Raw genomic sequence first — 55,916 nt, 5'->3', positions numbered from 1 at the left:
GATCTGCTTGGTCGGATCGAAACGGGCGCTCAGCTTGCCGGTGACGGTGCTGCCGAAGTCCGAGTATTTTTCATAGCGCACGGCGCCGGCCAGCGTCAGGTTATCGACCGGCTTGGTTTCGGCGTCGAGGAACAGGGCGATGTTGTGGCGGCCCGAATCGACGGCGGTGGCCGGCGTGTAGCCTGGGAAGCCCTGGATGCCGGCAGCGGCGGTGGCGCCGCTCGGCGTCGTGATGACCGGCAGCGGGGTGTTGTTGCGGCCGTACTGATACGAGACCGGGTCGCCGGCGACGATCTGGTAGTTGTCGGCGCGGTACTCGAAGCCGGTGGCCAGGAATACGCTGCTGTCGCCGAACTTGACCGGGCCCTTGACGTCGGCGTTGAAGGTCAGCTGGTTGAACTTCAGCGTGCCGGTGTTGGCGTCGCGCGGCGATTCGCCGTAGATGGTGCCGTCGGCCTTCTTCTCGTACCAGTAGCTGACGTTGACGCTGTCCGCTTCATGGAAGCCCAGCTCGCTGGCGCCGTAGTTGATGCTGACATCGGCCTTCCAGTCGTTCGGCAGGTCGCGGCGGTAGCCGAAGGCGAACGAGGCGTCCTTGATGTCGGTGTGGATGGACGGCAGGTAGCCGTTCGGCGCCAGCGATGGAATGGTGCGGTCGTCGCCGGCCGAGCGGAAGAAGCCGTACGAGTCGCTCTTGCGCTTGGAGATGCCGCCGAAGGCGTAGAACTCGCTGACCTTGTCGATCGGCAGCGCGGCGTTCCACCACAGGTAGGCGTCCTTGGTGTTGCTGTCGCCGATGTGCTGGGTCACGCGCGGCGGACCCGGCAGCGTGCGGATCGAGTCCGGACCGGCGCGGTTGGTTTCGCCGCGCTTGCGGGCTTCGGCGGTCAGGTTGATGAAGCCGCCGTCCTGGCCCAGCGCGAAGCCGGTGTTGGCGGTGCCCGAGTACAGGTCGCCGTCGCCTTCGGAGGTGGTGCCGTAGCTGCCGCTGAGCTGAGTCTCGTTGACCTGCGACTTCAGCACGATGTTGATGACGCCGGCGATCGCGTCCGAGCCGTACTGGGCGGCGGCGCCGTCGCGCAGCACTTCGATGTGGTGGATGGCGCCCAGCGGGATGGCGTTGATGTCGGTGCCGGCCGAGCCGCGACCGATGGTTTGCTGCACGTTCACCAGCGCCTGCTGGTGGCGGCGCTTGCCGTTGACCAGCACCAGGACCTGGTCAGGCCCCAGCGAACGCAGCGTGGCCGGACGGATCGAATCGGTGCCGTCGCTGATGAAGGTGCTGGAGAAGTTGAACGATGGGTCCAGCGTCTGCAGCAGCTTGCCCAGTTCCAGCGGGCCGGCGGTCTGCATGTCTTTCAGGCCGATCAGGCCGACCGGGGACGAGGTGTCCAGCGCAGTCTTGGCCACCGAGCGCGAGCCCAGCACGACCACGGTCTGTTCGGGAGCCGGCGCGTCTGCGGCGGCGGTCTGGGCGCTGGCCTGGCCGGCGGCCAGCAACAGGATGGCGCTGGCGACCAGCGTGCGTTTGAAGTGAGGTGCTCTTGTCATGTATCTCTCTCGTTTTAGTGGACGCGCGCGCGGATAGCGGCGTCGAGAAAAATACTAGCTTGGCGGCAGAGCGTGCTGCAACGCGGCATGCACCACATTGTTGCAAAATATGCACATTTGACAATATTGCGTGCGTTATACGACGACTTGGCGTAATCTGGTCGACGGCCTGCTGCAAAATGGTGCAAAACTGTGGTGCGCGCGCATCAGACCGGCGCTTATTCAGCGCTTATTGCTGGTCCAGCATCCACCCCTTCAAGCCGTTGACCCAGGACTTGGCCGGCAGGTTCAAACTCTTCTTGATGGCGCCGGCGCGCTCGTACAGCACGCTGAAATCCAGCACCGGCGATTGCTTGAAGGCGATCACCACGATGTTGGCGTCGTGTACCTCCGGCAGCCAGACCACGGCGTCGAACACCAGTTCCATCGCCTGCAGGTTCTTGTCGTAGTTGGCGAAGTCGCCGAACACATTGGTGGTCATGATGCCGCCGTCGCTCAGGCAGTCGAAGCAGGCCTGGTAGAACTCGGGCGAGTCCAGCACCGGGCCGCGCGCTTCTTCGTCGTACAAGTCCACCTGCAGGATGTCGACGCTGCCGTGGTTGGCCGGATCCAGCACGAAATCCATGGCGTTCATTTCCATCACGTTCAGGCGCCCGTCGTTGGGCGGCAGGCCGAACTGGGCATTGCAGATGGCGATCACATTGGGGTTGAGTTCGACCGCCGTCACGCGCGCGTCCGGCAGGCGGCGGTAGCAGAACTTGGTCAGCGCGGCGCTGCCCAGGCCCAGCTGGACGATGTGGCGCGGCCGGTCGTTGAACAGCAGCCACATCATCATCATTTGCACGTATTCCAGCTCGATGTTGTCCGGCTTGGCGAGCCGCATCGCGCCCTGCACCCAGGAGGTGCCGAGGTGCAGGCTGCGTACGCCCTGGAATTCGGTGGTGGTGGCGGGCGGATGACCGGGGGCGTCGAAGCGGGAGGGGGAGGCGTTGGTGAGTGACATGGCGCTAGTTTACCAGCCCGCCCGGCCGCGCGTGCGGCGTAAAAAAAAGACGCCGGAGCGTCTTTTTAAGGGCGTGGCGTTCAGGACTTGCGGCGTCGCGCAACCAGCCCCACCAGTGCCAGGCCGCCCAGCAGCATGCCATAGGTGGCGGGTTCCGGCACAGCCGAGGTGATGTCCAGCGTGCCTGCGTAACTGGCGTGGCCGACATCGGTACCCTTGATGGTCAACGTGATCAGGCCGTTCACCGGGATGCCGAAGAACACGCTGCCCGAGGCGAAACCGTTGAAGATCGGCAGCGGCACGCCATTGATGTCGGCCCAGCTGAAGTTGATCATGGTCGGTGAAGGTGGCGAGAAATTGGCGAAGTTGGCGAAGAAGCCCTGCGCCGATCCCGGCAGACCGGAATACGAGAAGGTGTAGGTATCGGTGAAAGCCAGCCCATCGGTGTGCGACGTGCCGAACGGAACTGTCCAGTTGGTTGGGCCGCCGGCCATGGCCACGACCGCCGGCGTATAGTCGTTCGCCAGCGCTCCCCCTGCCGCTGCGGCCATCAAACCGGCTGCCAATATTAATTTTAATTTCATATTATCCCCGCGAAAGTAAGACTTAATACATGAAACCCCCGTACTACCGGATCAAAGTACGCCTGGGGATTTTCGATGTCAATCAGCTATTTTTTTATCGCGCGGGCAAGAATCATAGGCTCTGGCTAACTCCCGGGCTCAACAATAAGAAATTTCCTATGCTCAATTTCCGTTATGCAAATCATCAACAAAATTTCAATTTAGTAATGACGCATTAGTTGCTGATTGCCGACAGCGGCAAGACCAGCGTGACGGTCAGGCCGCCGCCGTCGCGGTTGGCCAGCGTGATGCGGCCGCCGTGGGCTTCGGCGATTTCGCGCGCCAGCGCCAGGCCCAGGCCGGTGCCGCTGCGCTTGGTGGAGTAGAACGGCACCAGCGCATTGGTCAGCACGGTGTCGCTCATGCCGGGGCCGCGGTCCTGGACATCGATGCGGACGGCGTCGTGCAGGCGCCGCACCTCCAGGCTGACCTGGCCGGCCGGCGAGCCCGATTCGTGGGCGTTCTTGAGCAGGTTCAGCAGCGCCTGCTCCAGCTGCGAGGGATCGAAGGCGCAGGCTTCGGCGGGCGGTTCGCCGATTATCGTGAAGTCGACCTGGGCCGCCAGCTGGGCCAGGAAGACCGGCCACGATTGCAGCTCCAGCCGTGGCGCCGGCAGCTTGGCGAAGCGCGCGTAGCCGAGGATGAAGCTTTCCAGGTGGCGGGTGCGCTCCTCGATGGTGGCGAGGATTTGTGGCAAGCGCTCGGTCTGGCCGCGCCGCACCAGCTCGGCGCCTGAATGCGCCAGCGAGGTCAGCGGCGCCAGCGAATTGTTCAGCTCATGGCTGATGACGCGGATAACTTTTTTCCAGGTCTGCACTTCCTGCCGGCGCAGCTCCATGGTCAGCTGGCGCAGCAGCAGCAGCTCGTGCTTGCGGCCGTTCAGGTTGAAGCTGCGGCGGGCCAGGTGGTAGACCTCTTCCTGGTCCAGCGCTTCCTGGCCCTCGCCGGCGCCGGCCTCGCGGGTGGTGAACAGGCCGTCGCCGCCGCGCGCCATCGCTTCGCGCAGCGCCGGCGAGGCTTGCGCCAGGATGTCGTCGAGCCGGTGGCCTTCGAGCCGGCGGCCCTGGTGCAGCAGCTGGCGCGCGGCGATGTTGGCGTAGACCACCGGGCCGGCCTCGCGCACCAGCAGCATCGCCACCGGCGTGTTCTGCACCATGGTGTCGAGCAGCAGCTCGCGCTGCACCAGGTCCAGGCGCTGCTGGCGCAGCACGTCGCCCAGCGTGTTGTGGGCCGCGACCAGGTCGCTGAGCTCGTCGTTCTGCGGCCAGTGCAGGCTGAACGAAAAGTCGCCGTCCTGGTAGCTGGTGACGGTGCCGGTCAGCGCGCGGAACAGCGACAGCATGTATTCGAGCTGGGCGCGGATGGTGATGATGGAAATCGGCAGCACGCACAGCAGGCAGACGGCCAGCACCATGCCGGGATGGGCGGGGAAGAAATGGGTCAGCGTCAGCGCGATCAGGATGCCGACCGTCAGCAGCGTGCCGACCAGCGCGGTCCAGCGCGTTAGCAGGGATAGGCGCATGCCTTGCGGGCGCGCGCCTGTCGGGCGTACCGGCGGCGGCGTGGCGCCCATCAGGGACGGGCGATGCCCAGCCGCTCCATGCGGCGGTACAGCGCCTGGCGCGACAGGCCCAGCTCGGCGGCGGCCTGCGCCACCACGCCGCCGGCGCGGCTCAGCGCCAGGCCGATGGCGTCGCGGTCGGGCTCGCGTCCGCCGTCTTCCAGCGCGGCGCCGGCGGCGGCCGGCAGGCCGAGGTCGCCCACTTTGATGAGGTCGCCCGCGGCCAGCAGGCCGGCGCGCGCCATGACGTTCTTCAGCTCGCGCACATTGCCGGGCCACGCATGGGCCAGCAGCGCGGCCTGCGCCGACGGATGCAGCTGCTTGGCATCGCCGAGGAAGTGCTGGGCCAGCGGCAGGATGTCGGCCGGGCGTCCGGCCAGCGGCGGCAAGCGCAGCTCGATGACGTTGAGGCGGTAGAACAAATCTTCACGGAAGCTGCCGGCCCGTATCATCGCCTGCAGGTCGGCGTTGGTGGCGCTGACCACGCGCACCTTGACCTGGCGCTCGCGGTTGGAGCCGAGCCGTTCGAAGCGGCCGGTCTCCAGCACGCGCAGCAGCTTCATCTGGCCGGCCAGCGGCAGGTTGCCGATTTCGTCGAGGAACAGGGTGCCGCCGTCGGCCGCTTCGAACTTGCCTTCGCGCGCCTTGGAGGCGCCGGTGTAGGCGCCGGCGTCGGCGCCGAACAGTTCGGCTTCGATCAGCTCGGCCGGCAGCGCGCCGCAGTTGAGCACGACGAAGGGGCCGTCGCGCACGGCGGAATTGGCCTGGATGATCTCGGCGATGCGTTCCTTGCCGGTGCCGTTGGGGCCGGAGATCAGCACCGGCACGTCGGCGCGCGCGACCTGGCAGGCCAGGTGCACGACGCGCTCGGTGGCCGGGTCTTGCCACACCATGCCGCGCAGGTCGTAGCCGCGTTCGAGTTCGCGCCGCTGGCGCAGCTCGGTCTGCAGACGCTGCTGCAGCGCGCGCTTGGTCTGGCCCAGCTCGATCAGATTGTGGACCGTGGCGATCAGGCGGTTGTCGTCCCACGGCTTGGCCAGATAGTCGGCGGCGCCGGCCTTGACCAGGTCGACCGCCGCGTCCAGGTGGGTCCACGCGGTCAGCAGGATCACCGGCAGCTCGGGATGGCGCGCGCGGATGGCGCGGAACAGCGCCGTGCCTTCCTCGCCGGACGTGGTGTCGGCGGTGAAGTTCATATCCTGCAGCACCAGGTCGACGCTGTGGCGCTCCAGCATTTCCAGTCCGGCTTCGGGGGAGGCGGCGCGCAGCGCGTCGATGTCGTGCAGCGAAAACAGCACTTCAAGCGCGATGGCGACGGCGGCGTTGTCATCTATGATTAATACGGTAGGCATGCCGTAAGCATAACATTGTCGCGGCATGCCCGGTGTGGCAAACATCGTTGGAACGCTAGGCGCTGCGGGTGGCGGTGGCCGGCGAAATCGACGCCGCGCGCCAGGCCGGGCCGTACACGGCGGCGATGCCCAGCGCCCAGAACACGCCGGCGCCGGCGATCAGGTAGCCGGCCGGCAGCCGCGCCATTTCCAGCTGGCTCACCAGCAGCTGGTTCAGTCCCAGCGCCAGCAGCACGCCGGCGCCGACGCCGACGCTGGTGATCATGATGTTCTCGGTGATGAAGTAGCGCAGGATGTCGAGCCGGCGCGCACCCAGCGCGCGCCGCACGCCGATCTGTTTGCGGCGCTGCGTGACCCACAGGCTGGCCATGCCGACGATGCCGCTGGAGGTAATCAACAGCAGCAGCACGCTGACCGTCACCAGCATCCACGCCAGCGCGTTGTCGGCGCGGTAGCGGTCGCGGCGGAATTCCACCATGGTCTTGACCTTGACGATCACCGGCGTCGGCGACGAGGCGCGCAGCGCCGCTTCGGCCTCCTTGATGACGCGGTCCAGCTGGCCCGGTTCGGCGCGCAGCGTGTAGGCGCTGGCGTCGTCGCCGGTCAGGCGGGTCGGCACGATGGTGGAGAAATCGCCGCGTTCGCCGATCTGGGCGTTCGGCGATTGCAGCCGCTCGACCACGCCGATCACGCGCGCGTCCCTGGCGTCGTCGCCGACCCCGAAGTAAAAGGTCTTGCCGACGAAGCTGGCCGCGCCCGGCCACAGCTTCTCGCCCTGCTGGCGGGTGATGATGGCGACCTTGGGAAACTCGTTGCTGGTGTTCTCGTCGACTTCCAGCACCTCGGCGGGCAGGAAGTCGCGGCCGTCGACCAGTTGCAGGCCCCAGGTCTTCACCAGCGAATCGGCGGTGACGAAGGTGCTGGTGGTGAGGGTGGACTTGAATTGCTTGCGGTCGGTCGCCAAGCCGGTGTAGTTGCCCGAGCGCGACAGCGGCATCTGCGAGGTGGACGCCACCGAGAGCACTCCCGGCACGGCGCGCAGGGTGTCGGTTTCGCGGTGCTGCGCCGCCAGCTGTTCCTGGTGATTGCCTTTTTGCAGGCGGCGCACTTGCACGGTGAAGACATCGGCTTCGTTGGCGATGCCGCTGGCGCGCGCCGACACGGCCTGGCGCACCTGCACGATGTGCAGCGCGTTGGCCAGGATGCCGAGGCTCAGCGCGACCTGGACGGCCACCAGGATGGGGCCGGTCTTGTTGCGCAGCAGCGCAGACAGGATGGGACGGATTTCCATGATGATTCCTTATTGGGATTTGAGTTGCATGGCGGGCGTGACCTGGCAGGCGCGCCAGGTCGGCAGCAGGCCGGCCAGCACGGCCGACAGCACCGCCATCGCGAAGGTGGTCAGCAGCATGATCCAGTCCATATGGGCCACCACCGTCAGCGCCGTCGACTGCATCGCGATCAGCGCCAGCGCGCCGAAGGCCAGCGCCAGGCCGAGCACGCCGCCGACCAGGCCGACCACCGTGGTCTCGATCAGGAATTGCTGGAAGATCTCGCGGCGCGAGGCGCCCAGCGCGCGGCGGATGCCGACCTCGGCGGCGCGCACCGAGAACTTGGCCAGCAGCAGGCCTATCGTGTTCACCAGGCACAGCACCAGGAAGCCGAACGCCAGCCAGGCCGACAGCTTGTTGTCGTTGCCGACCACCTTCATGAAGTCCAGCCATTCGCGCACGTCGTACAGCCGGTTGGCGGCGTTGCGTTTCAGGCGGCCCAGCTTGCGCTGCTCGGCGGCGTAGCTGTCGAGGTAGTTTTGCAGGCTGGCGCGGTCGCCGGCGCTGCGGGTCTCGAACCAGAACTGGATCCAGGTGCATTCGGAATCGATGAAGGCCTGGTAGCCGGGGCCGACGTCGTCGGTGCAACTGGTGCTGCCGTTGCGCTGTATTTCATTGCGGATCGCCGTGGTGAACGGCACGAACATGTCGTCCTCGTCGCTGAAGGCGCCGTCGGCGCTGCCGATGATGCGGTGGAAGCGCGGCACCACCGTCCATTTGTCGAGCACGCCGACGATCTGGTACTGCTTGCTGCTCAGGGTGATGCGCTTGCCGACCGGGTCGGTGTCGCCGTACAGCTTGTCGGCCAGCTTGCGGCCCAGCACCACGACATTGGCGGCGGCCTTGTCGTCGGCCGGGCTCCAGGCCTGGCCGTGCCGGAAGGGGGCGTCGAACATATTGAAGTAGTCGCTGGCCACGGCCAGGCCGCGCGTGGTGAACACGCCGATGTCCTTGCGCTCCGGCTCGACCGCCACGCTGGCGCCGTAGATCGCCGTGGCGCGCTCGGCCGCTTTGCTGTTGAGGAAGTTCTTGGCGTCGGTGTAGCTCAGCTGGTTGTCGTTGGGTTCGTCGCCGGGCTTGTAGCTTTGCGGCGGGCCGTTGTCGACCAGCGGCACGAACAGGCGGTCGCTCTTGTGCGGGATCGGGTCGCCCGACATCACGTGCAGGATGGTCAGCGTGGCCACGCTGGCGGCCACGCCGACGGCCAGGGTCAGCACCATCAGCGCGGTCAGGGCCGGGTTGCGGCGCAGGCTGCGCAGACCCAGGACGAAATAGTATTGGAACATGTGGCGCTCCTTATGCGACATGGGTTTTGCCGTCGGCGTGGGCGTTGGCATGGGCGTTGGCATCAAACAGCGAAGGCGCCTTGCGCACCAGGTCCGACACCTGGCCGTCGATGATGTGGACGTTGCGCTGCGAGCGCACCGCCAGCTCGGGATCGTGGGTCACCATCAGGATGGTCGTGCCCTGGGCGTTGATTTCTTCCAGCAGCTCCATCACGCCGCGCGCCATCTGGGTGTCCAGGTTGCCGGTCGGTTCATCGGCCAGCAGCAGCTTCGGCGAGCCGGCCAGCGCGCGCGCGATCGCCACGCGCTGCTGCTGGCCGCCCGACAGCTCGGCCGGGTAGTGCTTCATGCGCGAGGCCAGGCCGACTTTCGCCAGCGCGTCCTCGATGCGCTCCTTGCGCTCGGCGGCGTTGAAGCCGCGGTAGCGCAGCGGCACGTCGACATTGTCGAACAGCGACAGGTCGGGGATCAGGTTGAAGCCCTGGAAGATGAAGCCCAGCTTCTCGTTGCGCAGGCGCGAGCGGGCGTTGTCGTCCATGCCTTTGACGTTGATGCCGTCGAGGATGTACTCGCCGTCGGTGAATTCTTCCAGCAGACCGGCGATGTTGAGGAAGCTGGTCTTGCCGGAGCCGGAAGGGCCGGTCACGGTGACGAACTCGCCTTGCTTGACGTTGATCTCGAAACCGCGCAGCGCGTGGGTTTCGATCATGTGGGTACGATAGACTTTGCTCAGGTTTTGCATGCGCAGCATGGAGGGCCTCTGGGAAAAAAGTTATTGGTTGATCGAGACGCGTTCGGCGTTCTCGAAGGTTTCGGTACCGGAGATGACGACCTTGTCGCCCTGTTTCAAACCGCCGAGGATCTCCACTGCGGAGACGCTGGTGGCGCCCATCTTGATCGGGGTGCGGATGGCGATGCCGTCCCGGACTACATAAGCGAAGCGGCCGCCTTCGGATTCCACAAACGGGCCGCGCTGTATCATCAGCGTGTTGGGTTTTTCATCGATCAGCAGGCGCGCGGTGACGCGCTGGTTCTGGCGCAGGCCGGCCGGCTGGGCGTTGGTGAAGCGCACCCGCGCCAGCACCTGGTTCTTCACCACTTCCGGCGACAGCGCCGACAGCTTGGCGACGGCGGTGCCGGTGCCGTAGTTGACTTCGGCGTTCATGCCCAGGCCGATGTCGGACACATAGGTCTCCGGCACTTCCAGCTCGACTTCCAGGCGCGACAGGTCGACCAGCGTCATCAGCGGCGCATTGGCCGGCACCACGCTGCGGTTGGCCACCGACAAGGTGCCGATGAAGCCGTCCACCGGCGCGCGCACGGTCAGCTCGTCGACGCGGCGCTGGGCATTGGCCAGCGACAGGCGCTGGCGGTCCAGTTCATTGATCTTGGTCTTCAGTTCCAGCGCGACGTTGTCGCCTTCCAGCTCGGCCGCCTGGCCGGCGTGCTTGGCGCGGATCTCGGCCGAGTTCAGCGCATCCTTGGCTTTCTGGAATTCGATCTTGGCGATGATGCCTTCGTTGGAGACGGCGTTGTAGCGCTCCAGCGTGCGCAGCGCGGACAGGCGGTCGATCTCGGCGGTGTCGGCGTCGCGGCGGGCCAGCAGCTTTTGTTTGCGTGCCAGGATCTGCTGGCGCGCCACTTCGGCTTCCAGTTGCAGATAGCTGGACTGCTCGCGCTTGAGCGCATCGGTCAGGTCGGGCGATTCCAGCACGGCCAGCACGTCGCCTTTCTTGACCGTGTCGCCGGCGGCGGCCTTCAGCGTCACCGTCGCCGGCGAGGCGGAGTACAGCGTCGGGCTGATGGCGGCGACGATGCGGCCGTTGACGGCGGCGTCGCGTATCAGCGTGCCACGGCCCACTTCGGCGATGCGCAGGCGCGAGATGTTGACCGAGTGGTCGCTGCCGCGCCACGAGTGGACCACGGCGTAGGCCACCGCCACCAGGGCGATGGCTCCGACGGCGAAAACGAGGCGGCGCTTGGCAGCATGCCCTTTCGGGGCGGCGATGACTGCATCTTGATTGGAGGTGTCGCGTATCATGGTCGTATCGATGTGTAGAGATATGCAACGTTATGCAGAAACTGTGCCAGCTTGTAAGGCATTGATTTGATTGAGTATTGGAGTTGCCGTCCGTTGTCCGTACGCCTGTCCGGGCGTCCGGCCTGTCCGCTCCGGGCTTGATAAAGTGTTAAGCGTGACCATCTGTGGCGCTGTCGCCCATCACCCGAGTACCGAATGAGCCTGCTTTCCAGTCTGACCCGCCTGCTGTTGCCGGCCGAAGCGCCGGTCGTCGATTATCCCTTCGTGCCCAGCGATGTCGCGCTGTACCGGCGCACCGCCCACCCGGACGCCGACGCGCTCGACGCGCAAACCTGGGACGACATGCTGCTGCCGCAGTACAGCGCGCAACTGGCGAGGGAGACCAGCATCTTCGGCCAGCAGGAGCTGCACCGGCGCCTGCATGCGGACGGCGGCGGCGTGGCCGCGTCGGCCGTCCGCGTGCGGACACTGGCGCAGGACGCCGGACGGCGGCAGCAGTTGCACGCCGCCTGCACCGGCCTGCGCCGCGCCGACCGCGAGATCAGCGTGACGCTGTTCGGCGCCGAGCTGCCGCCGGCGCCGCGCTGGGTTGGACTGCTGCCCTTGCTGCCGCTGGCGCTGCTGCTGACGGTGGTGCTGGCGCTGGCCACCGGCGTGGTCATGCTGTGGGGCGTGGTGGTGGCGTTATGGCTGCTGCTGATGGCGGTGCAGGCGCGCTATCACGAGGCGGTGGAGGAATGGACGCGCATCCTGGCCACGCTGCGGCAGATGCTGCGCGCCCACAGCCTGCTGGCGGCGCTGGACGATCCGCTGGCGGCCGGCCTGCGCGAGGACGCGGCCAGGGCGGACAAGCTCAATGAGCGCCTCGCGCGCTCGGTTGTCGACAACCTGCCGGGCGTGCGCGATTACAGCGACTGGCTGTGGCTGATGAATGTGCGCCACTACTTCGCCAGCCGCGACGCGGTGCGCGCCGAGCTGGCGCTGCTGCGCTCCAGCTTTGAGCGGGTGGCGGGGCTGGAGGCCGATCTGGCGCTGGCGCGGCATCTGGCGCAGACGCCGCGCTATTGCTGGGCCGAGCAGGGCGGTGCGGTCGCGCTGGAGCAGGTGGTGCATCCGCTGCTGGCGCAGGCCGAGCCGCTGACGTTTTCACTTGCGGGGCAGGGCGCCTTTATCTCCGGGCAGAACGGCATCGGCAAGAGCACGCTGCTGCGCACGGTGGGGCTGAACCTGATCCTCGCCCGCGCCTTTGGCTTCTGCTATGCGGAGCGGGCCGTCACGCCGCTGCTGCCGGTGTATTCGAGCATGCAGAGCGAGGATGCGCTGGATGGCGGCGAGAGCCTGTACATCGCCGAGCTGCGCCGCGCGCGCGAGCTGCTGGCGCTGGCCGAACGCGCGCCGGCCGTGTTCATCATCGACGAGATCTTCCGCGGCACCAATCACCTGGAATCGATTTCGGCGGCGGCGGCCGTGCTGCACACGCTGTCGCAGCAGGGCACGGTGATCGTGTCTTCGCACAACCTGGTGCTGGCGCCGTTGCTGGAGGATCGCCTGGCGCCGTGGTGCGTCAGCCGCGAGGGCAGCGGCCTGCGCGTGGCGCCGGGCGTGCTGCGCGAGACTAACGGCATCGCCTTGCTGGCCACACGCGGCTTCGACGCCGCCATCTCGGCCAAGGCCAACCGCGTGTTCGACTGGCTCAGCGACTACATGGCGCATCCGGCCGATTGCCAGGACATACGGAGTAGTTTGTGAGCCAGCCCGACGCAATCAATCCCATACAGTTCCGGCCGGACAAGCTAACGCCGACGCTGGCGCTGTTGCCGCTGCTGATGGGCGCGATCGGCCTGGCCTTCGCCACCGGCGCCGCCGAGGAGGTGCCAGTGCTGCAGAACCCGATTGCTGTGCTGTGCCTGCTCGTGATGGCCGCCGCACTGGTCTTGATGCCGGTTCCCCGGCTCTTCAAGTGGAACTGGGATACGCGCTTTTTCGGCGTCAGCGGGTTTTGCATGGCCAGCATGGCTTTGGCTGGCGGCGTTCCGTGGCTGTGCATCCTGCTCTACAGCTCGGCGCCGCTGTGGTTGCGCGTTCCGCTGTCGATGGCGTACTTCGCGCTGCTGACCTGCTGGCATTACCGTTTTTTTGCGGTCTATCAGAGAATTTTTTCCGATCCCGAATTGCGCGCGCAGATCTACCAGGAGCAGCCGGACTGTTTTCATTATCTGCAGCAGGGCGACAGGGTAGTGCTGGAAAAGCGGCTCAAGTTCCGCCTTGGCCCGCCCATGCCCTTCGTACTCGCGTGCTGCGTGGCGGTCGTTGTGTCGATGTGCTTCGGCCCGCCCCTGGCCAGGTATTTCGGCTTGCCGTTCCCTCATCTCATGATTGCCTGCATGGCGCTGCCGATGGATATGTTTGCGCTCGGCCTGGCGGTGCGTGGCTGGATGGTGTTTTATGTCTATCCTGCGCGGCTATACCGCGAGACGGGCAAGCGGGTCTACGTCGACATGGCCACCAAGCCGCCCAAGCTGCGCCGGCGTTGACTTTTGCCCAGGCTAGTTCTATGATTTCTGTAACGACAGAAACTTAGGAATTGCCATGACACTCGCACCGACCATCCAGAAGTACATCCTGCACTGGGGGGAGATGGGCACGCGCTGGGGCGTCAACCGCACGGTGGCGCAGATTCATGCGCTGCTGTTCCTGTCCAACCGCCCGCTGCCGGCCGAGGAAATCGCCGACACGCTGACCGTGGCGCGCTCCAACGTCAGCAACAGCCTGAAGGAACTGCAAGGCTGGGGGCTGGTGCGTATCACCCACATCGCGGGCGACCGACGCGACCATTTCGTCGCCTTGCAGGATGTGTGGGAAATCTTCCGCGTCATCGTCGAAGAGCGCAAGAAGCGCGAAATCGACCCCACGCTGGCCGTGCTGCGCGAATGCGCGCTGGAGGCCGGCAACGATCCCGAGCTGGAGCAGGCCACCAAGGTCAAGATGGACCAGGTGCTGGACTTCCTCGAAATGCTGACCAGCACCTACGGCGACTACAAACACCTGCCGCCCGCCACCATGAAGCGCTTCCTGAAAATGGGCGGCAAGGTGGCGAAGCTGCTGGGAGGGGACTGACATGAACGCGCTGACGCTGTACTACGACGGCCACTGCGGCTTTTGCCGCGCCGAGATAGCGCGCCTGCGCGGCTGGGACCGCGCGCATCGCCTGGCGTATGCCGACATCGCCGCGCCGGACTTTGTGCCGCCGCCGGGCGCCAGCATGCAGGCGCTGAACCGCGAGATGCATGCGCTGGCCGCCGATGGCCGTCTGCTGGTGGGCATCGACAGCCTGCTGGCCGCCTACACGCTGGTGGGGCGCGGCTGGATGATGGCGCCGCTGCGGGTATGGATGCTGCGGCCGCTGTTTGCCGCTTTGTACCGCGGCTTCGCCCGCAACCGTTACCGCATCTCCGGCTGGCTGGGCCATCCTGCTTGTGCCGATGGCGCGTGCGCTTACAAGCATCCTTTGCGCTAATTTTTTCACTTGATATTTCTGTTTTTACAGAAATCACGGATAACATCATGACGACGAGAACCTGGCTGGTGCGGTGGATCTACATGACGGTGGCGGCGCACCTGGTGGTTGGCGTGCTGCTGCCGCTGTGCGCGGGGGCGGCCGTTACGGAGGGCTACCGTCGCGGCATCGAGGACTTCTTCTTCGGTGGGGATGCGCCGGCAGCCGGCAAGGCGCTGCATGTGTGGTGGGTATCGCTGTTCGGTCCGACGGTGCAGGCGGCGGCGATCTGGATGGCCGGCCTGGCGGTCATCGGCGACAAGCAACGCAACGCCTTCGCCTGGGCCATGCTGATACTCGGCCTGCTGGTGTGGGCGCCGCAGGACATGTTGATCTCGGCGCGCGCGCATTGCTGGATCAACCTGTGGATCGATACGCTGGCGCTGGCGGTCATGCTGCCGCCACTGCTGTGGCTGTGCAAGCTCGACCTGGCATTCAAACATAGAAAGGCAATCGCATGATGACCCCCTCCGAAGGTGAGCTGTTCAAGAAAATCCTGGGGCCGGAATGGCACCGGCTGCATCCCGATATCCAGGCACGCTTCGACAAGAATCCATTGCCGGGCAAGCCGCTGAACTACACTGGCCGCCTGAGTGAACTGACCTGCTCCGGCATCGGCCGGGTGCTGGGCTACCTGACCATGCCGCTGATTCAGGGCGCGCTGATGCCTTACAACGACGCCGATTTCCCGGTCGATATCCAGGTCTATTCGAAGCCGGATTGCGCATCGATTTTCAAGCAGCGCATCTACCGGCTCAACGGCCGCAAGCCGGTCATGTTCACCTCCTTCATGGCCGAGAGCCGCAAGGGCGAGGTGCTGGAATATGTCGGCCTGGGCCTGGGCATGAAGCTGGTGTTGGATGTCCGCGACGGCAATCTGCATTTCGAAAGCGACGGCTACTTCTGGCAGGTGCTGGGCGTACGCATTCCGCTGCCGGGCGTGCTCACACCGGGCAAGACTTATCTTTGCCACCGCAATAACAGCGCCAACCAATTCGACATCCGCATCGAGATCCGCCATGCGCTGTTCGGTACGACTTTCACGCAGGCGGGCGTGTTCCGGGAGGTGACCGCATGAATACCCATTTGCTGGCGTTGCAACTGATGGCCTTCCAGGGCTGCCTGGGCGCCTTCGACACGCTGTACCACCATGAGCTGACCGAGGCGCTGCCGGGCCGCGCCACCGCGCGCCGCGAGCTGGCGATCCACGCGCTGCGGGCGACGATCTACAGCGCCTTGTTCATCGGCCTGGCCGGTTGGGCGTTCCACGGTGTGTGGGCGCTGGTGCTGCTGGCTGTGTTCACGGTGGAGATCGTGCTGACCTTGTGGGACTTCGTGGTCGAGGACCGCACGCGCCTGCTGCCGGCGACCGAGCGCGTGACCCACACCGTGCTGGCGATGAACGGCGGCGCCTTCATCGCGCTGCTGGCGTTGAATACGCCCGACTGGATGGCGCTGCCGACGGCGTTGACGTGGCAGCCGCATGGCGGCTTGAGCGTGTTCCTGGCGCTGTGCGGCGCGGGTGTAGGCGTGTCCGGCGTGCGGGATGCGTTTGCTGCGCGGGCTATTGGCAGGTTGGCGTTGCGCGAGCAGGCGGCGTTCAGCTTCGGCGGGACGGAGCGCAGCTTCCTGGTCACCGGCGCCACCGGCTTTATCGGCCAGCGCCTGGTGCGTGCGCTGCTGCGGGACGGCCACCGCGTGACCGTGCTGACGCGGCAGGCGCGCCAGGCTGCGTGGCTGTTCGATGGCCGCGTCGATTGCGTGGACAGCATGGCGCAGTTGCCATCGTCGCGCCGTTTTGATGTGGTGATTAATCTGGCGGGCGCGCGCATCCTGGGCTGGCGCTGGACGGCGGCGCGGCGGGCGGCGCTGCGCGCCAGCCGCGTCGGACTGACGAACAAACTGGTGGCCTGGATCGCCGCCGCTGAACACAAGCCGGACTTGATGGTGTCGGCATCGGCGATCGGCTACTACGGCATCCAGCGGCCGGGTGACGATGCCGTGCTGACTGAGGATGCTGCGCGGCAGCCGATGTTCATGTCCGACCTGTGCCGCGAATGGGAGCAGGCGGCGCAAGGCGCGACGGCTCACGGCGTGCGCGTGGCGTGCACGCGCTTCGGGCTGGTGCTCGGCACGCAGGGCGCGCTGCCGATGCTGCTGCTGCCCATCAAGCTGGGGCTGGGCGGACCGCTGGGCGGCGGCGCGCAATGGCTGTCGTGGATACATGTGGATGATGTAATCGGCGGCATCGCGCATCTGTGCCGCTCGGGTGGAGCAGGCGTCTACAACTTCACCGCGCCGGAAAGCCTGACGCAGGCGCAGTTCAACCGCGTGGCGGCTGGCGTGCTGCATCGCCCGTACGGATTCCCCACGCCAGGCTGGCCGATGCGGCTGATGCTGGGCGAACAAGCCGACTTGCTGCTGGAAGGCCAGCGTGTCGCACCCGCGCGGCTGCTGGGGGAGGGCTACGCATTCCGCCATCCGCATCTGGACGGCGCGCTGCGCAGCCTCCTATAAACCGCAGCGGGGTACCCCCGATTCAATTGAATCACTCTTGCTTGAAATGAACTTCTAAGGTGTAATGCGAGGCCGAAGGATAGCAAATCAACAACCCCGCCCCCCATGTTAGATCTTTTCACCAGTCTCACTCAAGAAACGCGCCTGCTGCGCCTGGCGACACCGCTGGGGGCCGACGCATTGGTCGTCGAATGCCTGCGCGGCGAAGAAGGCGTCAGCCAGTGCTATGCGCTGCAGGTGACGGCGCTGTCGGGCGATGCCGATATTCCGCTGAAGTCGCTGCTGGGCCAGCCGGCGTTGCTGGAGCTCGATACCGCGCTGGCCGGCGGGCCGCGCTATTTTCATGGGCACATCACCGACGTCGCCATGCTGGGCGCCGATGGCGGCCTGGCGCGCTATGCGCTGACCATAGGCCCGTGGTACAGCTTCCTGCGCCATGGCCGCGACAGCCGGGTGTTTCAGGACAAGAATGTGCTCGACATCCTGTCGGCCCTGTTTCAAAGCTGGGAGAGCGTGGGCAAGCTTGTGCCGGACTGGCGCTTCGACGTGCAAGACCCGGGCGCCTATCCGGTGCGCTCGCTGACTTGCCAGTACCAGGAATCCAACCTCGACTTCGCCGAACGGCTGATGCGCGAAGAGGGACTGTTCTACTACTTCGAACACAGCGGGGCGCCCGATAGCGAGAGCTTCGGCAGCCACGTCATGGTGATCGCCGACCACAACGACAGCTTCCAGCCGAACGCGCAGCCGGTGGTGCGCTTTAGCCAGCCCGGCGCCGTCATGCGCGAAGACAGCATGGACCGCTGGCGCATCGAGGCCCGCTGGACGCTGGACACGCTGGAAGTGAGCAGCTGGGATTATCGCACCAACAGCATGCGGCCGGTGGGGGCCGCCGGCGAGGTCAGTGGCGATCTGCCGCTCGCCAGCCGCGACACCCCGGGCACCTATGCCTACCAGTCGCGCGAGCATGGCCAGCGCATCGCCGACCAGCAGTTGCAGGCGCTGGAGGCGACGCGCGAGACGCATGTGGGTGCGGGCACGGTGCGCACGCTGGCGCCCGGCACGACCTTCACGCTGACCGGCCAGGCCCAGCTCGACCAGGCGGCCGACGACAGCGAGCGCACGTTTGTTGTGCTGCGTGTGCTGCACCTGGCGCACAACAATCTGAGTACGGACATCAAGCACCAGGTCAGCGGCTTGCTGGGGCTGAGCGCGCTGGCGCAAACCATCGCCCAAGAAGAGGCCGGCAGCCTGCACGCGGTCGGGGAGAACATGGGCGAACGTCCGCTGTATCGCAACCGCATCGACGCCATCCGCAGCAGCGTGCCTTACCGCAGCAGCGATGTCGACGGCCACGGCCGCGTGCTGCATCCCAAGCCGACCGTGCTGGGGCAGCAGACCGCCGTCGTGGTGGGGCCGGCCGGGGCCGTCGTCCACACCGACCGCGACCACCGCATCAAGGTGCAATTCCACTGGCAGCGCGGCGGCCAGAGCCACAGCCGCCTGAACCATCCGGCGCCGGACGGCCACAGCGGCGCGCCCGGCGACGACCAGGCCGGCACGTGGGTGCGGATCGCCACCTCGCTGGCTTCGGTGGCCGGCGCCAACTGGGGCGCGGTGGCGGTGCCGCGCATCGGCAGCGAAGTGCTGATCGACTTCATCGACGGCAATATCGACCGGCCGGTGGTGATCGGCAGCGTCTACAACGGCAAGGGCCAGGGCGACGCCCAGCACAACCAGGTTGGACAGGGCGCCGGCGCGGCGACCGGCAATGCGCCGGCCTGGTTCCCCGGCGACGGCGGCGCGCACGCGCATCCGGCGGTACTGTCGGGCCTTAAGTCGCAGGCGATGGGCAGCAGCCAGGGCGGCAGCGGCGCCTACAGCCAGATGGTGTTCGACGATACGCCGGGCGAGCCGCGCCTAGCCTTGCAGCGGCACGCGGCGGCCTATCTGGGCACCGATGAATTGAATCTCGGCCACCTGCGTCATCAGACCGATAACCAGCGCTTGCAGACGGCGGGCTTCGGCGCCGAACTGAAGACCGGGCACAGCGCCGCGCTGCGCGCCGGCCAGGGCATGTTGTTGTCGACCGATGCGCGCAACGGCGGCAACGGCCAGCAGCTCGACAGCCGCGAGGCGCTCGCGCAGATCGACGCCGGCCGGCAGTTGCAGCAGAGCCTGGCCGAAACGGCGCAGAAGCATAACGCCCGGCTGAAGGATGGCAAGGGCGCCGACGAGCCGGCGGCAGAGAAGCTGCCGGCGATCGCGGGCATGGCCGATGCGGCCAAGGTCGTGGCCGGCGTGCAGGCCGGCGGCGGTGGCGATGCGGGCGGCGCCGGTCAGGTGACGGCGTACAGCGAGCCGCATCTGCAATTGTCCAGCCCGGCCGGCATCGCGGCCACCACGCCGGCCAGCGCGATGGTGCTCGCCGGCGCGTCGTCGAGCATCAGCGCTGGGCAGGACGTGAACTTCGCGGCGCAGGGCAACAGCATGCATCTGGTGAAGGACGGCATCAGCCTGTTCACCTACGGCAAAGCCAGCAGCGCGGACAAGCCGAATCAGGAAACCGGCATTAAATTGCACGCGGCCAGCGGCAAGGTCAGCGTGCAGAGCCAGTCGGACGCGAGCAAGCTCACGGCCGACAAGCGGATCACCGTGGCCAGCGTCGGCAAGAGCGTGACCGTGGCGGCCAAGGAGCATGTGATGCTGACGGCACAGGGCGCGTTCCTGAAGCTGGAGGGCGGCAACATCATGATCCACGGGCCGGGGACGATGACGTTCAAGGCCAGCATGAAGGAATTGACTGGACCGGACAAGTCGTATCCTGCATTGCCGCGTATGCCTTTATCGGCGGAATGGCCGGGTGTGCATAGCCAGCAAGTTAATGTGATGAATTTTATTGGCGCAAACCATGAGACGGGTGATGCGCTGGTGCACGTTCCCTATACGGTTCGAGACAAGTCGGGCGCCATCATAGCGAGCGGAATCACCAATGAAGTGGGAGAGACAAAACGTATCTTTACGAAAGAAAAGGAAAAAGTGGATTTATTTCTCGGGGACGGTGAGTGGAGAATTTTTATTGATGTTGAACATGCGATCAACGGCGCTCAGGCACTAGACAGCGATGGCGGGGAGTCGGCATGAGTAGCGAAGCCTCTAGCCTGGCGCCTTCCCCCGCGTTGCCTGAATTGAATCCCAGTGCCTTGCCAACGGTCAATGCGACGAAGGCCACATGCGGTCCTTCTACGGCGGCGTCGGTCACGGACGGGATTCCCGTCGCTACGCAGGCCCCTGTCACGTTGCCAGCCGGAGCCAACGACGGCGCAGCAGACACGCTGCCGGACGTCACGACAGTCCCAACCGATAAACCGGTCGCTCCCACTACGGAGGAAACCGGCACGGTCACGCAAGCTCGGACCTCAACTGATGCGACACCAGACGCCCCCGCTGTCACTGCCGTCGACAACGACACTCCCGCGTCACCGCAGACCACGGTAGCGCCGGCGGCAACAGAGGACCAGACGACGGAGCCGGTAGTTCCGCCGGCTCCGTCAGCGGACGATACGGTGAGTCTGAATTTAACAATTTGTGACTTCGCAGGCAAAGCAATTAGTGGGCTGAAATATCGCATCGTCGTCGCCAAGACTATATACGCGGGCTCAACGAATTCGGCAGGGCAGATCGACGAAATATCCGGCCTTCAGCCGAATCAGCCTTTGGAGTTTTTTGTGCTCAAGAGTGACGGCCAGTACGCCTCGAAATTTAGCGGGCTGGTTGCCTGCGCAGATATGAATGTCTGCGCGGTGAGTCCACACATCAAGATTTCATTGGAGACTGAAGCCCACAAAGGGACGGAAGGCCCAGCCGTGCCGAAACCACCCAAGCCAGAGGCGAACCAGTCCCCGGCCGCGCCGCTGGCGGGCAAAATCGCCGGCGGCGGCAAACAACCCGACGCCACAACAGAAGCCTGCCGCAATGAAGCGGGACACCCGGTCGCGACGCTTAAGGAAAAAGCCTTTGATTGGGCCCGCCGCAACCACATTCCAACTTTTGGGCTGTGGAGTTGGGGCGACTTCAAGGCCGAACCCAAGACTTGCACGGTCCCTGCTATTCAGGCCGACAAAGCGAAAACTACACCGGCTAACACTGCCGTGACGCCTTCCGCAAAAAAGCCCGGCGCCGCCACAGCGCCAGCGGCGGCGCCTGTTCCGACGCTGGCGCCTTCATCGACTCCGGCATCGAGCGCCATTGGTGGCGTCAAAGTGGGGAGTGCCGACCAAGCCGCACCACCTCAGGTGACGCATCTGGTTGAAATCATGGAAGAGCAGACAGCGTGGGAATGGAAGGCGATGTTTTCAAAACCCACCTCATTGTCATCGGCCTTGATCAAGGTTGGCATACTCGCCAATACCTTTGTGCCGCTGGTCGGGAAGAGCCGTACAAAATCGGACGGGCGCTGTTATCCGTCTGTCAAAGTGGGCCTTTGGCGTGCGGGATTGGTGCGCGGCTATGATGTCGACGTTCCCGCAAAAGGCGCAGGGAAATGGCTACTTGAACAGGGATTTCAGGAGATTTCAAAATCGATTCCCGACGCGCGCTGGGCCATGCCGGGCGACATCGTCGTGTATAGATATTCGGATGAGTACGAAAAGGCAAACACTGACAAGCATGCGGCCGCGCTGAAAGCCTATGCGGTTGCGAAAGCCAAGTACGATGCCGAAGTGGCCGCCTTACCGGCTAAAGTGAGTCTTTGGGACGACGAAAACAAGAAAATACAAGAGGAAATGGCCGCGGCCAAGAAAAATAAGCACGCGCTCAGGAAACCCGGAAAACACGTCAAGCCTTCCGCAGGCACACCGCCACCGGTGCCGGATGATGAAAATTACGGGCATATCGAAGTACGCACCTATGACGGTTACATTAGTGACTATAAAAGTGAAAAACTGGGGGACTTGCTCAACAGTAAACCGATGGTCGTGCTAGGCGTGTATAGAAAGGTTTTCGACCCTTTGCCCGATCTGCGGGTGCGAGCATTTTTGAAGGTGTTGCGAGAGTGGGAGTGCCACGGCATCAAAGACGAAGATCGATATTTCAGGCTGCAACAGTCGATAAACGGAAAAATCACTTTCAGCGATACCAGCACACACCCTCGTGCAGCGAGTGGCGGCGAGCATACATTTGCAGGAGCCTATCAAATTGCGCTGGGCACCTGGAAGGGGCAAGTTAAGAAAGGATTGCCTGCCGATTTCTCTCCGGCTACGCAAGATAGAATGGCGGTCTCCATCATCGAAGGCCGATCGGGCAACCCATTGGGGAAAATTCGACAAGGGAAGATCGAAGACGCAGTCAAGCTATTGCCGAAAGAGTGGTCTAGCTTGCCCGGTGGTGTTGATGCAAGACATGAGACGCGTGCCAAGCAAAACTATGTCTATACGATGGCAGACCTATTAGACCGCTACAATGTTTTTTTGAATGAGTTGATTGGAAAATAGATGAACCTGAAACCTCATGGAATTTCTGCGCTGGTGTTTTTGATTGCAGCGTGGGGTAATGCGTATGCAGATGCGAAGAGTACTGCATGTCCGATCAAAAACAGGGTAAGCGAACCGGCCATTTATTTGATCGACAAAGATAGCAAACTGGTGAAAGGGCCGGTGGACTTTGGAACTTTTGTAACCAAGGAAGATTTCGCTTCGGATTACATGGTCAAGGATACGCAATATCGGGCGATTTTATTTCCCGCCCGTCTGGAGATAGTCGGAGAGGAATGCAATATTTGCATAAGCGTAAAGAAAATCGCGCCGATCTGCCCCAATTCGTCTACCTTCAGCGTCGGGGTGGGCATGGTCTTCAAGGGCTTACCCGGTGCGGTTTCTCCATTTAAAGTCGACGATCCATTTGAATTCCGGTTTGTGGATAAAAAAACGGGAGTGGACCCGCAGGTAAAGTTGGAATTCGACGCGCGTATCGTTGGTGTATTGGTTAAAAGTAAGTAGTCTGCCGTGAAAAACTCCATGCTGGTGGCTGGCCTGGGTCTGGCGCAGGCCGCGCTGGCCGACGTGACCGCCCTCGACTACCAGCTGGGCGCGAACAGGGTCAGCGAGGACCAGCATCAAATGGTGATCCATGCGCAGCCTGCCGTCACCGTGACGATACTACCGGGAGGCAAGGCCTGGCCGCCGCTGTCGCTCGATGAGGCCGGGCGCATCTACGCCGGCGGCACGGTGATCGATGGCGCGACCGGCCGCGTGCTGGCGCGCACGGATGCGGCGCTGGCGTTGCCACACGGCGTCGAGGTCGCGGTGCTGGATGAGCGCTATCGCTTCCGGCGCGGCGGCAAGGAATGCCGCCTGTCGCCGCAGCAGCTTCATCTCGATGGGAAGAAGAGTGCGCTCGATGCGTTGAAGGATGCGAATCTCGCCTTGGCCAGCGCGAGCGATGCGCTGCTGGCGCTGGCGACGCGCTTCGGCCCGGACGGCGCGGTAGCCGACTATCTGGTTGAGCGTATCGATATCGGCCGCTGCCAGGTGGTGGCACAGCAGCGTCTGGGCAACCCGGATTTGCTGGTCGAACTGGCGCATTCCGATCGGGGCGGGTGGTGGATCACCGGCTCGGTCGAGCAGACGCTGCTGCGTTCAAGCGATGGCCGCCGCTGGAGCAAGGTGAGCCTGCCGGCTGGCCTGTCGTCGCTGGTCAGCAGCTACGTGGTCAACGACCGCGAGATCTGGCTGGCGGCCCTGCTGCCGGACGGCGATGGACCCAGTCCGTATCTGCTGGTGTATTCGGGCGATGGCGGCAAGCGTTGGCGCAATCTGCTGGCCGGCGACCCCTTGCTTGCCCATATGCCGGTCGCCTGGCTGGAGGGGCAGAAACGGCGCACACCCTGATATGAGCGCACAGCGGAATCAAATGCCGATTACTTCTCCTGCTTCAGCGGCTTGCCCTTGTCGATCACTTCGCGGCAGTCGCCCTTGAAGCTGGCGTTGTCGTAGTTGCTCCAGCCGTAGCTGTCGACGTAGCGCTTGTGCTGCTTGAATTGCTTGTTGATGAAGCTCCATTCCAGGCGCTCGTCTTCGTACTGGATGTCGCCCAGATCCAGCAGCGTGTGGAAGATGTTCTCCGTCGCCAGCCGCGCCTTGCGGTGGCGCACCAGCTGCTTCACCTTTTCCGGATAGCGCGTCTTGTATTCGTCCGAGTACCACACCAGCGCCGGCACGTGGAATTCGAACTGCGTATTGTGGCCGTGGAAGGCGAGGTTGCAGCTGTTGTCGTACAGCGTCTGGCCGTGGTCGGCCACGTAGACCATCGAGGTCAGCTGCTGCGTCTCCTTCAATTGATGGATCACCTGCGACAGGAACCAGTCGGTGTACAGGATGGAGTTGTCGTAGCTGTTGTTGAGCTGCGGCTTGATCTTGGTGTCGGTGTAGACCGGCTTGTCGACGCCCAGCAGCGACGGCTGCCATTTGTCGAACTCCTTCGGATAGCGCTGGCTGTAGTTCCAGTGGTTGCCCAGCGTGTGCAGCACGATCAGCTTCTTCGGCGCCGGGTCGGCGATCGCATGCTGCAGCGGCTCCAGCAGGATCTGGTCGAAGTTGGAGTTGTTGGTGAAGCCGCCCAGGTTCATGAACTGAATCACGTTGGCTTCCTTGGCGAACACCGACACCGGCGTGTCGAACTGGCCGAACGAGATCTGGTTCGACAGCCACCAGGTCTTGAAGCCCGCCTCTTTATAAGCGGTGAGGAAGGATTTCTCCGAGAAGCCGTCCTTCAGGCTCTGCATGGCCGGCTTGCGCGAGATGATCACCGGCACCGACAAGCGCGTCGCCGATACCGCCGTGATGACGTCCGGCAGCGTCACCAGGTTGGTCTCCTGCTTGAGCAGCGGGGTGGTGTCGCGTTCGTAGCCGTTGATGCCCCAGCGGTCGTAGCGCGACGATTCGCCGATCACCATGATGACGATTTCCGGCGTGTCGTTCTGCTCTGGCTGGTGCGCCTTGAAGCTGAAGGTGCTGCTGCGCTCGCCCAGGTCGGCCAGGTATTGGCGCTCTTTATAGAAGTCGACGCCGCGCGCGGTCAGGCCGAACGGCCACGACGAGGCGAAGTTGTCGAAGCCCAGCGGCGAGCGCATCCACCACGGCAGTTGCGACCACTGCCAGCCGGTGCGGCCGGCGCCGGCGATGGCGGCGTGTTCGGGCGAGCTGTCCTCCTCGGCATCCTCTTCTTCCTCGGCTTCGTCGGACGCGCTGTCGGCCGAGCCGGCCGAGGCGGTGATGCCCACATGGCTGAGCGCCGAACTGAGCGCCGACCCGATGGCCGAGCCCAGCGCCGAGCCGGCCGGCCTGGCGCCGCTGGCGGCCGCCACCGTCTTTTGCGCCGGTTTGGCGCGCACGCCGAATTCCCAGCCGTAGCTCCACAGCGCAACCGCTGCCGCCAGCAACAGCAGCGCGGCCCAGCGCGACTTGCCGCGCCAGGCCAGCGCCGGGCTGCGGCGGGCGGCGACCTGCACCGCGATCCACCAGAAAATCACCAGCAGCATCACCGCAGCCATCAGCCAGACCTTGCGGCCGAGGAATTCCAGCGCCTCCTTGGGGCTGGTCTCGGCGATGATGCCCAGGTGGTGGGTGGAAATGCCCTGGCCGTAGTAGAGGAACAGGTAGAGCTCGGTCGGCAGCGCCAGGAAGGCCGGGATCAGCAGCCAGTGGAACCAGGCCGGCCGCTGCAGCACGCTCCAGGCCGCGACCCAGGCCAGCAGCTCGACCAGCAGGATGTGGCTGAGCTCCGGCACTTGCCGTCCCAGCAGCAGGGGCACGCAGGGGACCAGCGACAGCAACAGATAGCTTGCAAGGACGAACAGGGGAGCGGGGCGCAGCAAAGGTCGCATAAAGAAGAGGCGTTGGATATAGTCTGCTATTATCAAGCGTTTCTTGACCTTTCAGCTAGTGTTTGCTTGCCCCGCGGGGCCGCATTCCGCCGCGAAATAGATTGACTGGTGCTCAGACCACGTCTATACTCGCGAGTTCTCAATTTATTCTGCACATCGTATACGCTGTTTCAGGCCGCTCCTCGCGAGTGGCTATTCGCGCCTCCGTTGTGCCTGTAAGTCGGGACTAGGTTTTAGTCGCCGGACTCCGGTCCGGGTTATTAATGTTGTAATTTTGTTGGGTTTATAACGATGCCAACCATCAATCAACTGATTCGCAATCCACGCGTCGCTCTGACCGTGAAAAGCAAATCGCCGGCGCTGGAAAACAGCCCGCAAAAGCGCGGTGTTTGCACCCGTGTGTACACCACCACTCCTAAGAAGCCTAACTCGGCTCTGCGTAAAGTGGCCAAAGTGCGTCTGACCAACGGTTTCGAAGTTATTTCGTACATCGGCGGTGAAGGCCACAACCTGCAAGAGCACAGCGTTGTTCTGCTGCGCGGCGGTCGTGTAAAAGACTTGCCAGGTGTGCGTTACCACATGGTTCGCGGTGCACTGGATACCCAGGGCGTTAAAGACCGTAAGCAAGCTCGCTCGAAATACGGTACCAAGCGTGCCAAGCAAGCCAAGAAGTAATCTGCATTAAAAGTTTTCGCTCAGTGGCAACATACTAAGTGAATGTAATCGACCGCAATTGGTCGAGTAAGTGGATGGCTATGATGGCCCTCCGCGAGAGTGCGAATCCCATATCTGCGCACCTCAACTGAAGATTGAAAGGAATTGATATGCCACGTCGTCGTGAAGTACCCAAGCGCGAGATTCTGCCGGATCCAAAATTCGGCAACACGGATGTCGCGAAGTTCGTGAACGTTCTGATGCTGTCCGGTAAAAAATCGGTCGCAGAAAACATCATCTACGGTGCCTTCGAGCACATCGCCGCCAAGTCGGGCAAAGACCCGCTGGAAGTGTTCGCAACCGCGATCAACAACGCCAAGCCACTGGTTGAAGTAAAATCCCGTCGCGTCGGTGGTGCAAACTACCAGGTGCCGGTTGAAGTGCGCCCAGTGCGTCGTATGGCTCTGTCCATGCGTTGGCTGCGTGAAGCTGCAAACAAGCGCAGCGAAAAATCCATGCCACAACGCCTCGGCGGTGAGCTGATGGAAGCGGCTGAAGGCCGCGGCGGTGCGATGAAGAAGCGTGATGAAGTGCACCGTATGGCAGAAGCGAACAAGGCGTTCTCGCACTTCCGCTTCTAATCAAATCGGCCGGGCCCTTCGTGGTCTGGCTGTTATCTGTTGTTCGAGGCCGGGCTCATTTTTGTCAGCAAAAATGGCGCTCGGTTTTGTCCATTAAAAGATTTAGGAATAATTATGGCCCGCAAGACCCCCATCGAGCGCTACCGCAATATCGGTATCTCCGCTCACATCGATGCAGGTAAGACCACCACCACCGAACGCGTTCTGTTCTACACGGGCGTGAACCACAAGATCGGTGAAGTTCACGATGGCGCCGCCACCATGGACTGGATGGAGCAGGAACAAGAGCGCGGCATTACCATTACCTCGGCAGCGACGACCTGCTTCTGGAAAGGTATGGCTAACAACTTCCCTGAGCACCACATCAACATCATTGACACCCCGGGCCACGTTGACTTCACCATTGAAGTTGAACGCTCGATGCGCGTGCTGGATGGTGCTTGCATGGTTTACTGCGCAGTGGGCGGTGTACAGCCACAGTCGGAAACCGTATGGCGTCAGGCCAACAAGTACAAAGTGCCACGTCTGGCCTTCGTCAACAAGATGGACCGTACCGGCGCCAACTTCTTCAAGGTCTACGAGCAGATGCGCGCTCGCCTGAAGGCGAACCCGGTCCTGATCCAGATCCCTATCGGCGCTGAAGAAAACTTCAAAGGCGTGATCGATCTGGTCAAGATGAAAGCCATCCTGTGGGACGAAGCATCCCAGGGCATGAAGTTCGACTACGTCGAGATCCCAGCTGAGCTGGCCGAGTCGGCAGCCGAGTGGCGCGAGAAGATGGTTGAAGTCGCTGCTGAAGCGTCCGAAGACCTGATGAACAAGTACCTGGAAGAAGGCGACCTGTCGGAAGCCGAGATCAAGAAAGCGCTGCGCGAACGCACCATCGCTTCCGAAATCGTTCCTATGATGTGCGGTACCGCCTTCAAGAACAAGGGCGTACAGGCCATGCTGGACGCGGTCATCGAATACCTGCCGTCGCCACTGGACATCGACGACGTCGGCGGTACCGACGAGGACGAACAGCCAACCACCCGTAAAGCATCGGACGACGAGAAGTTCTCGGCGCTGGCTTTCAAGATCATGACCGACCCGTTCGTCGGCCAGCTGGCCTTCTTCCGTGTGTACTCGGGCGCCATCAATTCGGGCGACACCGTGTACAACTCGGTCAAAGGCCGTAAAGAGCGTCTGGGTCGTATTCTGCAGATGCATGCTAACCAGCGCGAAGAGATCAAAGAAGTGCGCGCCGGCGACATCGCCGCTGCAGTTGGTCTGAAAGACGTGACCACCGGCGAAACCCTGTGCGATCCGACCTCGATCATCGTGCTGGAGCGCATGGTCTTCCCAGAGCCGGTGATTCAACAGGCGGTGGAACCAAAGACCAAGGCTGACCAGGAAAAAATGGGTCTGGCACTGAACCGTCTGGCTCAGGAAGATCCTTCGTTCCGCGTGAAAACCGACGAAGAGTCGGGCCAGACCATCATCGGTGGTATGGGCGAGCTGCACCTGGAAATTATCGTTGACCGTATGAAGCGCGAATTCGGCGTGGAAGCGACCGTCGGTAAGCCACAGGTTGCCTACCGCGAAACGATCCGCAAATCGTGCGAAGAATCCGAAGGCAAGTTCGTCAAGCAGTCGGGTGGTCGTGGTCAATACGGTCACGTGGTTCTGAAGATCGAACCGCAAGAACCAGGCAAGGGCTTCGAATTCGTTGACGCGATCAAGGGCGGTACCGTTCCTCGCGAATACATCCCTGCGGTGGAAAAAGGCGTGCGCGGCACCCTGAACACCGGTGTTCTGGCTGGCTACCCAGTGGTCGACGTCAAGGTCACGCTGTTCTTCGGTTCGTACCACGATGTGGACTCGAACGAAAACGCGTTCCAGATGGCCGCTTCGATGGCATTCAAAGAAGGCTGCCGCAAAGCGTCGCCAGTTATTCTGGAGCCGATGATGGCTGTGGAAGTGGAAACGCCGGAAGACTACGCCGGTACCGTGATGGGCGATCTGTCGTCCCGCCGCGGTATGGTGCAGGGCATGGACGAGATCCCAGGCGGCGGTGGCAAGATCATCAAAGCTGAAGTGCCTCTGTCGGAAATGTTCGGTTACTCGACCACCCTGCGTTCCGCAACGCAAGGTCGCGCTACCTACACGATGGAATTCAAGCACTACTCGGAAGCGCCTAAGCACGTTATCGACGCGATCGTTACCGCTAAAGCTAAGTAATTTGTATCTATTGCTGCCGGGGAGATCCTCCGGCAGCAAATTTAAAACATTGTTCTAAGGAAGAATAAAATGGCAAAAGAGAAATTCGAACGGACCAAGCCGCACGTCAACGTCGGCACCATCGGCCACGTCGACCACGGTAAAACCACCCTGACCGCTGCGATCGCTACCGTTCTGTCGAAGAAATTCGGCGGCGAAGCCAAAGCATACGACCAGATCGATGCTGCTCCAGAAGAAAAAGCACGCGGTATTACCATCAACACCGCACACGTCGAATACGAAACCTCCGGCCGTCACTACGCTCACGTTGACTGCCCAGGCCACGCCGACTACATCAAAAACATGATTACCGGTGCAGCGCAGATGGACGGCGCGATCCTGGTTTGCTCCGCAGCTGACGGCCCAATGCCACAGACCCGCGAGCACATCCTGCTGGCCCGCCAAGTTGGCGTTCCATACATCATCGTGTTCCTGAACAAGTGCGACCTGGTCGACGACGCAGAACTGCTGGAACTGGTTGAAATGGAAGTGCGCGAGTTGCTGTCGAAGTACGACTTCCCAGGCGACGACCTGCCTATCGTCAAAGGTTCGGCACGTATGGCGCTGGACGGCGACACCGGCCCAATGGGCGAGCAAGCCATCATGGCCCTGGCCGAAGCACTGGACACCTACATCCCTACGCCAGAGCGCGCAGTGGACGGCGCCTTCCTGATGCCAGTTGAAGACGTGTTCTCGATCTCGGGTCGCGGTACCGTTGTGACCGGTCGTATCGAGCGCGGCATCATCAAGGTCGGCGAAGAGATCGAAATCGTTGGTATCACTGACACCGTCAAAACCACTTGCACCGGCGTGGAAATGTTCCGCAAGCTGCTGGACCAGGGTCAAGCCGGCGACAACGTTGGTCTGCTGCTGCGCGGCACCAAGCGTGAAGACGTACAGCGTGGTCAGGTTCTGGCGAAGCCAGGCTCGATCAAGCCGCACAACCACTTCACCGGTGAGATCTATGTTCTGTCGAAAGACGAAGGCGGCCGTCACACTCCGTTCTTCAACAACTATCGTCCACAGTTCTACTTCCGTACGACTGACGTGACCGGTTCGATCGAACTGCCAGCGGACAAAGAAATGGTTATGCCAGGCGATAACGTGTCGATCACCGTCAAGCTGATCAACCCGATCGCGATGGAAGAAGGTCTGCGCTTCGCTATCCGCGAAGGCGGCCGTACCGTTGGTGCAGGCGTTGTTGCTAAAATCATCGCTTAATTTTTAAGCGCTGAGATGAAACAGGGTCGGCATGGTGTGATACCATGTCGACCCTGTTGCAGTAATACTCGTTCTTTTAAACATTGCTGACGCTACATAGTTGTCAGTTCGCTCTTTTGAGGAAATATCATGTCCGCACCAAACCAGAAAATCCGTATTCGCCTGAAAGCTTTCGACTACAAGCTGATCGACCAGTCCGCACTGGAAATCGTTGACACCGCTAAGCGCACCGGCGCCGTTGTCAAGGGCCCAGTCCCACTGCCAACCCGCATCCAGCGTTTCGACGTTCTGCGTTCGCCACACGTCAACAAGACCTCGCGCGACCAGTTCGAGATCCGTACCCACCAGCGCCTGATGGACATCGTCGACCCAACCGACAAGACCGTTGACGCACTGATGAAGCTGGACCTGCCAGCTGGTGTTGACGTCGAAATCAAACTGCAGTAATAAGTTTGCAGTCGGCGGCGTATTCCGCTGGCTGATGATGGGGCCGGGCCTGTCCGCATACGCGGACGCGCCCGGCCCCATTGTCGTTTACCATCCTGATAAACAACATTGCCCATCATGCACGAGTGTCCGAGCAACAATTGTTCCGAAAAACAACAACTTCGCGAATAAAGTAACCAAACGGTAATAAATATCGCATTTTGCCTTTTCAAGGCCCCATCAATATGCGAAATTTACGGCAGACGTGAAAAGCTAGGTTCATCCTACCCCCGATGGGCGATAGCGAACGCGCAGATTACACAACCACATCTGGGAGCAGTTTTGAATAAACCACTTTTTAAAAAAAGTGCGATCGCTATCGCATTGACCGTCGCTTTCTCGCAGCACGCCATCGCTCAGCAAGCCGCTGAAGAACCAAAGCTGCAGCGCGTTGAAATCACCGGCTCCAGCATCAAACGCACCGACAGCGAAACTTCCGCCTCGGTTCAAGTTATGACCCGTGACGACATCGAGCGTACCGGTGAACATACGGTACTGGGCCTGCTGAACGCTGCCAGCTCGATCAGCACCAGCATCAGCTCCGCCGGCGCCAGCTCGGGCAGCTTCGCCACCGGTTCGTCCGGCGTCAGCATGCGAGGCCTGGGCAAGGTTTCGACTCTGGTTCTGGTCAACGGCCGCCGCATCTCCCCTTACGGCCTGTCTGATGGCGCGCAAGAAAACTTCACCAACCTGGACGCGATCGCCACCGAAGCGATCGAGCGCATCGAGATCCTGAAAGACGGCGCATCCGCTATTTACGGTTCCGATGCGGTTGCAGGCGTGATCAACATTATCCTGCGTAAGGACTTTGAAGGCGGTAAGGTGCAGGTCAACTATGAAGCCACCGACGGCTTCCAGGACCGCCGCAACCGCAGCGCCTCGGCCATTTACGGCTACGGCGACATCGACAAGCAAGGCTTCAACACCTATATCACCTTCGAAGGCTACAAGCGCGACGGCTACACGACCGGCGAACTGCGTAATCGTTACCCGGACTGGTATCGCCAGACCCCAGGCCACTCGACCTGGGATGCCAAGAGCACCTTCTCGCCAACCGGTAACTACTTCCTGAGCAGCACGAACATTGTCGCCGCTCCAGGCTGCCCGCCAGATCAGGTCGATCCGGCCGACAAATTGTGCAAATTCGATACCTTGCCGTACACCGGCCAGACCACGAACAACAAGCGCTATGCTGCGGTCAGCAACACCCACTTCAAAATCGGCGAAAAGATCGACGCCAACTTTGAAATCACCACCGCCGGCGCCACCAATGATTACATCGTCGCTCCGCTGAGCGCGAGCAACGGCGGCACCACCACCGCGACCAATATCTGGTACAACGCGATCGCCGGTAAGATGGTTGGTCCTTTCACCTATCCGAAACTGCCAGTTGGCAACAATGGCAATCCATACTCGTTCCCGGTTGAATACCGTGCCCGTCTGATGGACACCGGTAATGGATTTAACTTCAACCGCACGGAATCGGATCAGACCCGCGTCATGCTGGCACTGACCGGCACCCTCGGTAACTACGATTGGAAATCGGCGGCTGGCTACATGACCTCGTCGGCAACCAAGTCTACCCGCGCCGTCAGCGCCAAGGGTTACACCGACGCGATCGTCAGCAACAGCTACAAGTTTGGTCAGCAAAACGACCCAGCGCTGCTGAACACCATGTTCCCGATTCGTACCACCGCCGGCAAGTCCAATATCTCCTTCATTGACGCCACTGTCAGCGGTGAAGTGATGCAACTGCCAGCTGGTCCGCTGAGCATCGCCGTGGGCACCGATCTGCGTCGCGAATCGTATGAAATGAAGAGCTCGGACAATGTGCTGAATGGCGAGCTGGTCGGCGTGTTCGGCCTGCAGGTGAAAGATACCGTCAGCCACTACGCTGTGTTCAGCGAGGCGACCATTCCGGTGATCAAGCGCGTTGAAATGAGCGCCGCGCTGCGTGCCGACAAAACCAGCGGTGCTGAAGCCCACATTTCGCCTAAGGTCGGTCTGAAAATCAATGCTACCGATTCCTTGGTGTTGCGCGGTACGGCCTCGGGTGGTTTCCGTGCGCCGAACATTGTTGAGTCCGGTAATGGCTTGGGTCGTAGCTCGGTCGCGAACAGCGTCATCGACCCACGTCGTTGCCCGATCGCTTCCGAGCTGAACAACCTGGTGCAGAACTCGAAGACTGCCACCGCGACCGATAAGCTGCTGTCCAACACTTACCGCAACAACGACTGCCTGGCTTCGCTGCCTAGCTTTGTCAATTCGAACAAGGACCTGAAGCCAGAAACCTCGCGTTCGTACACCTTGGGCATGGTCTTTGAACCGATCAAGAACTGGACCCTGGCGATCGATTACTACAACATCGAACGCAAAGACGAAATCGGTACCCGTACCGTTGGCGACGTGCTGAAAAACGAAGCCGCGCTGCCGGCTGGTCAGTTGCTGCGTGTTGACAATACCGCCACCGATAACGAGTTTATTTCTCTGGTGAAAAAGTACGCGCCGGCCACCACCACCAACTTCCAGGGCATCGGTAAGCTGGGACTGGTGTATAACCCGTATGTCAATTCCGGCAAGACCCGTGCTTCCGGCTTCGATTTCGACATGTCCGGTCGCATCAAGATCACGAATGTCGGCGACTTGAAAATCAAGCTGGATGGTACCTACTTGCTGAACTACCAGTCCTTCCTGGTGGCTGACAACGCCTACGGCATGAACAACGCCGGCAACTATACCGGCGGCGGCCGTTTGGCGACCAAACTGCGTACTTCGCTGAAAACCGGCAAGTTCGATCAGGGCGTCACCTTGAACTACAACGGTGGTTACAGCCTGAATAGCGACGACACCCCAGACTTCTGCGTAACCAACAAGGTTGCTCCGGAAAACATGGCTGCTTGTGGTCGCGTTCGCGCCTACACCACGGTAGACTACAACCTGGCGTACACCGGCATCAAGAACGTGAAGCTGAGCCTGTACATCAACAATCTGTTGAACCAGGATACGCCGGTCAACTACCGCGACACCTTCTCGCCGTTGTTCCGCACCTTCGGCGCGACCGCTGCTTACTCGTTCTAATCGCTTAGAACCGTAGCAACTGCAGGCTGAAAAACCAGGCACTTCGGTGCCTGGTTTTTTTTCGTCTGTTGCCGCTGGACAGATGCCCGCCGCGGCGTTAGAGTCGCTTGCTAAAAACTCAACTGGACACACCATGCTGGCTGCGCTGGACCACCACCTGCTCGACGACTCCGCCCGCGCCGGCTTGCGCGGCTGGCCGCGCTTCGTGACGGAGTTCCTGTACTTCGGCGTGAAGCAGGCGCGCGCCTGCCTGTTCGTCGGCCTGTTCTTCGGCGCCGTGCTGCTGGTGCCGCGCGCCGGCGTGCCGGGCCTGCCTCGCTACGATGTGCTGCTGGTCCTGGCGCTGGGGATACAGGCGTGGATGGTGTGGTCCGGGCTGGAGACCTGGGATGAGTTGAAGGCGGTCAGCCTGTTCCATGTGGTGGGCTTTGCGCTGGAAGTGTTCAAGGTGTCCGGCACGATACAGTCGTGGAGCTATCCGGACTTCGCCTACACCAAGCTGTGGGGCGTGCCGCTGTTCTCGGGCTTTATGTATGCGGCGGTCGGCAGCTACATCATCCAGGCGTGGCGCCTGTTCGACCTGCGCATCCGCCACCATCCGCCGTACTGGATGGCGGTGCTGATCGCCGTGCTGATCTACGTGAACTTCTTTGCCCACCATTACATCGGCGATTACCGCTGGTATCTGGCGGCTTGCGCGCTGGGCCTGTACGCCCGCACCACGGTGGTGTTCCGGCCGCTGGACCGCGAGCGCCGCATGCCGATGCTGCTGGCCTTCGTGCTGATCGGCTTCTTCATCTGGTTGGCCGAGAACATCAGCACCTTCTGGGGCGTGTGGCGCTATCCCAACCAGCTGGGCGCGTGGTCGGTGGTCCATGTCAGCAAGTGGAGTTCATGGTCGCTGCTGGTGGTGATGACCTTCACCATCGTCGCCCACCTCAAGCACATCAAGGCCAGCATCCACGTGCCCGAACAGTGATTGCCGGTTGCGGTTCTGCTGCAAAAATGTTATGGTTGCCGGATTTTTAGCCCCTCCTTTTATGTCCCTGAGCCGCCCTTTGCCTCCGCCCGATGTCCCGGGCGCCGATGACCTGCCCCTGGTCGTCGACCTCGACGGCACACTGATCAAGACCGATCTGCTGGCCGAGACCGCCAGCAGTTTTCTGATCGAGCAGCCGGGGCGCGCCTACCGCCTGTTCGGCTGGCTGGCCGCCGGCCGCACCACGCTGAAGGCCCGACTGGCCGAGGACACCCGCGTCGAGCTGGCATCGCTGCCGTACAACGAGGAGTTGCTGGTGTGGCTGCGCGCGGAAAAGCAGCGCGGCCGCCGCCTGGTGCTGGCCACCGCCAGCCACCACACGCTGGCCCAGGGCGTGGCCGACCACCTGGGCCTGTTCGATGAAGTACTGGGATCGGACGGCGCCACCAATCTCAAATCGCAAGCCAAGTGCGACGCGCTGGTCGCGCGCTATGGCGAGCGCGGCTTTGAATATGTCGGCAACGACTGGCCGGACGTCGCCATCTGGCGCGGCGCGGCGCAGGCCCACGTGGTCAGCCGTTCCAGGCGCCTGATCGAGGCGGCCCGCCGGCAAGGCAACCTCGGCCGCGTGCTGGACGACGGCAGGCTGTCGCCGGCGGCCGGGCTGCTGCGCGCCATGCGGCCCCATCAGTGGCTGAAGAACCTGCTGGTGCTGGTGCCGCTGCTGGCGGCCCATCACTACGACAGCGCGCTGGGCGTCATGCAAGCCTTGCTGGCGTTTGTCGTGTTCAGCCTGACCGCCTCCAGCGTCTACCTGCTCAACGACCTGGTCGATGTCGGCGACGACCGCCACCACGCGCGCAAGCGCCGCCGTCCGTTCGCCTCCGGCCAGCTGAGTCTGGTGACGGGCTGGCTGGCCTGGCCCTTGCTGCTGGCGGCCGGGGCAGGGCTGGCCTTGCTGGGGCTGCCGCCGCGCTTCATCGGCGCGCTGGCCGTGTATTTTGTGCTGACGCTGGCCTATTCGTTCCGGCTCAAGCAGGTGCCGGTGGTGGACGTGCTGTCGCTGGCCGCGCTGTACACGCTGCGCATTGTCGCCGGCGCCTTCGCGGTGTCGGTGGAGCTGTCGTTCTGGCTGCTGTCGTTCTCGATGTTCGTCTTCCTCAGCCTGGCGTTCATCAAGCGTTACAGCGAGCTGTACGCGGCCCGCCAGGCCGGCCAGAGCCAGCCGCTGCGCGGACGCGGCTATATCCAGCAAGATCTGGAGCTGGTCTCCAGCTTGGGCAGCAACGCCGGCTATATCGCCGTGCTGGTGCTGGCGTTCTACATTCAGGACGCGCACACGGCGCGGCTGTACGCGCACCCGACGCTGATCTGGCTGGCCTGCCCGCTGATGCTGTACTGGATCTCGCGCGCCTGGCTGATCGCCCACCGCGGGCAGATGCATGACGACCCCATCGTGTTCGCGATCAAGGACCGCGCCAGCTGGCTGGTCGGCGCGCTGCTGGGCGCCGTGTTCGTGCTGGCGAAGGTGCTGTGATGCGTAGCGGCGCCCGTCTTGCCCTGCTGTACGCGGTCTTCGCCCTGGTCGCCACGGCGGTCAACATCGGTTGCCAGGCCGTGGTGATCTGGGCCTATCACGGCCCGTACGCCGTGCCGTTGTCCATTCTGTTCGGCACCGGCGCCGGCCTGCCGGTCAAATACCTGCTGGAAAAGCGCCACATCTTCGGCTTCGAGTCGGAGAGCCTGGCCCACGACGGCAAGCTGTTCGTGCTCTACACCGTGATGGGCGTGTTCACCACGGCCGTGTTCTGGGGCGTCGAGTACGCCTTCGCCCACCTGTACGGCACCGACGGCATGCGCTATGTCGGCGGCGCGCTGGGCCTGACCATCGGCAACCTGATCAAATATCAGCTCGACAAGCGCTACGTGTTCGTCGCGCCCGCCGCACCCTCGGCGGAGGCGGCGTGACCGTGCTTGAGGGCTGGGGCCGCTATCCTCGGCAGGAAGCCCGCCTGCTGCTGCCGCTGTCGGCCGGCCAGTGCGCGCAGCGCCTGCGCGATGCCGGCGCGGACGGGGCGCTGATCGCGCGCGGCCTGGGCCGGGCCTACGGCGACAGCGCGCTGGCGGAGCAGGTGATGGCGATGCAACAGCTCGACCAGTTCATCTCCTTCGACCCGGAGACCGGGCTGGTGCGCTGCGCCGCCGGCGTCTCGCTCGACACCATATTGCGCGTCTTCGTGCCGCGCGGCTGGTTCCTGCCGGTCACGCCGGGCACGCGCTTCGTCACGGTCGGCGGCGCCATCGCCAGCGATGTGCACGGCAAGAACCACCACGTCGACGGCACCTTCGGCACCCATGTGCGCGAACTCGATCTGCTGCTGGGCAATGGCGAGCGGGTGACGGTCTCGCCCGCCGCCCATCCCGAGCTGTTCCACGCCACCTGCGGCGGCATGGGGTTGACCGGTGTGATCCTGGCGGCCACGGTGCAGCTCAAGCGTGTGCAGTCCAGCGATGTCATCGAGACCACCATCAAGGCGCCCAACCTGGACAGCGCGCTGGCCGCGTTCGAACAGCACGGCGCCAGCACTTATTCGGTGGCCTGGATCGATTGCCTGGCGCGCGGCGCCAGCCTGGGCCGCTCGCTGCTGATGCTCGGCGAGCACGCGCCCGCCGGCGAACTGGCGGCGCCGTCCAAGGGCGCGCTGCCGGTGCCGTTCGACCTGCCGGCCGGCCTGCTGAACCGCGCCAGCGTGCAGGCGTTCAACACGCTGTACTACCACCGCATACTGCGCCAGCGCAGCACGCGCCGGGTGCCGTACACGCCGTTCTTTTATCCGCTGGACGCGCTGTCCGGCTGGAACCGCCTGTACGGCAAGGCCGGCTTCGTGCAATACCAGTTCGCCTTGCCGCGCCAGGCCGGCGCCGCCGGCATGCGCGCCGTGCTGGCCGCCATCGCCGACTCCGGCCGCGGTTCCTTCCTGGCCGTGCTCAAGGCCTTCGGGCCGGCCAACGACCATCACCTGTCCTTCCCTGTCGAAGGCTATACGCTGGCCCTGGATTTCAAGGTCGAGCCTGCCGTGTTCGCGCTGCTCGAACACCTCGACCGCATCGTGCTTGACCACGGCGGCCGCCTGTACCTGGCCAAGGATGCCCGCATGAGCGTCGAGACCTTCCGGCGCGGCTATCCGCGCTGGCAAGAGTTCGAGCAGGTGCGCGCCCGCTGGCACGCGCATGGGCATTTCGCCTCCACCCAATCCCGTCGCTTAGGACTGTTATGAAAAAAATCTTGATTATTGGCGCCAACTCGGCGATCGCCCAGGCGGCGGCCCGCCAGTGGGCCGGCCAGGGCCATGCGCTCTACCTGATGGGCCGCGACCAGGAGCGCCTGGGCGCGCTGGCCGCCGACCTCAAGGTGCGCGGCGCCGCCGTTGTCGGCCATGGCGTGCTGGAGGTGAATGAGTTCGAGCGGCACGCGGCCGCCATCGATGCCGCCGCCGCCGCGCTGGACGGCCTGGACACGGTGCTGATCGCGCACGGCACGCTGGGCGATCAAAAGCAGTGCGAGCAGGATTTCGCCGTCGCACTGCGCGAGCTGAACACCAACGCGATCAGCGTGATGTCGCTGTTGACCTTGCTGGCCAACCGCTTCGAGGCGCAGCGCCACGGCACGCTGGCCGTGATCGGTTCGGTCGCCGGCGACCGTGGCCGCCAGTCCAACTATGTGTACGGCACCGCCAAGGGCGCGCTGGCCATTTTCCTGCAGGGCTTGCGCAACCGCCTGCATCCGGCCGGCGTCCAGGTGCTGACCATCAAGCCGGGCTTCGTCGATACGCCGATGACCGCTTCGTTCAAGAAGGGCGCGCTGTGGGCGACGCCGGAGGCGGTGGCCGCCGCCATCGTCGCCGCGGTCGAGCGCCGCCGGGATGTGCTCTACACCCCGTGGTTCTGGTGGGGCATCATGACGCTGATTAAGCTGGTGCCGGAGCGCGTCTTCAAGAAACTCAAGTTGTAACAGCGCCGCCGGGTTCAGCCCGGCGTGATGCGCATCTCGTACAGCGTGAACGAGCGCTTGCCGGTCCAGTTGTTGCGGAACTCCAGCTTCGGCTTGTCCTGCCAGGGGGCGACGGCGAAGGTCAGCGTGGTTTCCCGCACCGCGCCATCGGTGCCCTTCAGGCCGCGCACCAGCAGCGACTGGCCCTGCGCCGTGTTGTAGACATCGAACAGGGCGACATCCTCGGTGGCGGGCGCGTCGCTGCGGTAGCGCAGCGTGACGTGGTAGATGCCGAAAGGCAGCTGCAGGTAAGGGCCGAAATTGAGCATGCCGGACTGGTCCACGCCCGGTTGCGCCGTGCGCGCGTCGCCGTCCACGCGCCCGGTCTGCCCCGGCAGGCTGGCGGCCACCAGCTTCACTTCACCGGCGTGCTGGTTCTGCACCAGGCCGGCGGCCACGATGGCGGCCACACCCAGCGCGATGGCGCCGATGCGCAGCCGGCGCGCGCCGCGCACAAAACCCGCCACCAGCAGCAGCACGACCATCAGCAGCCACGCATAGTTGGGCGCATAGCTGAAGGCCCAGTCGGAGTTGTACAGCGCCGGCAGCCAATTGTGGATGCGGTGGTAGTACATCGAGTAGCCTTCCAGCGGCGTATCCAGCGCGCGGTTGAACATGTCCACCTTGGCCGTCGCGTAGCGGGAGTAGAAATACACCTGCAGCGCCACCGCTAGCCCGGCCAGCGTCAGGAACAGCGTGGCGCGGCGCTTGGACAGTTCCAGCAGCGCATACAGCGTAGGCACCATGAACACCACGGCGCCGGGCCAGCCGAAGCGGCCGGTGAAGCTCCAGCCGCCATACCAGACCGGATGCAGCGCGTTGGGCGCGAGCAGCACCACGAAGACGGCGGCCCACAGCAGCGCGAACGGGCGATTGTCGCGGTACAGCCAGCCCACGCCCAGCAAGCCCAGCAGATTGATGGGGTTTTGCAGCAGGAAGCCCTGGTTCTGGTCGAAGTGCAGGCCCAGCAGGACCATCAGGCTGGTTTTGCTCACTTCCACCGCGTCGCCCATGTAGGGACCGGACAGCTTGCCGAACGCGTACAGATTGTAGGCGCCCAGGATCACGCAGGAGGCGGCGGCCATGGCCAGCAGCCGGGCCACGCGCGGCAGGTCGCCTGATTCGCGGTAGATCTTGGCGGCCACGGCCAGAACCAGCAGCGCGCAGGCCAGGCCGAACTTGATTTGCAGCCAGGGCAGGTAGACCACCGCCAAGGCCAGCCCCAGCTCGGCGCCGGCGCTGCGCCGCTGTTGCGTGGTGAGGAACCAGTACAGGCCGGTGATGGCCAGCAGCCCGCCCAGTATGTCTGGATAGATCTGGGTGGCGGCCGGGATCAGCGGCGCGCCGACGCAGGCGGCCAGCACGGCCAGGCGGCGCGCCCGGACTTCGCTGGAGAACAGCCCCGAAATCTTCCAGGAGCACAGCACCACGCCGGCGCCGCACAGGATCATGAAGATCTTGCTGACGTTCACGCCGCCCAGCGTGAACGGCAACGCCAGCAGCAGCGGCAGGCCGAGATTGTGGATGTTGAAGTTCCCCCGGGGGCCGGCGACGGTGTGGCGGTCGGCAGGCGGCAGGTTGAAGCGCTGGGGCTGGCCGGGTTGGGTGGCGTCCTGATAAGGCAGGGTCTGCTCCAGCGCGGCGTGCTTGGCGAGGCCGTTGGCCATCACCATGTAGTGGGGTTCGTCACCGGTGGCGGTGTTGACATGCGCGTGGCGCCAGTAGCCCAGTGCCGCCAGCGCGCACAGGAAATAGATCAGCAGGAGCGGCCAGGGGGAGGTAGGTTTCTGCATTGTCGGATGTAGGGAGGGAAGGGGAAGGGCGCATGCAAAATCGGCATTGATGCACCAAAAGTAATTGATGATACAGCAATGGACGTTTTTTCTCCAGGCAACGCCCGCCGCCGCGCTGCGCGCAAGGCCACATACCTCGTATTAAGTTGTTGCGTCAAGGGTCTTTTCGCGCTACACTAGCCGGCTTCGGTATGGATTCGCCTTTTTTATGGTCCGTACTAATTTTGTAGTTCAACATATCCCCGCCCAATCGTAGGTGGGAATTGGAGAAAAAATGAGCCTTGGCCTTCTCGGTCGCAAGGTTGGTATGATGCGCATCTTCACCGATGACGGGGATTCGATCCCAGTCACCGTGTTGGACGTATCGAACAACCGTGTTGCGCAAATCAAAACTCCTGAAACTGACGGTTACTCCGCAGTTCAGGTCGCATTCGGTCAACGTCGCGCTTCCCGCGTAACGAAGGCTGTTGCTGGTCATCACGCTAAAGCTGGTGTTGAAGCCGGTACTCTGTTGAAAGAGTTCCGCGTTGACGCTACCAAAGCTGCCGAACTGAAAGCTGGCGACGTTGTTGCTGCTTCGCTGTTCGAAGTCGGTCAGAAGATCGACGTTCAAGGTGTCACGATCGGTAAAGGCTACGCCGGTACCATCAAGCGTCACCACTTTGCTTCGGGCCGTGCTACCCACGGTAACTCCCGTTCGCACAATGTTCCAGGTTCCATCGGTATGGCGCAAGATCCAGGCCGCGTGTTCCCAGGTAAGCGCATGACCGGTCACCTCGGTGACGTCACCCGCACTGTGCAGAACCTCGAAATCGCCCGTATCGATGCCGACCGTCAGCTGCTGCTGGTCAAAGGCGCGATCCCAGGTGCGAAAAATGGCCAGGTCGTTGTATCGCCTGCTGTCAAAGTTAAAGCAAAGAAGGGAGCTTAAACGATGGAACTCAAGCTCTTGAACGCTCAAGGTCAAGCCGCCTCTAACGTTGCCGCCGCCGATGCAGTTTTCGGTCGTGACTACAACGAAGCCCTGATCCACCAAGTCGTCGTTGCTTACCAAGCCAATGCTCGCAGCGGCAACCGTAAACAAAAAGACCGTGAAGAAGTCCACCACACGACCAAGAAGCCATGGCGCCAAAAAGGTACCGGCCGTGCTCGTGCTGGTATGTCGTCGTCGCCACTGTGGCGCGGCGGTGGTCGCATCTTCCCGAACTCGCCTGACGAGAACTTCACCCACAAAGTGAACAAGAAGATGTATCGCGCAGGTATCTGCTCGATCCTGTCCCAGCTGGCTCGTGAAGAGCGCCTGGTGGTTGTCGAAGATTTCGCTATCGAAGCGCCAAAAACCAAGCTGCTGTCGCAAAAGCTGACCGGCATGGGTTTTGAATCGGTTCTGATCATCACCGACGTCGCCAACGAAAACCTGGAACTGGCATCGCGCAACCTGCCTAACGTCCTGGTGGTTGAACCACGTCACGCAGATCCAATGTCCCTGGTGTTCTACAAGAAGATCCTGGTCACGAAAGCTGCACTGGCCAAGATTGAGGAGATGCTGGCATGAGCGCATTGAAATTTAGCGAAGAGCGCCTGATGAAGGTGCTGCTGGCTCCGGTCATTTCCGAGAAGGCCACCATGGTCGCGGAAAAGAACGAACAGATCGTGTTCCGTGTAACCACCGACGCGACCAAGCCAGAAATCAAAGCCGCTGTTGAACTGCTGTTCAAAGTGGAAGTGGAATCGGTGCAGACCGTTAACCGCGAAGGTAAGCAGAAGCGTTCCGGTGCCCACACCGGCCGCCGCAACCATACCAAGCGTGCTTTCGTGTGCCTGAAACCTGGCCAGGAAATCAATTTCTCCGAGGAGGCTAAATAATGGCACTCGTTAAGATGAAGCCAACCTCCCCAGGCCGTCGCGGCATGGTGAAAGTTGTGAACCCGGACCTGTACAAAGGTCGTCCGTTCGCAGCCCTGGTTGAGAAAAAATCGAAAACTGCTGGTCGTAACAACAACGGCCACATCACCACCCGCCACATCGGCGGTGGTCACAAGCAGCACTATCGCCTGATCGACTTCAAGCGTCAGAAGGATGGCATTCCAGCGAAAGTGGAACGTATCGAATACGATCCAAACCGCACCGCGAATATCGCCCTGCTGTGCTACGCCGACGGCGAGCGCCAGTACATCATCGCCACCAAAGGCATGAGCGTTGGCGACACCGTGATGAACGGTTCGGAAGCGCCGATCAAGTCGGGCAACTGCCTGCCGATCCGCAACATCCCAGTCGGTACCGTCATGCACTGCGTCGAAATGCTGCCAGGTAAGGGTGCCCAGATGGCCCGTACCGCCGGCGCCGGCGTGGTCCTGATGGCCCGCGAAGGTACCTACGCTCAAGTGCGTCTGCGCTCGGGTGAAGTGCGTCGCGTGCACATCGAGTGCCGTGCAACCGTGGGTGAAGTCGGCAATGCCGAACACAGCCTGCGTAAAATCGGTAAAGCTGGTGCGATGCGCTGGCGCGGTGTTCGTCCTACCGTTCGCGGTGTGGTCATGAACCCGGTCGATCACCCGCACGGTGGTGGTGAAGGTAAAACTGCAGCTGGTCGTCATCCAGTGTCGCCTTGGGGCCAACAGACTAAGGGTAAGAAGACCCGCAGCAACAAGCGTACTTCTTCCATGATCGTCTCGCGCCGCGGCAAGAAATAAGGGGTAGCACATGACTCGTTCATTGAAAAAAGGGCCGTTCTGTGACGCCCACCTGGTGAAAAAAGTCGAAGCCGCGCAAGCTGCCAAAGACAAAAAGCCAATCAAAACCTGGTCCCGTCGTTCGACCATCATGCCTGACTTCATCGGCCTGACGATCGCTGTACACAATGGCAAGCTGCACGTGCCGGTGTACGTCTCCGAGAACATGGTTGGTCACAAGCTCGGTGAATTCGCGCTGACCCGCACGTTCAAGGGCCATGCCGCTGACAAGAAGGCGAAGAAATAATGGAAACCAAAGCAATCCTCAAGGGTGTGCGCTTGTCGGATCAAAAAGGTCGCCTGGTGGCTGACCTGATCCGCGGCAAGAAAGTTGACGCTGCACTCAACATTCTGCAATTCAGCCCAAAAAAGGGCGCGACCATCATCAAGAAAGTGCTGGAGTCCGCAATCGCGAACGCCGAGCACAATGATGGCGCGGACATCGACGAACTGTTCGTGAAAACGATCTACGTCGAAAAGGGCCCGATCCTGAAGCGCTTCACTGCACGCGCTAAAGGCCGGGGCGATCGTATTTCGAAACAATCGTGTCACATTTACGTGACCGTCGGCAACTAAGGAGCTAAAGATGGGTCAAAAAATTCACCCAACCGGCTTCCGCCTGTCGGTTACCCGTAACTGGGCGTCGCGTTGGTACGCAGGCAACAGCAACTTCGCTGCCATGCTCAACGAAGACTTGAAAGCACGCGCATACCTGAAGACCAAACTGAAGAACGCTTCGGTCGGCCGCATCGTTATCGAGCGTCCAGCCAAGAACGCGCGCTTCACGATCTACAGCTCGCGTCCAGGCGTGGTCATTGGTAAAAAAGGCGAAGACATCGAAGTACTGAAGTCGGCGCTGACCAAGATCATGGGCGTTCCTGTCCACGTGAACATCGAAGAAATCCGCAAGCCGGAAATCGACTCGCAACTGATCGCCGATTCCATCGCTCAACAGCTGGAAAAACGCATCATGTTCCGTCGCGCCATGAAGCGCGCGATGCAAAACGCCATGCGTCTGGGTGCCCTGGGCATCAAGATCATGTCGTCGGGTCGTCTGAACGGTATCGAAATCGCTCGTAAAGAGTGGTATCGCGAAGGCCGTGTGCCACTGCACACCCTGCGCGCCGATATCGACTACGGCACCAGCGAAGCTTCGACCACCTACGGCATCATCGGTGTCAAGGTATGGGTTTACAAAGGCGACCGCGCTCCGAACGGCGACGCACCAGTGATCGATACCCCACCGGACGAGAAGAAGCCACGTGGCCCACGTCGTGACGACGGCAAACCAGCTGGCCGTCCGCGCCCAGCCGGCGCCGGCGCCAAGCCAGCCGCTCCAGGCGCTCGTGTACGCACTGCCGCCAAGCCGGCCGAGAAAGCAGGAGAATAATCATGCTGCAACCAGCACGCAGAAAGTATCGTAAAGAGCAGAAAGGCCGTAACACCGGCATTTCGCACACCGCCGGCACTTCGGTGTCGTTCGGCGAGTTCGGTCTGAAAGCCGTTGCCCGTGGTCGTATCACGGCACGCCAGATCGAGGCAGCACGTCGCGCCATGACCCGTCACATCAAACGTGGCGGCCGTATCTGGATTCGCGTGTTCCCGGACAAACCGATCTCGAACAAGCCTGCCGAAGTCCGTATGGGTAACGGTAAAGGTAATCCGGAGTACTACGTCGCTGAAATCCGTCCAGGCAAAGTCCTGTACGAAATGGATGGCGTCGCAGAAGAACTGGCGCGCGAAGCATTCCGCCTGGCCGCTGCCAAACTGCCACTGGCGACCACCTTCGTGGTCCGTCAAGTTGGTCAATAACAGGAGTGAAATATGAAAGCATCTGAACTCCGCGGCAAAGACCAGGTAGCTCTGCAAAAAGAGCTGAATGACCTGTTGAAGGCGCAATTCGGCCTGCGTATGCAAACCGCTACGCAGCAGCTGAGCAATACTTCGCAGCTCAAGAAGGTACGTCGCGATATCGCACGTGTAAAAACGGTAATGAACACGAAGGAAGCCAAATGACCGAACCAGTAAAGTCGCTCAAGCGCACCCTGATCGGTAAAGTGGTGTCCGACAAGATGGACAAAACCGTTACCGTTCTGATCGAACGTCACGTCAAGCATCCTTTGTACGGCAAGATCATCGTCCGCTCGAACAAGTATCACGCGCACGACGAGACCAACCAGGTGAAAGCCGGTGACACGGTGGAAATCGTGGAAGGTCGCCCGATCTCCAAAACGAAGGCATGGACCGTGACGCGCGTGGTGCAAGCCGCGCAAATCGTTTAATTGAAGTTTTCGCCTCCGGTCTTCGGGCCGGGGGCGATTTTCAATTAGTTCTTGCAAGCCCGCGAGTTGTATGTAATACTTGCGGGCTTCGTTCATGTAACGCCGCAAAGTGTCTGGCCACAGACGCAGAACCGTGCGGTCAGTAGCAGTACGAAGGTCAAGCACCCAAACAGTGGGCCCAGCAGGGCACTCTGGCGGGACCAAGACTGACCGCGGGTCCGCATTGTGTGGATTCTTCGGCTTAAGTTGGGAAAGAGAATACTATGATTCAAACTGAAAGCCGGCTCGAAGTGGCTGACAATACCGGTGCCAAAGAAGTAATGTGCATCAAGGTATTGGGCGGCTCCAAGCGCCGTTATGCAGGCATTGGCGACGTGATCAAGGTAACCGTTAAGGTTGCTGCGCCACGTGGCCGTGTCAAAAAAGGTGAAATTTATAACGCCGTGGTAGTGCGCACCGCTAAAGGTGTTCGCCGCCAAGACGGTTCCCTGGTGAAGTTCGACGGCAATGCCGCCGTACTGTTGAACGCCAAGCTGGAACCGATCGGTACCCGTATTTTTGGACCAGTGACGCGCGAGCTGCGCACTGAAAAGTTCATGAAGATCGTGTCCCTGGCACCGGAAGTCCTGTAAGGAGTCGTAATGGATAAGATTCGTAAAAACGACGAAGTCATCGTTCTGACCGGGAAAGACAAGGGCAAGCGTGGCGTCGTTCAGCAGCGTATCGATGCTGAGCATGTCGTGGTTGAAGGCGTCAACGTCGCTAAAAAAGCGACCAAGCCTAACCCAATGACTGGCGTACAAGGTGGTATCGTCGATAAGACTATGCCGATTCACGTGTCCAACGTTGCATTGTTCAATGCAGCGACTGGCAAGGCAGACCGTGTCGGTTTCAAAGAAGTGGATGGCAAAAAAGTCCGCGTCTTCAAATCGTCCGGCGAAGTAGTGAAGGCTTAAGAAATCATGGCACGTCTCCAAGAATTCTATAAAGAAAAAGTCGTCGCCGACCTGACCGCGAAATTCGGTTACAAGTCGGTGATGGAAGTTCCACGTCTGACCAAGATCACCCTGAACATGGGTGTTGGTGAGGCCATCGCGGACAAGAAAGTCCTCGAACACGCTGTGGGCGACCTGACCAAGATCGCTGGCCAGAAGCCAGTGACCACCAAGTCGCGCAAAGCTATCGCGGGTTTCAAAATCCGTGAAGGCTACCCGATCGGTACCATGGTCACCCTGCGCGGCGCTCGTATGTACGAGTTCCTGGATCGCTTCATCACCGTGGCTCTGCCGCGCGTGCGCGATTTCCGCGGTGTCAATGGCCGTTCGTTCGATGGTCGTGGTAACTACAACATCGGCGTGAAAGAGCAGATCATCTTCCCGGAAATCGAGTACGACAAGATCGATGCGCTGCGTGGTATGAACATTTCGATCACCACCACCGCCAAGACCGACGACGAAGCGAAAGCTCTGCTCGCCGCCTTTAAATTCCCGTTCAGGAACTAAGAAGATCATGGCAAAACTCGCACTGATTAACCGTGAGCAGAAACGCGTCGACCTGGCAAACAAGTTTGCTGCCAAGCGCGCTTCGCTGAAGGCCATCATTGATGACCAGTCGAAGTCGGAAGAAGAACGTTACGAAGCGCGCCTGAAACTGCAAGCGCTGCCACGTAACTCGGCTCCGACCCGCCAGCGTAACCGCTGCGCCGTCACCGGTCGTCCACGCGGCACCTTCCGTAAATTCGGTCTGGGCCGTATCAAGCTCCGTGAATTCGCCATGCGTGGTGAGATCCCGGGTATGACTAAAGCAAGCTGGTAATAGGAGAATATGCAATGAGTATGAGCGATCCTATCGCCGATATGCTGACCCGCATTCGTAACGCCCAAGGCGTGCAAAAGACGACCGTGGCCATGCCATCGTCGAAAGTTAAAATTGCGATTGCCAACGTCCTCAAGGACGAGGGTTACATTGAAGATTTCGCCGTAGCCGAAGCTGGTGGCAAAGCGGAACTGAAAATCGGTTTGAAGTATTATGTTGGCCGTCCCGTCATTGAGCGCCTTGAGCGCGTGTCCCGTCCGGGCCTGCGCGTCTACAAGGGCAAAGACGAGATCCCTACTGTGATGAATGGCTTGGGTGTGGCGATCGTGTCGACTCCGCAAGGCGTCATGACTGACCGCAAAGCACGCGCTACCGGTGTCGGCGGCGAAGTTATTTGCTACGTCGCATAAGGAGTTAGACATGTCTCGTGTAGCTAAAATGCCAATCGCTGTGCCAGCTGGCGCTGAAGTCGCCATCTCCGCAGCAGCGATCACCGTCAAGGGCCCTCTGGGCGTCCTGACCCAGGCCCTGAACGGCCAGGTCACGGTGGAAAACAATGCAGGAACCCTGAGCTTCGTCGCCGCTAATGACAGCCGCGAAGCCAATGCCATGTCCGGTACGCTGCGCGCACTGGTCAACAACATGGTCACTGGCGTGACCAAGGGTTTCGAGAAAAAGCTGAACCTGGTCGGTGTGGGTTACAAGGCGCAAGCGCAAGGCGACAAGCTGAATCTGTCGCTGGGCTTCTCGCACCCTGTCGTGCACTCGATGCCAGCCGGCGTCACCTGCGCTACCGCAACGCCAACGGAGATCATCATCAAAGGGATCGACCGTCAGCAAGTGGGCCAAGTGGCTGCTGAAGTTCGCGCTTACCGCTCCCCTGAGCCTTACAAGGGCAAGGGCGTCCGTTATTCGGACGAAGTGGTTAAGATTAAAGAAACCAAGAAGAAGTAACTAGGGGCTGACGATGGACAAGAAAGAATCACGTCTGCGCCGCGGACGCCAAACCCGGATCAAGATCGCGCAACAGAAAGTGAACCGCCTGTCGGTACACCGCACCAATCTGCATATCTACGCGAACCTGATCTCGCCGGATGCCAAAGTACTGGTATCGGCCTCCACGGCAGAAGTCGAAGTGCGCAACGAACTGGCTGGCAAATCGGGCAAGGGTGGCAATGCTGCCGCCGCTGCCCTGGTCGGCAAGCGCGTCGCAGAGAAAGCACTGAAAGCAGGGATTACCGAAGTCGCGTTCGACCGCTCCGGTTTCCGTTACCACGGCCGTGTGAAGGCGCTGGCAGAAGCCGCGCGCGAAGCCGGTCTGAAGTTCTAAGGAACGATCATGGCAAAAATGCAAGCAAAAATGGCAAGCGACAAGCCGGATGACGGCATGCGCGAAAAAATGATCGCGATCAACCGCGTGACCAAAGTGGTCAAGGGTGGTCGTATCATGGGTTTCGCCGCGCTGACCGTAGTTGGTGACGGCGATGGCCGCATCGGCATGGGCAAGGGCAAGTCGAAGGAAGTACCGGTTGGTGTGCAGAAGGCAATGGAAGAAGCCCGTCGCAACCTGATCAAGGTCTCCCTGAAGAACGGCACCCTGCAGCACACCGTTACCGGCCGTCACGGCGCATCGAAAGTGATGATGTCGCCTGCGAAACCAGGTACCGGCGTTATCGCTGGCGGCGCAATGCGCGCTATCTTCGAAGTAATGGGCGTGACGGACGTGGTGGCGAAATCCACCGGTTCCTCGAACCCTTACAACCTGGTACGCGCCACGCTGGATGGTCTGGCAAAAATGAGTACTCCTGCTGAGATTGCTGCGAAACGCGGCAAATCGGTAGAAGAGATCCTGGGCTAAGGTGAACGACATGGCAAAAACCCTGAAAGTACAACTGGTCAAGGGCTTGATCGGCACCCGCGTAGATCACCGCGCCACCGTGCGTGGCCTGGGCCTGCGTCGTGTGAATTCCGTGCGTGAGCTGGAAGACACCCCTGCAGTGCGCGGCATGATCAACAAAGTCTCGTACCTCGTTAAAGTAGTTGCGTAAGCCCTCGGGCTTACACACGGAGAAATCATGGAACTGAATACCATACAACCAGCCGATGGCGCTAAGCACTACAAGCGTCGCGTCGGCCGCGGTATCGGCTCCGGTCTGGGTAAAACCTCGGGCCGTGGTCACAAAGGTCAAAAATCGCGTTCGGGCGGCTTCCACAAAGTCGGTTTCGAAGGCGGTCAGATGCCTCTGCAACGCCGTCTGCCTAAGCGCGGTTTCAAGTCGCTCAACGCCACCTTCAAAGCTGAAGTGCGTCTGTCCGACCTGAACAACCTGGCGGTCGGCGATGTCGACATCCTGGTGCTGAAACAAGCTGGCGTTCTGAGCGTGCTGGCACGCGACGTACGCGTCATTCTGTCCGGCGAGATCACCAAAGCGGTGAACCTCAAAGGCCTGAAAGTGACCGCTGGCGCGAAAGCCGCCATCGAAGCAGCCGGCGGCTCGGTAGCCTGAGTTGACCGCTAACAGCTTGATCGGAGCGAAAATTGGCGACTAATCCACAATTGGCTAAAAGTGCAGCAGCTGGTTTCCCTTGGGGCCGGCTCTGGTTCTTGCTTGGCGCATTGGTGGTTTATCGTATCGGCGCTCACGTCCCGGTTCCCGGGATCGATCCGGTACAATTAGCCTTGCTGTTCAAGTCGCAAGAGGGCGGCATCATGGGCATGTTGAACATGTTCAGCGGTGGCGCTCTGGCGCGCTTCACAGTCTTTGCGCTGGGTATCACGCCTTACATCTCGGCCTCGATCATCATGCAACTGGTGTCGATCGTCTCGCCGCAGATGGAAGCGCTCAAAAAAGAAGGCGAAGCTGGCCGTCGCAAGATCACCCAGTACACCCGGTATTTCACGGTGGTGCTGGCTACGTTCCAAGCGTTGGCCATCGCAGTCGCACTGGAGTCGCAAGCAGGTCTGGTGCTGGATCCAGGCTATGCATTCCGTTTCGTGACGGTCGTTACGCTGTTGACCGGAACCATGTTCGTGATGTGGTTGGGCGAGCAGATTACCGAGCGCGGTCTCGGTAACGGTATCTCGATCATCATCTTCGCGGGTATCGCTGCCGGTCTGCCGGGCGCACTGGGAGGCCTGGCCTCGTCGGTGAGCAACGGTTCGATCGGTGCGTTCTCCGCGATCATCATCATGATCCTGGTTGTGGCGGTGACGTTCTTGGTGGTATTTGTGGAACGTGGCCAACGCAAGATTCTGGTGAACTATGCGAAACGCCAGGTGGGTAACAAGATTTACGGTGGACAAACGTCGCACCTGCCATTGAAGTTGAATATGGCCGGCGTGATCCCACCGATCTTCGCTTCGTCGATTATCTTGTTCCCGGCAACGATCGTGGACTGGTTCACAAAGGGCGCCGATACGGCCAACCCGATGGTCCGGTTCCTGAAAGATTTGGCAGCATCGATGGGGCAAGGCGAGCCTATCCACGCACTGTTGTACGCCATTGCGATCGTGTTTTTCTGTTTCTTCTATACAGCGCTGGTCTTCAACAGCAAAGAAACAGCGGACAACTTGAAGAAGAGCGGGGCCTTTGTGCCAGGGATACGTCCCGGTGAGCAGACTGCCCGCTATATCGACAAGATCCTGACACGTTTGACACTGGCTGGCGCCATCTACATCACTTTGGTGTGTTTGTTGCCGGAATTCATGCAAGCCGAGTGGAAAGTACCGTTCTATTTCGGCGGCACTTCTCTGTTGATTATTGTGGTTGTTACCATGGATTTCATGGCGCAAGTGCAAAACTACGTGATGTCGCAGCAATATGAATCGCTGCTGCGCAAAGCAAACTTCAAGGGCGGAATTCCGACGCGATAAGCGCGGTTTCATACATACCGAATGGCAAAAGACGACGTCATACAGATGCAGGGCGAGATTCTTGAGAATCTCCCGAATGCAACATTTCGAGTAAAGCTGGAAAACGGACACGTGGTGCTCGGGCATATTTCGGGTAAAATGCGGATGAACTATATCCGCATTCTTCCTGGCGACAAGGTGACGGTAGAGCTGACACCTTACGACCTGAGCCGCGCACGTATCGTGTTCCGGACCAAGTAACTTAAATAATCGAACCAAGAAGAGAGTGCAAAATGAAAGTTAACGCCTCAGTCAAGCGGATCTGCCGCAACTGCAAGATCATCAAGCGCAAGGGCGTTGTTCGCGTAATCTGCGTCGAACCACGTCACAAGCAGCGTCAAGGTTAATAACCGTTATTTATCGAGGAATAACGAATGGCACGTATTGCAGGGGTTAATATCCCCAATCATCAGCACACCGTAATCGGCCTGACGGCCATCTACGGTGTAGGCCGTCCACGCGCAAAGTTCATCTGCGCCGCAACGGGTATCGCGACCAATAAAAAGGTCAAAGATCTGGACGACAGCGAACTGGAAAAGCTGCGCGATGAAGTAGCGAAATTCATCGTCGAAGGCGATCTGCGCCGCGAACTGTCCATGAACATCAAGCGTTTGATGGATCTGGGTTGCTACCGCGGTATGCGTCACCGTAAGGGCCTGCCGGTCCGCGGTCAGCGCACCCGCACCAATGCACGTACCCGCAAGGGCCCGCGCAAAGCCGCTCAATCGCTCAAGAAATAATCTAGGGAAATCACATGGCTAAGCAACAAAGCAGCGCAGCAGCAGCGCGCGTACGCAAGAAGGTCAAGAAGAACGTTGCCGAAGGTATCGCACACGTTCACGCTTCCTTCAACAACACCATCATTACCATCACCGACCGTCAGGGCAACGCTCTGTCGTGGGCGACCTCCGGTGGTGCTGGCTTCAAGGGTTCGCGTAAATCGACCCCGTTCGCAGCGCAGGTTGCGGCTGAAGCAGCTGGTAAAGTCGCAGTCGAATGCGGCGTGAAGAACCTGGAAGTGCGTATCAAGGGCCCTGGTCCTGGTCGCGAATCCGCAGTGCGCGCACTGAACAACCTGGGCATCAAGATCACCGAGATCCAGGACGTTACCCCAGTACCGCACAACGGCTGCCGTCCTCCAAAACGTCGTCGTATCTAAGAGTCCGGTCGGCGGCGAAGCTTGCTTCGCCTCCTTCCGACTTGCAGAAATCGCTGGAGCAGGAGACCGGAAACGGTTATACTGCCCGGCTGTTGTCGCCTGTCGAACAGCGTTCGGCGGGTTATTCGCATTTTAGCCACCGTCTGGCCCACCCTGAGGATCAGACTAGCGCCTAACCATCGTTGCGATGGCTGGGGCGTTATTATTTAAAAAAAGGAAGCATCGTGGCACGTTATATCGGACCTAAAGCAAAACTCTCCCGTCGTGAAGGTACTGACCTGTTCCTGAAGAGCGCACGTCGCTCGCTGGACAGCAAGTGCAAACTGGACGTCAAACCAGGCCAGCACGGCGTGAAATCGGGTGCCCGCACCTCGGACTACGGCAACCAACTGCGCGAAAAGCAAAAAGTTAAGCGTATGTACGGCGTTCTGGAACGTCAGTTCCGTCGCTACTTCGCAGAAGCCGACCGTCGCAAAGGCAACACCGGCGAAACCCTGCTGAAGCTGCTGGAAACCCGCCTGGACAACGTTGCATACCGCATGGGCTTCGGCTCGACCCGCGCTGAAGCGCGTCAGCTGGTATCGCACAAAGCGTTCACCGTGAACGGCCAAGTGGTCAACATCGCTTCGTACGTGGTCAAAGTCGGCGACGTCATCGCTGTTCGTGAAAAATCGAAAAAGCAAGTGCGTATCGTTGAAGCGCTGTCGCTGGCTGAACAAGTTGGCATGCCAGCTTGGGTGTCGGTCGATGCCAAGAAAATGGAAGGTACTTTCAAGTCCCTGCCAGAGCGCAATGAGATCGCCAACGACGTCAACGAATCGCTGATCGTCGAACTGTACTCGCGTTAATCTGTAGTCTAGTCGTAAAAAACCCGCCCACTCGCTCGAGTGGGCGTTTTCACTGATGCCATCAGCCTTATCGGCCTAACGCGCCGAGGGTATTGAAGAGGACACCACATGCAAAACAGTCTGTTGAAGCCACGTATTATCGATGTAGAGGCGCTGGGCGCCGGCCACGCTAAAGTAGTGATGGAGCCGTTCGAACGCGGCTATGGCCATACATTGGGTAATGCGCTGCGCCGCGTACTGCTGTCGTCGATGGTGGGCTACGCGCCGACCGAAGTGACGATCGCGGGCGTTGTACACGAATACTCGTCGCTCGACGGCGTGCAAGAAGACGTCGTTGACCTGCTGCTGAACCTGAAGGGCGTGGTCTTCAAAGTCCACAACCGTGACTCCGTCACCCTGACCCTGAAAAAGGAAGGCGAAGGCGCCATCCTGGCTTCGGACATCGATCTGCCACACGACGTGGAACTGATCAATCCGGACCACGTGATCGCTCACCTGACCGCCGGCGGCAAACTGGACATGCAGATCAAAGTCGAAAAAGGCCGTGGCTATGTGCCAGGTAACGTACGCCGCCTGTCCGAAGACACCAACAAAACCATCGGCCGCATCATTCTGGATGCATCGTTCTCGCCCGTGCGCCGCGTTTCCTACTTCGTCGAGTCCGCTCGCGTGGAACAGCGTACCGACCTGGACAAGCTGATCATCAACATCGAAACCAACGGCGTCATCTCGCCGGAAGAAGCGATCCGTCAATCGGCCCGCGTGCTGGTCGATCAACTGAACGTGTTCGCCGCCCTGGAAGGCACCGAAGCCGCTGCTGAAGCGCCTTCGCGCGCTCCGCTGGTCGATCCTATCCTGCTGCGTCCAGTGGACGATCTGGAACTGACCGTGCGTTCGGCCAACTGCCTGAAAGCCGAAAACATCTACTACATCGGCGACCTGATCCAGCGTTCGGAAAACGAACTGCTGAAGACGCCGAACCTGGGCCGCAAGTCCCTGAACGAAATCAAGGAAGTTCTGGCATCCCGCGGTCTGACCCTGGGCATGAAGCTGGAAAACTGGCCGCCTGCTGGTCTGGAAAAATAACAGATTGGGTGACAGTGCTGGACATCGCGCAGCGATGTTCTGCCCTGTTACCAACTGATTTGTAGTTGCTGCACCGCCCGCTACATGTCGTAGCGGGCGTATATCCCTAGAACCGGTCCGCGCTCACCTTCAAACGTGAGCGATCGAAGAACTCGGATTTAAACACCTGAAAGGAAGTACCATGCGTCACCGTCACGGCCTCCGTAAACTGAATCGTACCTCGTCCCACCGTCTGGCAATGCTGCGCAACATGACCGTTTCCCTGCTGCGTCATGAAGCCATCAAAACCACGCTGCCAAAAGCTAAAGAACTGCGCCGCGTAGTTGAGCCTATCCTGACCCTGGGCAAGACCGACACCCTGGCTAACAAGCGTCTGGCATTCTCCCGTCTGCGCGATCGTGAAATGGTTCTGAAGCTGTTCGCAGAACTGGGCCCACGCTACGCAAACCGCAACGGCGGCTACCTGCGCATCCTGAAAATGGGTTTCCGTGTTGGCGACAACGCTCCAATGGCTTACGTTGAGCTGCTGGACCGTCCAGAAGTCACCGACATCGACGCAGCGCCAACCGCTGAAGAGTAATCTTCGCCGTTGTCACCGTGTGATTGAAGAAAGCCAGGCTCTGCCTGGCTTTTTTTATGGCTTCACGGCTTAAGCCCCGCCTCATGCGCAAATGGCAAGCCCGGTGTACTATGCTGGTGCTCGTTTCGTCGAAAGAAAACACATGCTTCGTATCGCCCGCCTTTTACTGCCGCTGCTGTCGTTGATCGCCATGTTGACCGCCCGTCCCGCGCTGGCCGACGATGGTTTTCTTGAGCCCGACCAGGCCTTCAAATTCTCCGCCCGCATGGTCGACGGCCACACTGTGTCGGTCAGCTTCCAGATCGCCGACGGCTATTATATGTACCGCGAGCGCTTCAAGTTCAGCGCGGTGGGCGCCAGGCTGGGCGCGCTGGCCATCCCGGCCGGCACGGTGCACTTCGATGAAACCTTCGGCAAGAATGTCGAGACCTACCGCAAGGCCGTCACGATGACGCTGCCGGTGGAGGGCGAGGGCCCGTACACGCTGATGGCGGTCGGGCAGGGCTGCTCCGACAAGGGCCTGTGCTACGCGCCCCAGGACTACAAGATCCAGCTGACCAGCAGCGGCTCGGTGCCGCTGCCCGCCGCGACGGCGGCCGCCGCCAAGCCGGGCGCCCCGGTTGCCGCCGCGCCGGCC

Annotated in this window: 62 protein-coding genes (1 of these 62 running past the window's edge); 51 read left to right on the top strand and 11 right to left on the bottom strand. The window is 61.5% G+C overall.

The window, feature by feature from the left end:
- From GEV02_RS28075 to GEV02_RS28035, 9 genes are all read right to left on the bottom strand, one after another.
- Positions 1-1,551: the 5' portion of a TonB-dependent receptor plug domain-containing protein gene (locus tag GEV02_RS28075; protein WP_152841180.1), read on the bottom strand. Its footprint begins 885 nt before the window's first position; 1,551 of the gene's 2,436 nt are visible here — the first part of the coding sequence; its start codon is at positions 1,549-1,551; its stop codon lies beyond the left edge, outside the window.
- 229 nt (positions 1,552-1,780) lie between these two features.
- Positions 1,781-2,554, bottom strand: a complete 774-nt coding sequence (locus GEV02_RS28070) for a spermine/spermidine synthase domain-containing protein (RefSeq protein ID WP_152841179.1) — start codon at positions 2,552-2,554, stop codon at positions 1,781-1,783.
- Between the two features lie 80 nt (positions 2,555-2,634).
- Positions 2,635-3,138 (bottom strand): FxDxF family PEP-CTERM protein, encoded by a 504-nt coding sequence (locus GEV02_RS28065; RefSeq protein WP_235922993.1) that lies wholly within the window; start codon positions 3,136-3,138, stop codon positions 2,635-2,637.
- 214 nt (positions 3,139-3,352) lie between these two features.
- Entirely contained in the window at positions 3,353-4,699 is a 1,347-nt protein-coding gene (locus tag GEV02_RS28060; RefSeq protein WP_235922991.1) for a sensor histidine kinase, read from the bottom strand.
- A gap of 50 nt (positions 4,700-4,749) precedes the next feature.
- Positions 4,750-6,090 carry a sigma-54-dependent transcriptional regulator gene (locus GEV02_RS28055; protein ID WP_152841177.1) on the bottom strand — a complete coding sequence of 447 codons (1,341 nt, stop codon included), beginning with the start codon at positions 6,088-6,090 and terminating at the stop codon, positions 4,750-4,752.
- A 55-nt stretch (positions 6,091-6,145) separates the two neighbouring features.
- Positions 6,146-7,381, bottom strand: a complete 1,236-nt coding sequence (locus GEV02_RS28050; RefSeq protein ID WP_152841176.1) for an ABC transporter permease — start codon at positions 7,379-7,381, stop codon at positions 6,146-6,148.
- A gap of 9 nt (positions 7,382-7,390) precedes the next feature.
- On the bottom strand, positions 7,391-8,707 hold the full coding sequence (locus GEV02_RS28045; RefSeq protein ID WP_152841175.1) for an ABC transporter permease: 1,317 nt from the start codon (positions 8,705-8,707) through the stop codon (positions 7,391-7,393).
- A 10-nt stretch (positions 8,708-8,717) separates the two neighbouring features.
- On the bottom strand, positions 8,718-9,458 hold the full coding sequence (locus GEV02_RS28040) for an ABC transporter ATP-binding protein (protein WP_152841174.1): 741 nt from the start codon (positions 9,456-9,458) through the stop codon (positions 8,718-8,720).
- A 21-nt stretch (positions 9,459-9,479) separates the two neighbouring features.
- Complete coding sequence (locus GEV02_RS28035) at positions 9,480-10,748, bottom strand: efflux RND transporter periplasmic adaptor subunit (RefSeq protein WP_152841173.1); 1,269 nt, start codon at positions 10,746-10,748, stop codon at positions 9,480-9,482.
- Positions 10,749-10,943: 195 nt separating this feature from the next.
- Here GEV02_RS28035 and GEV02_RS28030 point away from each other — a divergent pair, with 195 nt between their 5' ends.
- The 11 genes from GEV02_RS28030 (at position 10,944) to GEV02_RS27980 (ending at position 23,708) form a co-directional block, all read left to right on the top strand.
- Positions 10,944-12,497 carry a MutS-related protein gene (locus GEV02_RS28030; RefSeq protein ID WP_152841172.1) on the top strand — a complete coding sequence of 518 codons (1,554 nt, stop codon included), beginning with the start codon at positions 10,944-10,946 and terminating at the stop codon, positions 12,495-12,497.
- Complete coding sequence (locus tag GEV02_RS28025) at positions 12,494-13,282, top strand: hypothetical protein (RefSeq protein ID WP_152841171.1); 789 nt, start codon at positions 12,494-12,496, stop codon at positions 13,280-13,282. Before GEV02_RS28030 ends, GEV02_RS28025 begins: the two co-directional genes overlap by 4 nt.
- Before the next feature lie 55 nt (positions 13,283-13,337).
- Positions 13,338-13,865, top strand: coding sequence for a GbsR/MarR family transcriptional regulator (locus GEV02_RS28020; RefSeq protein WP_152841170.1), 528 nt, complete (start codon positions 13,338-13,340; stop codon positions 13,863-13,865).
- A gap of 1 nt (position 13,866) precedes the next feature.
- Entirely contained in the window at positions 13,867-14,265 is a 399-nt protein-coding gene (locus GEV02_RS28015) for a thiol-disulfide oxidoreductase DCC family protein (RefSeq protein ID WP_152841169.1), read from the top strand.
- A 47-nt stretch (positions 14,266-14,312) separates the two neighbouring features.
- Positions 14,313-14,765: a cell division protein gene (locus GEV02_RS28010; RefSeq protein WP_152841168.1), complete on the top strand. Its 453-nt coding sequence runs from the start codon at positions 14,313-14,315 to the stop codon at positions 14,763-14,765.
- Positions 14,762-15,382, top strand: a complete 621-nt coding sequence (locus tag GEV02_RS28005; RefSeq protein WP_152841167.1) for a DUF4166 domain-containing protein — start codon at positions 14,762-14,764, stop codon at positions 15,380-15,382. Before GEV02_RS28010 ends, GEV02_RS28005 begins: the two co-directional genes overlap by 4 nt.
- The gene (locus GEV02_RS28000) at positions 15,379-16,821 is read left to right on the top strand and encodes a TIGR01777 family oxidoreductase (RefSeq protein ID WP_152841166.1); all 1,443 of its coding nucleotides are present in this window, start codon (positions 15,379-15,381) and stop codon (positions 16,819-16,821) included. Before GEV02_RS28005 ends, GEV02_RS28000 begins: the two co-directional genes overlap by 4 nt.
- A gap of 105 nt (positions 16,822-16,926) precedes the next feature.
- Positions 16,927-19,965 carry a type VI secretion system Vgr family protein gene (locus tag GEV02_RS27995; protein WP_152841165.1) on the top strand — a complete coding sequence of 1,013 codons (3,039 nt, stop codon included), beginning with the start codon at positions 16,927-16,929 and terminating at the stop codon, positions 19,963-19,965.
- A complete protein-coding gene (locus GEV02_RS27990; protein WP_152841164.1) occupies positions 19,962-22,313 on the top strand; it encodes a hypothetical protein in 2,352 nt (783 codons plus the stop codon). The genes GEV02_RS27995 and GEV02_RS27990 overlap by 4 nt, the downstream gene beginning before the upstream one ends.
- A complete protein-coding gene (locus GEV02_RS27985) occupies positions 22,314-22,817 on the top strand; it encodes a hypothetical protein (RefSeq protein ID WP_152841163.1) in 504 nt (167 codons plus the stop codon).
- Positions 22,818-22,823: 6 nt separating this feature from the next.
- A complete protein-coding gene (locus GEV02_RS27980) occupies positions 22,824-23,708 on the top strand; it encodes a WD40/YVTN/BNR-like repeat-containing protein (protein ID WP_152841162.1) in 885 nt (294 codons plus the stop codon).
- Positions 23,709-23,737: 29 nt separating this feature from the next.
- Here GEV02_RS27980 and GEV02_RS27975 read toward each other — a convergent pair whose 3' ends face one another.
- Positions 23,738-25,702: a phosphoethanolamine transferase gene (locus GEV02_RS27975; RefSeq protein WP_152841160.1), complete on the bottom strand. Its 1,965-nt coding sequence runs from the start codon at positions 25,700-25,702 to the stop codon at positions 23,738-23,740.
- Between the two features lie 291 nt (positions 25,703-25,993).
- Between GEV02_RS27975 and rpsL the strand changes: the two genes are divergently transcribed.
- The 11 genes from rpsL to GEV02_RS27920 all read left to right on the top strand — a co-directional run bounded on the left by rpsL (position 25,994) and on the right by GEV02_RS27920 (position 39,032).
- Positions 25,994-26,377, top strand: a complete 384-nt coding sequence (gene rpsL / locus GEV02_RS27970) for a 30S ribosomal protein S12 (RefSeq protein ID WP_008444270.1) — start codon at positions 25,994-25,996, stop codon at positions 26,375-26,377.
- Between the two features lie 149 nt (positions 26,378-26,526).
- Positions 26,527-26,997, top strand: coding sequence for a 30S ribosomal protein S7 (gene rpsG, locus GEV02_RS27965; RefSeq protein WP_008444271.1), 471 nt, complete (start codon positions 26,527-26,529; stop codon positions 26,995-26,997).
- Between the two features lie 114 nt (positions 26,998-27,111).
- A complete protein-coding gene (gene fusA, locus GEV02_RS27960) occupies positions 27,112-29,217 on the top strand; it encodes an elongation factor G (RefSeq protein ID WP_152807907.1) in 2,106 nt (701 codons plus the stop codon).
- Positions 29,218-29,286: 69 nt separating this feature from the next.
- Positions 29,287-30,477, top strand: coding sequence for an elongation factor Tu (gene tuf / locus GEV02_RS27955; protein ID WP_008444105.1), 1,191 nt, complete (start codon positions 29,287-29,289; stop codon positions 30,475-30,477).
- Between the two features lie 129 nt (positions 30,478-30,606).
- Positions 30,607-30,924: a 30S ribosomal protein S10 gene (gene rpsJ / locus GEV02_RS27950; protein WP_005663509.1), complete on the top strand. Its 318-nt coding sequence runs from the start codon at positions 30,607-30,609 to the stop codon at positions 30,922-30,924.
- Between the two features lie 363 nt (positions 30,925-31,287).
- Positions 31,288-34,041 carry a TonB-dependent receptor plug domain-containing protein gene (locus GEV02_RS27945; protein WP_235922989.1) on the top strand — a complete coding sequence of 918 codons (2,754 nt, stop codon included), beginning with the start codon at positions 31,288-31,290 and terminating at the stop codon, positions 34,039-34,041.
- A 133-nt stretch (positions 34,042-34,174) separates the two neighbouring features.
- Positions 34,175-35,020, top strand: a complete 846-nt coding sequence (locus GEV02_RS27940; protein ID WP_152841156.1) for a DUF817 domain-containing protein — start codon at positions 34,175-34,177, stop codon at positions 35,018-35,020.
- Between the two features lie 79 nt (positions 35,021-35,099).
- Positions 35,100-36,557, top strand: coding sequence for a UbiA family prenyltransferase (locus GEV02_RS27935; protein WP_235922987.1), 1,458 nt, complete (start codon positions 35,100-35,102; stop codon positions 36,555-36,557).
- On the top strand, positions 36,557-36,988 hold the full coding sequence (locus GEV02_RS27930; RefSeq protein ID WP_152841152.1) for a GtrA family protein: 432 nt from the start codon (positions 36,557-36,559) through the stop codon (positions 36,986-36,988). The genes GEV02_RS27935 and GEV02_RS27930 overlap by 1 nt, the downstream gene beginning before the upstream one ends.
- Entirely contained in the window at positions 36,985-38,298 is a 1,314-nt protein-coding gene (locus tag GEV02_RS27925) for an FAD-binding oxidoreductase (RefSeq protein ID WP_328595937.1), read from the top strand. Before GEV02_RS27930 ends, GEV02_RS27925 begins: the two co-directional genes overlap by 4 nt.
- The gene (locus tag GEV02_RS27920; RefSeq protein ID WP_152841150.1) at positions 38,295-39,032 is read left to right on the top strand and encodes an SDR family oxidoreductase; all 738 of its coding nucleotides are present in this window, start codon (positions 38,295-38,297) and stop codon (positions 39,030-39,032) included. Before GEV02_RS27925 ends, GEV02_RS27920 begins: the two co-directional genes overlap by 4 nt.
- A 14-nt stretch (positions 39,033-39,046) precedes the next feature.
- Here the strand turns inward: GEV02_RS27920 and GEV02_RS27915 are convergent, their stop codons facing one another.
- Positions 39,047-40,864 carry a hypothetical protein gene (locus tag GEV02_RS27915; protein WP_152841149.1) on the bottom strand — a complete coding sequence of 606 codons (1,818 nt, stop codon included), beginning with the start codon at positions 40,862-40,864 and terminating at the stop codon, positions 39,047-39,049.
- A 274-nt stretch (positions 40,865-41,138) separates the two neighbouring features.
- Here GEV02_RS27915 and rplC point away from each other — a divergent pair, with 274 nt between their 5' ends.
- The 29 genes from rplC to GEV02_RS27770 form a co-directional block, all read left to right on the top strand.
- Positions 41,139-41,795 carry a 50S ribosomal protein L3 gene (gene rplC / locus GEV02_RS27910; RefSeq protein WP_008444287.1) on the top strand — a complete coding sequence of 219 codons (657 nt, stop codon included), beginning with the start codon at positions 41,139-41,141 and terminating at the stop codon, positions 41,793-41,795.
- A gap of 3 nt (positions 41,796-41,798) precedes the next feature.
- A complete protein-coding gene (gene rplD / locus GEV02_RS27905; protein ID WP_008444290.1) occupies positions 41,799-42,419 on the top strand; it encodes a 50S ribosomal protein L4 in 621 nt (206 codons plus the stop codon).
- Positions 42,416-42,730, top strand: coding sequence for a 50S ribosomal protein L23 (gene rplW, locus GEV02_RS27900; RefSeq protein ID WP_008444291.1), 315 nt, complete (start codon positions 42,416-42,418; stop codon positions 42,728-42,730). Before rplD ends, rplW begins: the two co-directional genes overlap by 4 nt.
- Entirely contained in the window at positions 42,730-43,557 is an 828-nt protein-coding gene (rplB, locus tag GEV02_RS27895) for a 50S ribosomal protein L2 (RefSeq protein WP_008444293.1), read from the top strand. The genes rplW and rplB overlap by 1 nt, the downstream gene beginning before the upstream one ends.
- 10 nt (positions 43,558-43,567) lie before the next feature.
- The gene (gene rpsS / locus GEV02_RS27890; protein ID WP_008444295.1) at positions 43,568-43,843 is read left to right on the top strand and encodes a 30S ribosomal protein S19; all 276 of its coding nucleotides are present in this window, start codon (positions 43,568-43,570) and stop codon (positions 43,841-43,843) included.
- Positions 43,840-44,172, top strand: a complete 333-nt coding sequence (rplV, locus tag GEV02_RS27885; protein ID WP_174864456.1) for a 50S ribosomal protein L22 — start codon at positions 43,840-43,842, stop codon at positions 44,170-44,172. The genes rpsS and rplV overlap by 4 nt, the downstream gene beginning before the upstream one ends.
- A 10-nt stretch (positions 44,173-44,182) precedes the next feature.
- Positions 44,183-44,986 carry a 30S ribosomal protein S3 gene (rpsC, locus tag GEV02_RS27880; protein WP_152841147.1) on the top strand — a complete coding sequence of 268 codons (804 nt, stop codon included), beginning with the start codon at positions 44,183-44,185 and terminating at the stop codon, positions 44,984-44,986.
- A 2-nt stretch (positions 44,987-44,988) separates the two neighbouring features.
- Positions 44,989-45,408, top strand: coding sequence for a 50S ribosomal protein L16 (gene rplP, locus GEV02_RS27875; protein WP_008444302.1), 420 nt, complete (start codon positions 44,989-44,991; stop codon positions 45,406-45,408).
- 12 nt (positions 45,409-45,420) lie between these two features.
- The gene (gene rpmC / locus GEV02_RS27870) at positions 45,421-45,612 is read left to right on the top strand and encodes a 50S ribosomal protein L29 (RefSeq protein WP_008444304.1); all 192 of its coding nucleotides are present in this window, start codon (positions 45,421-45,423) and stop codon (positions 45,610-45,612) included.
- Positions 45,609-45,878, top strand: a complete 270-nt coding sequence (gene rpsQ / locus GEV02_RS27865; RefSeq protein WP_008444314.1) for a 30S ribosomal protein S17 — start codon at positions 45,609-45,611, stop codon at positions 45,876-45,878. Before rpmC ends, rpsQ begins: the two co-directional genes overlap by 4 nt.
- A 263-nt stretch (positions 45,879-46,141) precedes the next feature.
- The gene (rplN, locus tag GEV02_RS27860; RefSeq protein WP_008444317.1) at positions 46,142-46,510 is read left to right on the top strand and encodes a 50S ribosomal protein L14; all 369 of its coding nucleotides are present in this window, start codon (positions 46,142-46,144) and stop codon (positions 46,508-46,510) included.
- A 9-nt stretch (positions 46,511-46,519) separates the two neighbouring features.
- The gene (gene rplX, locus GEV02_RS27855) at positions 46,520-46,834 is read left to right on the top strand and encodes a 50S ribosomal protein L24 (protein ID WP_008444319.1); all 315 of its coding nucleotides are present in this window, start codon (positions 46,520-46,522) and stop codon (positions 46,832-46,834) included.
- A 6-nt stretch (positions 46,835-46,840) separates the two neighbouring features.
- Positions 46,841-47,380: a 50S ribosomal protein L5 gene (gene rplE / locus GEV02_RS27850; RefSeq protein WP_008444321.1), complete on the top strand. Its 540-nt coding sequence runs from the start codon at positions 46,841-46,843 to the stop codon at positions 47,378-47,380.
- Between the two features lie 7 nt (positions 47,381-47,387).
- Positions 47,388-47,693, top strand: coding sequence for a 30S ribosomal protein S14 (rpsN, locus tag GEV02_RS27845; RefSeq protein WP_008444324.1), 306 nt, complete (start codon positions 47,388-47,390; stop codon positions 47,691-47,693).
- A gap of 14 nt (positions 47,694-47,707) precedes the next feature.
- Entirely contained in the window at positions 47,708-48,103 is a 396-nt protein-coding gene (gene rpsH, locus GEV02_RS27840; RefSeq protein WP_008444325.1) for a 30S ribosomal protein S8, read from the top strand.
- A 10-nt stretch (positions 48,104-48,113) separates the two neighbouring features.
- The gene (gene rplF / locus GEV02_RS27835; RefSeq protein WP_008444327.1) at positions 48,114-48,647 is read left to right on the top strand and encodes a 50S ribosomal protein L6; all 534 of its coding nucleotides are present in this window, start codon (positions 48,114-48,116) and stop codon (positions 48,645-48,647) included.
- 13 nt (positions 48,648-48,660) lie between these two features.
- A complete protein-coding gene (gene rplR / locus GEV02_RS27830) occupies positions 48,661-49,023 on the top strand; it encodes a 50S ribosomal protein L18 (protein WP_008444329.1) in 363 nt (120 codons plus the stop codon).
- Positions 49,024-49,032: 9 nt separating this feature from the next.
- Complete coding sequence (gene rpsE, locus GEV02_RS27825) at positions 49,033-49,551, top strand: 30S ribosomal protein S5 (protein WP_008444331.1); 519 nt, start codon at positions 49,033-49,035, stop codon at positions 49,549-49,551.
- A 10-nt stretch (positions 49,552-49,561) separates the two neighbouring features.
- Positions 49,562-49,741, top strand: coding sequence for a 50S ribosomal protein L30 (gene rpmD, locus GEV02_RS27820; protein WP_152807911.1), 180 nt, complete (start codon positions 49,562-49,564; stop codon positions 49,739-49,741).
- Between the two features lie 27 nt (positions 49,742-49,768).
- Positions 49,769-50,200, top strand: coding sequence for a 50S ribosomal protein L15 (gene rplO / locus GEV02_RS27815; RefSeq protein ID WP_008444334.1), 432 nt, complete (start codon positions 49,769-49,771; stop codon positions 50,198-50,200).
- Between the two features lie 32 nt (positions 50,201-50,232).
- A complete protein-coding gene (gene secY, locus GEV02_RS27810; RefSeq protein ID WP_152841145.1) occupies positions 50,233-51,567 on the top strand; it encodes a preprotein translocase subunit SecY in 1,335 nt (444 codons plus the stop codon).
- A gap of 21 nt (positions 51,568-51,588) precedes the next feature.
- Complete coding sequence (gene infA, locus GEV02_RS27805; protein WP_005663428.1) at positions 51,589-51,807, top strand: translation initiation factor IF-1; 219 nt, start codon at positions 51,589-51,591, stop codon at positions 51,805-51,807.
- 32 nt (positions 51,808-51,839) lie between these two features.
- Positions 51,840-51,953 (top strand): 50S ribosomal protein L36, encoded by a 114-nt coding sequence (rpmJ, locus tag GEV02_RS27800; RefSeq protein ID WP_005663407.1) that lies wholly within the window; start codon positions 51,840-51,842, stop codon positions 51,951-51,953.
- A gap of 27 nt (positions 51,954-51,980) precedes the next feature.
- Positions 51,981-52,346: a 30S ribosomal protein S13 gene (gene rpsM / locus GEV02_RS27795; RefSeq protein ID WP_008444337.1), complete on the top strand. Its 366-nt coding sequence runs from the start codon at positions 51,981-51,983 to the stop codon at positions 52,344-52,346.
- A 14-nt stretch (positions 52,347-52,360) separates the two neighbouring features.
- Positions 52,361-52,765, top strand: a complete 405-nt coding sequence (gene rpsK, locus GEV02_RS27790) for a 30S ribosomal protein S11 (RefSeq protein WP_008444339.1) — start codon at positions 52,361-52,363, stop codon at positions 52,763-52,765.
- A 224-nt stretch (positions 52,766-52,989) separates the two neighbouring features.
- Entirely contained in the window at positions 52,990-53,613 is a 624-nt protein-coding gene (rpsD, locus tag GEV02_RS27785) for a 30S ribosomal protein S4 (protein WP_008444341.1), read from the top strand.
- Positions 53,614-53,721: 108 nt separating this feature from the next.
- Entirely contained in the window at positions 53,722-54,699 is a 978-nt protein-coding gene (locus tag GEV02_RS27780) for a DNA-directed RNA polymerase subunit alpha (protein ID WP_008444343.1), read from the top strand.
- A gap of 181 nt (positions 54,700-54,880) precedes the next feature.
- Complete coding sequence (gene rplQ, locus GEV02_RS27775) at positions 54,881-55,279, top strand: 50S ribosomal protein L17 (RefSeq protein WP_152841143.1); 399 nt, start codon at positions 54,881-54,883, stop codon at positions 55,277-55,279.
- 142 nt (positions 55,280-55,421) lie between these two features.
- Positions 55,422-55,916 (top strand): protein-disulfide reductase DsbD N-terminal domain-containing protein (locus GEV02_RS27770; protein WP_217433166.1); only part of this gene is annotated, 495 nt, incomplete at its 3' end.

This window comes from Rugamonas aquatica (assembly GCF_009380215.1).
Classification (GTDB): domain Bacteria; phylum Pseudomonadota; class Gammaproteobacteria; order Burkholderiales; family Burkholderiaceae_D; genus Rugamonas; species Rugamonas aquatica_B.
Note: the sequence above shows the minus strand (reverse complement) of the source record. Positions and strands in the feature narration are given on the sequence as shown.

Bases quoted from the DNA above. Each gene is read 5' to 3' on its own strand.
- GEV02_RS28070 (WP_152841179.1), bottom strand. From the start codon at position 2,554: ATGTCACTCACCAACGCCTCCCCCTCCCGCTTCGACGCCCCCGGTCAT.
- GEV02_RS28065 (WP_235922993.1), bottom strand. From the start codon at position 3,138: ATGAAATTAAAATTAATATTGGCAGCCGGTTTGATGGCCGCAGCGGCA.
- GEV02_RS28060 (WP_235922991.1), bottom strand. From the start codon at position 4,699: ATGCGCCTATCCCTGCTAACGCGCTGGACCGCGCTGGTCGGCACGCTG.
- GEV02_RS28055 (WP_152841177.1), bottom strand. From the start codon at position 6,090: ATGCCTACCGTATTAATCATAGATGACAACGCCGCCGTCGCCATCGCG.
- GEV02_RS28050 (WP_152841176.1), bottom strand. From the start codon at position 7,381: ATGGAAATCCGTCCCATCCTGTCTGCGCTGCTGCGCAACAAGACCGGC.
- GEV02_RS28045 (WP_152841175.1), bottom strand. From the start codon at position 8,707: ATGTTCCAATACTATTTCGTCCTGGGTCTGCGCAGCCTGCGCCGCAAC.
- GEV02_RS28040 (WP_152841174.1), bottom strand. From the start codon at position 9,458: ATGCTGCGCATGCAAAACCTGAGCAAAGTCTATCGTACCCACATGATC.
- GEV02_RS28035 (WP_152841173.1), bottom strand. From the start codon at position 10,748: ATGATACGCGACACCTCCAATCAAGATGCAGTCATCGCCGCCCCGAAA.
- GEV02_RS28030 (WP_152841172.1), top strand. From the start codon at position 10,944: ATGAGCCTGCTTTCCAGTCTGACCCGCCTGCTGTTGCCGGCCGAAGCG.
- GEV02_RS28020 (WP_152841170.1), top strand. From the start codon at position 13,338: ATGACACTCGCACCGACCATCCAGAAGTACATCCTGCACTGGGGGGAG.
- GEV02_RS28015 (WP_152841169.1), top strand. From the start codon at position 13,867: ATGAACGCGCTGACGCTGTACTACGACGGCCACTGCGGCTTTTGCCGC.
- GEV02_RS28010 (WP_152841168.1), top strand. From the start codon at position 14,313: ATGACGACGAGAACCTGGCTGGTGCGGTGGATCTACATGACGGTGGCG.
- GEV02_RS28005 (WP_152841167.1), top strand. From the start codon at position 14,762: ATGATGACCCCCTCCGAAGGTGAGCTGTTCAAGAAAATCCTGGGGCCG.
- GEV02_RS28000 (WP_152841166.1), top strand. From the start codon at position 15,379: ATGAATACCCATTTGCTGGCGTTGCAACTGATGGCCTTCCAGGGCTGC.
- GEV02_RS27995 (WP_152841165.1), top strand. From the start codon at position 16,927: ATGTTAGATCTTTTCACCAGTCTCACTCAAGAAACGCGCCTGCTGCGC.
- GEV02_RS27990 (WP_152841164.1), top strand. From the start codon at position 19,962: ATGAGTAGCGAAGCCTCTAGCCTGGCGCCTTCCCCCGCGTTGCCTGAA.
- GEV02_RS27985 (WP_152841163.1), top strand. From the start codon at position 22,314: ATGAACCTGAAACCTCATGGAATTTCTGCGCTGGTGTTTTTGATTGCA.
- GEV02_RS27975 (WP_152841160.1), bottom strand. From the start codon at position 25,702: ATGCGACCTTTGCTGCGCCCCGCTCCCCTGTTCGTCCTTGCAAGCTAT.
- rpsL (WP_008444270.1), top strand. From the start codon at position 25,994: ATGCCAACCATCAATCAACTGATTCGCAATCCACGCGTCGCTCTGACC.
- rpsG (WP_008444271.1), top strand. From the start codon at position 26,527: ATGCCACGTCGTCGTGAAGTACCCAAGCGCGAGATTCTGCCGGATCCA.
- fusA (WP_152807907.1), top strand. From the start codon at position 27,112: ATGGCCCGCAAGACCCCCATCGAGCGCTACCGCAATATCGGTATCTCC.
- tuf (WP_008444105.1), top strand. From the start codon at position 29,287: ATGGCAAAAGAGAAATTCGAACGGACCAAGCCGCACGTCAACGTCGGC.
- rpsJ (WP_005663509.1), top strand. From the start codon at position 30,607: ATGTCCGCACCAAACCAGAAAATCCGTATTCGCCTGAAAGCTTTCGAC.
- GEV02_RS27940 (WP_152841156.1), top strand. From the start codon at position 34,175: ATGCTGGCTGCGCTGGACCACCACCTGCTCGACGACTCCGCCCGCGCC.
- GEV02_RS27930 (WP_152841152.1), top strand. From the start codon at position 36,557: ATGCGTAGCGGCGCCCGTCTTGCCCTGCTGTACGCGGTCTTCGCCCTG.
- GEV02_RS27920 (WP_152841150.1), top strand. From the start codon at position 38,295: ATGAAAAAAATCTTGATTATTGGCGCCAACTCGGCGATCGCCCAGGCG.
- GEV02_RS27915 (WP_152841149.1), bottom strand. From the start codon at position 40,864: ATGCAGAAACCTACCTCCCCCTGGCCGCTCCTGCTGATCTATTTCCTG.
- rplC (WP_008444287.1), top strand. From the start codon at position 41,139: ATGAGCCTTGGCCTTCTCGGTCGCAAGGTTGGTATGATGCGCATCTTC.
- rplD (WP_008444290.1), top strand. From the start codon at position 41,799: ATGGAACTCAAGCTCTTGAACGCTCAAGGTCAAGCCGCCTCTAACGTT.
- rplW (WP_008444291.1), top strand. From the start codon at position 42,416: ATGAGCGCATTGAAATTTAGCGAAGAGCGCCTGATGAAGGTGCTGCTG.
- rplB (WP_008444293.1), top strand. From the start codon at position 42,730: ATGGCACTCGTTAAGATGAAGCCAACCTCCCCAGGCCGTCGCGGCATG.
- rpsS (WP_008444295.1), top strand. From the start codon at position 43,568: ATGACTCGTTCATTGAAAAAAGGGCCGTTCTGTGACGCCCACCTGGTG.
- rpsC (WP_152841147.1), top strand. From the start codon at position 44,183: ATGGGTCAAAAAATTCACCCAACCGGCTTCCGCCTGTCGGTTACCCGT.
- rplP (WP_008444302.1), top strand. From the start codon at position 44,989: ATGCTGCAACCAGCACGCAGAAAGTATCGTAAAGAGCAGAAAGGCCGT.
- rpmC (WP_008444304.1), top strand. From the start codon at position 45,421: ATGAAAGCATCTGAACTCCGCGGCAAAGACCAGGTAGCTCTGCAAAAA.
- rpsQ (WP_008444314.1), top strand. From the start codon at position 45,609: ATGACCGAACCAGTAAAGTCGCTCAAGCGCACCCTGATCGGTAAAGTG.
- rplN (WP_008444317.1), top strand. From the start codon at position 46,142: ATGATTCAAACTGAAAGCCGGCTCGAAGTGGCTGACAATACCGGTGCC.
- rplX (WP_008444319.1), top strand. From the start codon at position 46,520: ATGGATAAGATTCGTAAAAACGACGAAGTCATCGTTCTGACCGGGAAA.
- rplE (WP_008444321.1), top strand. From the start codon at position 46,841: ATGGCACGTCTCCAAGAATTCTATAAAGAAAAAGTCGTCGCCGACCTG.
- rpsN (WP_008444324.1), top strand. From the start codon at position 47,388: ATGGCAAAACTCGCACTGATTAACCGTGAGCAGAAACGCGTCGACCTG.
- rpsH (WP_008444325.1), top strand. From the start codon at position 47,708: ATGAGTATGAGCGATCCTATCGCCGATATGCTGACCCGCATTCGTAAC.
- rplF (WP_008444327.1), top strand. From the start codon at position 48,114: ATGTCTCGTGTAGCTAAAATGCCAATCGCTGTGCCAGCTGGCGCTGAA.
- rplR (WP_008444329.1), top strand. From the start codon at position 48,661: ATGGACAAGAAAGAATCACGTCTGCGCCGCGGACGCCAAACCCGGATC.
- rpsE (WP_008444331.1), top strand. From the start codon at position 49,033: ATGGCAAAAATGCAAGCAAAAATGGCAAGCGACAAGCCGGATGACGGC.
- rpmD (WP_152807911.1), top strand. From the start codon at position 49,562: ATGGCAAAAACCCTGAAAGTACAACTGGTCAAGGGCTTGATCGGCACC.
- rplO (WP_008444334.1), top strand. From the start codon at position 49,769: ATGGAACTGAATACCATACAACCAGCCGATGGCGCTAAGCACTACAAG.
- infA (WP_005663428.1), top strand. From the start codon at position 51,589: ATGGCAAAAGACGACGTCATACAGATGCAGGGCGAGATTCTTGAGAAT.
- rpmJ (WP_005663407.1), top strand. From the start codon at position 51,840: ATGAAAGTTAACGCCTCAGTCAAGCGGATCTGCCGCAACTGCAAGATC.
- rpsM (WP_008444337.1), top strand. From the start codon at position 51,981: ATGGCACGTATTGCAGGGGTTAATATCCCCAATCATCAGCACACCGTA.
- rpsK (WP_008444339.1), top strand. From the start codon at position 52,361: ATGGCTAAGCAACAAAGCAGCGCAGCAGCAGCGCGCGTACGCAAGAAG.
- GEV02_RS27780 (WP_008444343.1), top strand. From the start codon at position 53,722: ATGCAAAACAGTCTGTTGAAGCCACGTATTATCGATGTAGAGGCGCTG.
- rplQ (WP_152841143.1), top strand. From the start codon at position 54,881: ATGCGTCACCGTCACGGCCTCCGTAAACTGAATCGTACCTCGTCCCAC.